This window comes from Streptomyces sp. NPDC111628, assembly GCF_055635195.1.
The window spans coordinates 443,832-499,769 of record NZ_JBVKBZ010000006.1; the positions used below are offsets into that span (position 1 = coordinate 443,832).

52 protein-coding genes (2 of these 52 running past the window's edge) are annotated in these 55,938 nt (G+C 73.0%); 23 read left to right on the forward strand and 29 right to left on the reverse strand.

What is annotated here, in order from left to right; translation table 11 throughout:
* Together ACZ7MF_RS31405 and ACZ7MF_RS31410 are read right to left on the reverse strand one after the other, a co-directional pair.
* A protein-coding gene (locus ACZ7MF_RS31405; protein WP_471481642.1) for a GAF domain-containing protein crosses the window boundary here: on the reverse strand, positions 1-92 show its 5' portion. It extends 1,198 nt beyond the left edge of the window; the window shows 92 of its 1,290 coding nt (coding positions 1-92); the start codon lies at positions 90-92; its stop codon lies beyond the left edge, outside the window.
* 242 nt (positions 93-334) lie between these two features.
* Positions 335-2,008 carry an acyl-CoA dehydrogenase family protein gene (locus ACZ7MF_RS31410; protein WP_471481643.1) on the reverse strand — a complete coding sequence of 558 codons (1,674 nt, stop codon included), beginning with the start codon at positions 2,006-2,008 and terminating at the stop codon, positions 335-337.
* Between the two features lie 100 nt (positions 2,009-2,108).
* Here ACZ7MF_RS31410 and ACZ7MF_RS31415 point away from each other — a divergent pair, with 100 nt between their 5' ends.
* Both ACZ7MF_RS31415 and ACZ7MF_RS31420 read left to right on the forward strand, forming a co-directional pair.
* Positions 2,109-3,257, forward strand: coding sequence for a YihY/virulence factor BrkB family protein (locus tag ACZ7MF_RS31415; RefSeq protein WP_471481644.1), 1,149 nt, complete (start codon positions 2,109-2,111; stop codon positions 3,255-3,257).
* Between the two features lie 252 nt (positions 3,258-3,509).
* Positions 3,510-4,988, forward strand: coding sequence for a trypsin-like serine protease (locus ACZ7MF_RS31420; protein WP_471481860.1), 1,479 nt, complete (start codon positions 3,510-3,512; stop codon positions 4,986-4,988).
* A gap of 69 nt (positions 4,989-5,057) precedes the next feature.
* On the opposite strand, the gene ACZ7MF_RS31425 is transcribed toward ACZ7MF_RS31420, so the two are convergent.
* The 5 genes from ACZ7MF_RS31425 to ACZ7MF_RS31445 all read right to left on the reverse strand — a co-directional run bounded on the left by ACZ7MF_RS31425 (position 5,058) and on the right by ACZ7MF_RS31445 (position 11,436).
* The gene (locus ACZ7MF_RS31425) at positions 5,058-5,984 is read right to left on the reverse strand and encodes an ROK family protein (protein ID WP_471481645.1); all 927 of its coding nucleotides are present in this window, start codon (positions 5,982-5,984) and stop codon (positions 5,058-5,060) included.
* A complete protein-coding gene (locus ACZ7MF_RS31430) occupies positions 5,981-7,720 on the reverse strand; it encodes a dipeptide ABC transporter ATP-binding protein (protein ID WP_471481646.1) in 1,740 nt (579 codons plus the stop codon). Before ACZ7MF_RS31430 ends, ACZ7MF_RS31425 begins: the two co-directional genes overlap by 4 nt.
* Positions 7,717-8,610, reverse strand: coding sequence for an ABC transporter permease (locus ACZ7MF_RS31435; RefSeq protein WP_471481647.1), 894 nt, complete (start codon positions 8,608-8,610; stop codon positions 7,717-7,719). The genes ACZ7MF_RS31430 and ACZ7MF_RS31435 overlap by 4 nt, the downstream gene beginning before the upstream one ends.
* Complete coding sequence (locus ACZ7MF_RS31440) at positions 8,607-9,566, reverse strand: ABC transporter permease (RefSeq protein ID WP_471481648.1); 960 nt, start codon at positions 9,564-9,566, stop codon at positions 8,607-8,609. The genes ACZ7MF_RS31435 and ACZ7MF_RS31440 overlap by 4 nt, the downstream gene beginning before the upstream one ends.
* Before the next feature lie 61 nt (positions 9,567-9,627).
* Positions 9,628-11,436: a peptide ABC transporter substrate-binding protein gene (locus ACZ7MF_RS31445; RefSeq protein WP_471481649.1), complete on the reverse strand. Its 1,809-nt coding sequence runs from the start codon at positions 11,434-11,436 to the stop codon at positions 9,628-9,630.
* Between the two features lie 209 nt (positions 11,437-11,645).
* Between ACZ7MF_RS31445 and ACZ7MF_RS31450 the strand changes: the two genes are divergently transcribed.
* The 5 genes from ACZ7MF_RS31450 to ACZ7MF_RS31470 are packed head-to-tail and all read left to right on the forward strand — an operon-like array spanning position 11,646 to position 16,995.
* A complete protein-coding gene (locus ACZ7MF_RS31450; RefSeq protein ID WP_471481650.1) occupies positions 11,646-12,869 on the forward strand; it encodes an ROK family protein in 1,224 nt (407 codons plus the stop codon).
* Positions 12,870-12,906: 37 nt separating this feature from the next.
* A complete protein-coding gene (locus tag ACZ7MF_RS31455; RefSeq protein ID WP_471481651.1) occupies positions 12,907-14,448 on the forward strand; it encodes a M81 family metallopeptidase in 1,542 nt (513 codons plus the stop codon).
* Positions 14,445-15,251 (forward strand): copper homeostasis protein CutC, encoded by an 807-nt coding sequence (locus tag ACZ7MF_RS31460; RefSeq protein WP_471481652.1) that lies wholly within the window; start codon positions 14,445-14,447, stop codon positions 15,249-15,251. Before ACZ7MF_RS31455 ends, ACZ7MF_RS31460 begins: the two co-directional genes overlap by 4 nt.
* 33 nt (positions 15,252-15,284) lie before the next feature.
* A complete protein-coding gene (locus ACZ7MF_RS31465) occupies positions 15,285-16,223 on the forward strand; it encodes an AraC family transcriptional regulator (protein WP_471481653.1) in 939 nt (312 codons plus the stop codon).
* A 52-nt stretch (positions 16,224-16,275) separates the two neighbouring features.
* Complete coding sequence (locus tag ACZ7MF_RS31470) at positions 16,276-16,995, forward strand: helix-turn-helix domain-containing protein (protein WP_471481654.1); 720 nt, start codon at positions 16,276-16,278, stop codon at positions 16,993-16,995.
* Between the two features lie 43 nt (positions 16,996-17,038).
* Here the strand turns inward: ACZ7MF_RS31470 and ACZ7MF_RS31475 are convergent, their stop codons facing one another.
* The gene (locus tag ACZ7MF_RS31475; protein ID WP_471481655.1) at positions 17,039-17,617 is read right to left on the reverse strand and encodes a TetR/AcrR family transcriptional regulator; all 579 of its coding nucleotides are present in this window, start codon (positions 17,615-17,617) and stop codon (positions 17,039-17,041) included.
* A 92-nt stretch (positions 17,618-17,709) separates the two neighbouring features.
* On the opposite strand from ACZ7MF_RS31475, the gene ACZ7MF_RS31480 reads away from it, so the two are divergent.
* Entirely contained in the window at positions 17,710-18,156 is a 447-nt protein-coding gene (locus tag ACZ7MF_RS31480; protein ID WP_471481656.1) for an anthrone oxygenase family protein, read from the forward strand.
* 72 nt (positions 18,157-18,228) lie between these two features.
* On the opposite strand, the gene ACZ7MF_RS31485 is transcribed toward ACZ7MF_RS31480, so the two are convergent.
* Entirely contained in the window at positions 18,229-18,621 is a 393-nt protein-coding gene (locus ACZ7MF_RS31485) for a VOC family protein (protein ID WP_471481657.1), read from the reverse strand.
* Between the two features lie 126 nt (positions 18,622-18,747).
* Here ACZ7MF_RS31485 and ACZ7MF_RS31490 point away from each other — a divergent pair, with 126 nt between their 5' ends.
* Positions 18,748-19,077 (forward strand): hypothetical protein, encoded by a 330-nt coding sequence (locus ACZ7MF_RS31490; protein WP_471481658.1) that lies wholly within the window; start codon positions 18,748-18,750, stop codon positions 19,075-19,077.
* Here the strand turns inward: ACZ7MF_RS31490 and ACZ7MF_RS31495 are convergent.
* Positions 19,040-20,323, reverse strand: coding sequence for an MFS transporter (locus ACZ7MF_RS31495; protein ID WP_471481659.1), 1,284 nt, complete (start codon positions 20,321-20,323; stop codon positions 19,040-19,042). The genes ACZ7MF_RS31490 and ACZ7MF_RS31495 overlap by 38 nt on opposite strands.
* A 73-nt stretch (positions 20,324-20,396) precedes the next feature.
* Here ACZ7MF_RS31495 and ACZ7MF_RS31500 point away from each other — a divergent pair, with 73 nt between their 5' ends.
* Together ACZ7MF_RS31500 and ACZ7MF_RS31505 are read left to right on the forward strand one after the other, a co-directional pair.
* Positions 20,397-21,290, forward strand: a complete 894-nt coding sequence (locus ACZ7MF_RS31500) for a LysR family transcriptional regulator (protein ID WP_471481660.1) — start codon at positions 20,397-20,399, stop codon at positions 21,288-21,290.
* A gap of 40 nt (positions 21,291-21,330) precedes the next feature.
* Complete coding sequence (locus ACZ7MF_RS31505) at positions 21,331-21,999, forward strand: hypothetical protein (RefSeq protein WP_471481661.1); 669 nt, start codon at positions 21,331-21,333, stop codon at positions 21,997-21,999.
* A gap of 22 nt (positions 22,000-22,021) precedes the next feature.
* Here the strand turns inward: ACZ7MF_RS31505 and ACZ7MF_RS31510 are convergent, their stop codons facing one another.
* The 7 genes from ACZ7MF_RS31510 to ACZ7MF_RS31540 all read right to left on the reverse strand — a co-directional run bounded on the left by ACZ7MF_RS31510 (position 22,022) and on the right by ACZ7MF_RS31540 (position 30,906).
* Entirely contained in the window at positions 22,022-23,083 is a 1,062-nt protein-coding gene (locus ACZ7MF_RS31510; protein WP_471481662.1) for a LacI family DNA-binding transcriptional regulator, read from the reverse strand.
* Between the two features lie 125 nt (positions 23,084-23,208).
* Positions 23,209-25,227 carry a glycoside hydrolase family 43 protein gene (locus ACZ7MF_RS31515; protein WP_471481663.1) on the reverse strand — a complete coding sequence of 673 codons (2,019 nt, stop codon included), beginning with the start codon at positions 25,225-25,227 and terminating at the stop codon, positions 23,209-23,211.
* On the reverse strand, positions 25,224-26,147 hold the full coding sequence (locus tag ACZ7MF_RS31520) for a carbohydrate ABC transporter permease (RefSeq protein ID WP_356856921.1): 924 nt from the start codon (positions 26,145-26,147) through the stop codon (positions 25,224-25,226). Before ACZ7MF_RS31520 ends, ACZ7MF_RS31515 begins: the two co-directional genes overlap by 4 nt.
* On the reverse strand, positions 26,147-27,031 hold the full coding sequence (locus ACZ7MF_RS31525) for a carbohydrate ABC transporter permease (RefSeq protein WP_471481664.1): 885 nt from the start codon (positions 27,029-27,031) through the stop codon (positions 26,147-26,149). Before ACZ7MF_RS31525 ends, ACZ7MF_RS31520 begins: the two co-directional genes overlap by 1 nt.
* Positions 27,032-27,036: 5 nt before the next feature.
* On the reverse strand, positions 27,037-28,368 hold the full coding sequence (locus tag ACZ7MF_RS31530) for an ABC transporter substrate-binding protein (protein ID WP_471481665.1): 1,332 nt from the start codon (positions 28,366-28,368) through the stop codon (positions 27,037-27,039).
* Positions 28,369-28,673: 305 nt separating this feature from the next.
* Positions 28,674-29,771: a LacI family DNA-binding transcriptional regulator gene (locus tag ACZ7MF_RS31535; RefSeq protein WP_356856915.1), complete on the reverse strand. Its 1,098-nt coding sequence runs from the start codon at positions 29,769-29,771 to the stop codon at positions 28,674-28,676.
* Between the two features lie 121 nt (positions 29,772-29,892).
* Positions 29,893-30,906, reverse strand: a complete 1,014-nt coding sequence (locus ACZ7MF_RS31540; RefSeq protein ID WP_471481666.1) for a hydroxyacid dehydrogenase — start codon at positions 30,904-30,906, stop codon at positions 29,893-29,895.
* Between the two features lie 245 nt (positions 30,907-31,151).
* Between ACZ7MF_RS31540 and ACZ7MF_RS31545 the strand changes: the two genes are divergently transcribed.
* From ACZ7MF_RS31545 to ACZ7MF_RS31555, 3 genes are read left to right on the forward strand one after another with little or no spacing between them, the layout of a single operon-like run.
* Positions 31,152-32,705 carry a glycosyl hydrolase family 28 protein gene (locus ACZ7MF_RS31545; RefSeq protein ID WP_471481667.1) on the forward strand — a complete coding sequence of 518 codons (1,554 nt, stop codon included), beginning with the start codon at positions 31,152-31,154 and terminating at the stop codon, positions 32,703-32,705.
* Entirely contained in the window at positions 32,702-36,058 is a 3,357-nt protein-coding gene (locus ACZ7MF_RS31550; protein WP_471481668.1) for an alginate lyase family protein, read from the forward strand. The genes ACZ7MF_RS31545 and ACZ7MF_RS31550 overlap by 4 nt, the downstream gene beginning before the upstream one ends.
* Before the next feature lie 48 nt (positions 36,059-36,106).
* Positions 36,107-37,363, forward strand: a complete 1,257-nt coding sequence (locus tag ACZ7MF_RS31555; RefSeq protein ID WP_471481669.1) for an alginate lyase family protein — start codon at positions 36,107-36,109, stop codon at positions 37,361-37,363.
* Positions 37,364-37,397: 34 nt separating this feature from the next.
* Here the strand turns inward: ACZ7MF_RS31555 and ACZ7MF_RS31560 are convergent, their stop codons facing one another.
* Positions 37,398-37,712, reverse strand: coding sequence for an STAS domain-containing protein (locus tag ACZ7MF_RS31560; protein ID WP_471481670.1), 315 nt, complete (start codon positions 37,710-37,712; stop codon positions 37,398-37,400).
* 142 nt (positions 37,713-37,854) lie between these two features.
* Here ACZ7MF_RS31560 and ACZ7MF_RS31565 point away from each other — a divergent pair, with 142 nt between their 5' ends.
* Entirely contained in the window at positions 37,855-39,372 is a 1,518-nt protein-coding gene (locus tag ACZ7MF_RS31565; protein WP_471481671.1) for a carboxylesterase/lipase family protein, read from the forward strand.
* Here the strand turns inward: ACZ7MF_RS31565 and ACZ7MF_RS31570 are convergent.
* Together ACZ7MF_RS31570 and ACZ7MF_RS31575 are read right to left on the reverse strand one after the other, a co-directional pair.
* Entirely contained in the window at positions 39,317-39,502 is a 186-nt protein-coding gene (locus ACZ7MF_RS31570; protein WP_471481672.1) for a DUF397 domain-containing protein, read from the reverse strand. The genes ACZ7MF_RS31565 and ACZ7MF_RS31570 overlap by 56 nt on opposite strands.
* The gene (locus ACZ7MF_RS31575) at positions 39,499-40,317 is read right to left on the reverse strand and encodes a helix-turn-helix domain-containing protein (RefSeq protein WP_471481673.1); all 819 of its coding nucleotides are present in this window, start codon (positions 40,315-40,317) and stop codon (positions 39,499-39,501) included. Before ACZ7MF_RS31575 ends, ACZ7MF_RS31570 begins: the two co-directional genes overlap by 4 nt.
* Before the next feature lie 85 nt (positions 40,318-40,402).
* Between ACZ7MF_RS31575 and ACZ7MF_RS31580 the strand changes: the two genes are divergently transcribed.
* Positions 40,403-40,846 carry an ATP-binding protein gene (locus tag ACZ7MF_RS31580; RefSeq protein ID WP_471481674.1) on the forward strand — a complete coding sequence of 148 codons (444 nt, stop codon included), beginning with the start codon at positions 40,403-40,405 and terminating at the stop codon, positions 40,844-40,846.
* 65 nt (positions 40,847-40,911) lie between these two features.
* Here the strand turns inward: ACZ7MF_RS31580 and dacB are convergent, their stop codons facing one another.
* The 7 genes from dacB to mmuM all read right to left on the reverse strand — a co-directional run bounded on the left by dacB (position 40,912) and on the right by mmuM (position 47,993).
* Complete coding sequence (dacB, locus tag ACZ7MF_RS31585) at positions 40,912-42,267, reverse strand: D-alanyl-D-alanine carboxypeptidase/D-alanyl-D-alanine endopeptidase (protein WP_471481675.1); 1,356 nt, start codon at positions 42,265-42,267, stop codon at positions 40,912-40,914.
* Positions 42,268-42,459: 192 nt separating this feature from the next.
* A complete protein-coding gene (locus tag ACZ7MF_RS31590; RefSeq protein ID WP_471481676.1) occupies positions 42,460-43,056 on the reverse strand; it encodes a hypothetical protein in 597 nt (198 codons plus the stop codon).
* Entirely contained in the window at positions 43,053-44,447 is a 1,395-nt protein-coding gene (locus ACZ7MF_RS31595; RefSeq protein WP_471481677.1) for a DUF58 domain-containing protein, read from the reverse strand. Before ACZ7MF_RS31595 ends, ACZ7MF_RS31590 begins: the two co-directional genes overlap by 4 nt.
* Positions 44,444-45,442 (reverse strand): AAA family ATPase, encoded by a 999-nt coding sequence (locus ACZ7MF_RS31600; RefSeq protein WP_471481678.1) that lies wholly within the window; start codon positions 45,440-45,442, stop codon positions 44,444-44,446. The genes ACZ7MF_RS31595 and ACZ7MF_RS31600 overlap by 4 nt, the downstream gene beginning before the upstream one ends.
* Positions 45,439-46,050, reverse strand: coding sequence for a hypothetical protein (locus ACZ7MF_RS31605; RefSeq protein WP_471481679.1), 612 nt, complete (start codon positions 46,048-46,050; stop codon positions 45,439-45,441). The genes ACZ7MF_RS31600 and ACZ7MF_RS31605 overlap by 4 nt, the downstream gene beginning before the upstream one ends.
* Entirely contained in the window at positions 46,047-47,003 is a 957-nt protein-coding gene (locus ACZ7MF_RS31610) for a DUF4129 domain-containing protein (protein ID WP_471481680.1), read from the reverse strand. Before ACZ7MF_RS31610 ends, ACZ7MF_RS31605 begins: the two co-directional genes overlap by 4 nt.
* 75 nt (positions 47,004-47,078) lie before the next feature.
* Positions 47,079-47,993, reverse strand: a complete 915-nt coding sequence (gene mmuM, locus ACZ7MF_RS31615; RefSeq protein ID WP_471481681.1) for a homocysteine S-methyltransferase — start codon at positions 47,991-47,993, stop codon at positions 47,079-47,081.
* 160 nt (positions 47,994-48,153) lie between these two features.
* Here mmuM and ACZ7MF_RS31620 point away from each other — a divergent pair, with 160 nt between their 5' ends.
* From ACZ7MF_RS31620 to ACZ7MF_RS31640, 5 genes are all read left to right on the forward strand, one after another.
* On the forward strand, positions 48,154-48,993 hold the full coding sequence (locus ACZ7MF_RS31620) for a CPBP family intramembrane glutamic endopeptidase (protein ID WP_356856881.1): 840 nt from the start codon (positions 48,154-48,156) through the stop codon (positions 48,991-48,993).
* On the forward strand, positions 48,990-50,156 hold the full coding sequence (locus tag ACZ7MF_RS31625; protein ID WP_471481682.1) for a sensor histidine kinase: 1,167 nt from the start codon (positions 48,990-48,992) through the stop codon (positions 50,154-50,156). Before ACZ7MF_RS31620 ends, ACZ7MF_RS31625 begins: the two co-directional genes overlap by 4 nt.
* A complete protein-coding gene (locus ACZ7MF_RS31630; RefSeq protein WP_471481683.1) occupies positions 50,153-50,812 on the forward strand; it encodes a response regulator in 660 nt (219 codons plus the stop codon). The genes ACZ7MF_RS31625 and ACZ7MF_RS31630 overlap by 4 nt, the downstream gene beginning before the upstream one ends.
* A gap of 74 nt (positions 50,813-50,886) precedes the next feature.
* Positions 50,887-51,348, forward strand: a complete 462-nt coding sequence (locus ACZ7MF_RS31635) for a hypothetical protein (RefSeq protein ID WP_471481684.1) — start codon at positions 50,887-50,889, stop codon at positions 51,346-51,348.
* Positions 51,345-52,100, forward strand: a complete 756-nt coding sequence (locus ACZ7MF_RS31640; protein ID WP_471481685.1) for an isocitrate lyase/PEP mutase family protein — start codon at positions 51,345-51,347, stop codon at positions 52,098-52,100. The genes ACZ7MF_RS31635 and ACZ7MF_RS31640 overlap by 4 nt, the downstream gene beginning before the upstream one ends.
* Positions 52,101-52,102: 2 nt before the next feature.
* On the opposite strand, the gene ACZ7MF_RS31645 is transcribed toward ACZ7MF_RS31640, so the two are convergent.
* Complete coding sequence (locus ACZ7MF_RS31645) at positions 52,103-52,672, reverse strand: TetR-like C-terminal domain-containing protein (RefSeq protein ID WP_471481686.1); 570 nt, start codon at positions 52,670-52,672, stop codon at positions 52,103-52,105.
* A 151-nt stretch (positions 52,673-52,823) separates the two neighbouring features.
* Here ACZ7MF_RS31645 and ACZ7MF_RS31650 point away from each other — a divergent pair, with 151 nt between their 5' ends.
* Both ACZ7MF_RS31650 and ACZ7MF_RS31655 read left to right on the forward strand, forming a co-directional pair.
* Complete coding sequence (locus ACZ7MF_RS31650; protein ID WP_471481687.1) at positions 52,824-54,551, forward strand: PHP domain-containing protein; 1,728 nt, start codon at positions 52,824-52,826, stop codon at positions 54,549-54,551.
* Positions 54,548-55,072 carry a hypothetical protein gene (locus ACZ7MF_RS31655; RefSeq protein ID WP_471481688.1) on the forward strand — a complete coding sequence of 175 codons (525 nt, stop codon included), beginning with the start codon at positions 54,548-54,550 and terminating at the stop codon, positions 55,070-55,072. Before ACZ7MF_RS31650 ends, ACZ7MF_RS31655 begins: the two co-directional genes overlap by 4 nt.
* A gap of 30 nt (positions 55,073-55,102) precedes the next feature.
* Here the strand turns inward: ACZ7MF_RS31655 and aldO are convergent, their stop codons facing one another.
* Positions 55,103-55,938, reverse strand: partial view of an alditol oxidase gene (gene aldO / locus ACZ7MF_RS31660; RefSeq protein WP_471481689.1) — the 3' portion only. 421 nt of this gene lie beyond the right edge of the window; 836 of the gene's 1,257 nt are visible here — the last part of the coding sequence; its start codon lies beyond the right edge, outside the window — the gene reads right to left on this strand; its stop codon occupies positions 55,103-55,105.

The window sequence follows — 55,938 nt, forward strand, 5'->3', positions numbered from 1 at the left end:
AGTCTCGCGGAGCGGACCTCGCTGAGCATCCGAGCCGCACGCGCCGTGTCGGCGGCGGCGAACTGTGTCACGTCCATGGGCGAGAGCGCCACGGGACCTCGTCCTTCCGGAAGTCGGATGTTCGTCTCATACTGACCGGTTGCCCACGCCGGACGGGCACAGTCCGCACACAGCCGACCGCAAGTTGCAACCCCCTGCAACCCTGGTGGACGACTTCACGGGTGTCCAAACTTGAACCACGCCGTCCCGAGCGGCGTACGCGGCCTGAACGGGCCCGTGTGGCGGGGGTGGTGCCGTGTCGGCGCAGCACCACCCCCGCGCCACGCGGCCGGAATCAGACCACGGGCCGCGCCCGCTCCACCACCGCCGCCAGGTCCAGGGTCGGCGGCAGCGTGCCGAACGCCGCGCCCCCGTCGCCGCCCAGCCGCGAGGCGCAGAACGCGTCGGCGACCTCCGGCGGCGCGTACCGCACCAGCAGCGCGCCCTGGAGCACCAGCGCCAGCCGCTCGGCCAGCAGCCGCGCCCGGCCCTCGGCGGCCGCCAGGTCGGCAAGCTCCGTCAGCAGGTCCCGGATCGCCGCGTCCAGCCGGTGATCGGCCCCGCGCGCCGCGCCCACCTCGGTCAGATACGCGTCCAGTGCCGCCGGTTCCCGGCCCAGCGCCCGCAGCACGTCCAGCGCCTGCACGTTCCCGGCGCCCTCCCAGACCGAGTTCAGCGGCGACTCGCGCACCAGCCGGGGCAGCCCGGACTCCTCGACGTACCCGTTGCCGCCGAGGCACTCGGCCGCCTCCACCGCCACCGGCGCGCACCGCTTGGTCACCCAGTACTTGGCCGCCGGCACCGCGAGACGCAGCAGCGCCCGCTCCCGCTCGTCGCCGCCCGCGGCGGCGTCGCAGGCCGCCGCGAGCCGCAGCCCGAGCGTGGTGGCCGCCTCCGACTCGATCGCGAGGTCCGCGAGGACGTTGCGCATCAGCGGCTGGTCGGCCAGCTTCGCGCCGAACGCCTCGCGGTACCCGCAGTGGTGCACCGCCTGCGCCACCGCCTGCCGCATCAGGCCCGCCGAGCCCAGCACGCAGTCCAGCCGGGTCGCCGCCACCATGTCGATGATCGTGGGCACCCCGCGCCCCTCCGCGCCGACCCGGCGCGCCCAGGTCCCGGCGAACTCGACCTCGGCGGAGGCGTTGGACCGGTTGCCCAGCTTGTCCTTGAGGCGCTGGATCAGAAACACGTTGCGGGTGCCGTCCGCCAGCACGCGCGGCACCAGGAAGCAGGTCAGCCCTCCCCCGTTGCCTTCGGCACGGGCGGTACCCCCAGGGGCCCGCGCCAGGACCAGGAAGCCGTCCGACATCGGCGCCGAGCAGAACCACTTGTGCCCGGTCAGCTCGTACGTCCCGTCCTCGGCCAGCGGACGCGCCGCCGTGCTGTTCGCCCGTACGTCGCTGCCGCCCTGCTTCTCCGTCATGCCCATCCCGAACAGCACCCCGGCCTTCAGGTGAGCGGGCCGCAGCTCCCGGTCGTAGACCCGGGAGGTGAGCCGGGGCTCCCACTCGGCGGCCAGCTCCGGGTCGGCGCGCAGGGCGGGCACCGCCGCGTGGGTCATCGACAGCGGACAGCAGTTGCCCGCCTCCACCTGGGTCCACATCAGGAACGCGGCCGCGCGCCGCACGTGCCCGCCCGGCCGCGACCAGGCGTCGGTCAGGCCCGCCGAGACGCCCTTGCCGAGCAGCCGGTGCCAGGCGGGGTGGAAGTCGACCTCGTCGACGCGGTGCCCGTAGCGGTCGTGGGTGCGCAGCACCGGCGGGTGGGCGTTGGCCTGCGCGCCCCACTCCTGGGTCTGGAACGATCCGCAGCCCCGGCCGAGCCCCGACAGCTCGGCGAGCGCCTCCTCGCGCGCTCCCGCCGTCAGCTGCCGCCCGACCGCCTCCGCCAGGGCCCGGTCGGAGGTGAAGACGTCGTAGCCGGTCAGCGGCGGCGCCTGATTCGTCACGGTGTGGGTACTGCCTGCCATGGACGTGAACCTACCGTGCCGGGGCACCGCGACGGGGGCGTACGCGATCACCGGGCGTCCGCGGACGAGTGCGGCCCTCCGCGCCGGATACCTTTAGGGCGTGCAGCCAGCAAGTGACTCTCCCGAACGGCCCTCGGGCCGGCTCCACCGTGCCCGGGTCCTGTACCGGAACGTCTCCAAACGCAGGACCGCCTGGCTGCTGCTGAAGGACACGGTCAACTCGTGCATGGAGTACCGCATCCTCGGCCTTGCCGCCGAGGCCGCCTTCTTCACCCTGCTCTCGGTGCCGCCCCTTCTGCTGAGCCTCCTCGGACTGCTCGGCTACGTCGACTCCTGGATCGGCGCCGACACCACCGAGAGCCTGCGCGACAACATCCTGGACGCCTCCCGCGCGGTGCTCTCCGAGAAGGGCGTCCGGCAGATCACCGAGCCGATCCTGGACGACGTGATGAAGGGCGGCCGGCCCGACGTCATCTCCATCGGCTTCCTCTTCGCCCTGTGGTCCGGCTCCCGCGCGGTGAACGTCTTCATCGACACCATCACCGTGATGTACGGCCTCGACGGCGTCCGGGGCATCGTCAGGACCCGCCTGATGGCCTTCCTCCTCTTCATCGTGGCCCTGCTGATCGGGTCGATCGCGCTGCCGCTGATGGTGGCGGGACCGGACGCCGTGGTGCGGGTCGTGCCCTGGTCGACGACGGTCGTACAGGTGCTGTACTGGCCGGTCGTCATCATCCTCTCGGTGGCCTTCCTGACCACGCTGTACCACGTGTCGGTGCCCGTGCGCTCGCCCTGGATCGAGGACGTCCCCGGCGCGCTGGTCGCCCTCGCCATGTGGGTGCTGGGCAGCTTCCTGCTGCGCATCTACCTCACCAGCACCGTCGAGGGCCCCACCATCTACGGCTCCCTCGCCGCGCCCGTCGCCGTGCTGCTGTGGATCGGGGTGTCCGCGTTCGCGGTGCTCGTCGGCGCCGCGGTCAACGCGGCCATCGACCGGGTGTGGCCGGCCGCCGCGACCGCCGCCGCCCGCGAGGCCAACGAGCGACTGCGCCAGGCCCAGGTCGCCGAGTACGTGGCCCGTACCACCGCGAACGGAGAGGGCGACCCGGACATGCCCTCCGAGTTCCCCGAGCGCTGGTCCCGCTTCCTGCCCCCCGAGGACGTCACGGCCCGTCTGCGCACCCACCCGAAAAGCGCGCCTCCCGCGAACCACACCCACCCTCACCATCACGGCGACGACGCCTCCTGAGGACAGGGCAAAAGGAAATACGCGCCGCCTTATTGGCATACCGCGCAAGTCTTCCGTGAAGAAGTCCTGGACGGCCGGTGACTTTATCGTGCAACTGTTCGGGACGACTTGTGTACGATGCGTCACGCGTCAGGCGTTTCCATTGCCAATTCGGAAGGTCTCTTTGTGCCCACGATGATTCCGAAGAAGGGAAGTGCGTTGCTCAACAGAGGAATCCGCACGCGGAGGGCTCGCGGCGCCCTGGCCGGCGGCATGGCCTTGACGGCCGCCGCCGCCCTGGCATCCGGCCCGGCCCATGCCACCGTCGGTGCCCCGGCCACCGAAGCGAAGCTGGACTTCGCCGTCCGTCTGACCATAGGCACCGACTACCGCGCGTGCTCGGGTGCCCTGGTGGACGCGCAGTGGGTGCTCACCGCGGCGAGCTGCTTCGCGGAGGACCCCAGCCAGTCGGTCGCTGTCCCGGCCGGAAAGCCCGAGCGGCTCACCCGGGCCACCGTGGGCCGGGCCGACTCCGGCGTCGCCAACGGCTATGTGCGCGAGGTCGTCGAACTCGTCCCGCACCCGAACCGGGACATGGTGCTCGCCCGGCTGGACAAGGCCGTCCCCGACATCGCCCCGGTGCCCCTCGCGGCCGGCGCACCGGCCCCCGGCGCACCCCTCACAGCCGTGGGCTTCGGACGGACGAAGGACGCATGGGTGCCCACCCAGCGTCACCAGGGCGCCTTCACGGTCACCTCGGTCACCGCCGACGCGGTCGATGTCACCGGTCAGGACGGCGACGCCGTGTGCGCCGGTGACGCCGGCGGCCCGCTGCTCCAGAACAAGGACGGTGCCCTGGAGCTGGTGGGCGTCAACAGCCGCTCGATGCAGGGCGGCTGCTTCGGATCGGAGTCGACCAGTACGGACGCCGTCGCAGCGGCGAGCGACGTCGACTTCGTGCGGCAGACCGTCAACCGCGATCTCGGCACCGGCGGTCTGAGTGACCTGGTGGCCTCCGCGGACTTCAACGGCGACGGCCGCACCGACATCGCCGCGGTCCTGGACGACGGATCCCTGCACGCCTTCTACACCAAGCCCGACGGGACGCTGGAGTACGGGCGCGAACTGTGGAACGACAAGACCTGGGGCCCGATGGTGCAGATCATCGGCGGCGACTTCGACGACGACGGCAACGGCGACATCGCCGCGGTGCGCAGCGACGGCACCCTCAACCTGTACACGGGCACCCCCACCGGCATGCTCAACAAGAGCAGGCCCATGTGGCACGACACGTCCTGGAAGACGATCGAGCAGGTCTCCCGGTTCACGTTCGACGGCCGTGACGGTCTGATCGCCCAGTGGGGCAACGGCAATCTCTACGGCTACTACACCGGCGCCGACGGCGTGCTGACCGGCGAGAAGGTCAAGATGTGGCCGGACGCCACCTGGAGCAAGACCCGCCTCACCGGCACCGCCGACATCAACGCCGACGGCCGCGACGACCTGGTCGCGGTGCGCGACGACGGCAGCCTGAACTGGTACGCGGGCAATTCCACGGGGGGCCTCGACCTCGCCCGCAAGCTGTGGCCGGACAACACCTGGACCCCCATGAAGCGCATCGTCGGCGGTGACTTCAACGGTGACGGCAAGGGCGACATCGCCGCCGTCGGCGGTCAGGGCACGCTGCTCCTGTACACGGGGACCGGCACCGGCACGCTGAACAAGGGCGTGGCCATGCGCCCCGCACCGTAGGCGTCCCGCCCGGCCCGCCGGAGCTCCGGCGGGCCGGGCACACCGGGCCGGTGCACACCGGCCGGGGGCTCAGCGGGCGGTCAGCTCGTGGCGGGCCCGGGCCGCCGCGCCCAGCGGCACGGCGTCGGTTCCCAGGGCGGCCCGCAGCAGCTTGACGGGGTGGCCGCTGATCGGCGGCTCGGCGGCGAGCGGCTCCCGGATCAGCGGTTCCAGCAGCGTCCAGGCGCCGCTGACGCCTCCCCCGATCACGACGGTGCCGATGTCGACGAGGCCGGCGGTCATCACGATCGCGCGAGCGACACCGGCGCCCGCCGCCGCGAACACGCCGTGGGCGTCGGCGTCCCCGTCCCGGGCCGCCTCGGCCACCTCGCGGGCCGTCAGCTCCCGCCCGGTGCGCTCGCCGTAGCGGGCCCGCAGCGAACGGGCCGAGGCCAGCGTCTCCAGGTGGCCGCGGCCGCCGCAGGTGCACGGCAGGTCGCCGAAGCCCGGGATGTGGCCGATCTCGCCGGCCGCACCGTGCGCTCCGGTGCGCAGCTCGCCCCCCGTCCACAACGCCCCGCCGACGCCGGTGCCCAGGGTCATGCCGAGGACGTCCTCCTCGTCCGCCGCCGCACCGCACGCGATCTCGCCGCGCAGGAAGGCGTTGACGTCGTTGTCGAGGAAGGCGGGGACGCCCAGTGCGGTGCGCAGGGCGGCGGTCACCGGGAAACCGGCCCAGTCGGTGAACGAGTCGCTCGCCACCAGGATGTGACCGGAGGCCGCGTCGACCACCCCGGCCGCGCCCACCCCCACGGCGGCCAGCCGGCCGGGCGTGCGGGCCCGCACGACGGCGAGCGCGTCCAGTGTCGCGGCGATCATCGCCCGGCCGCCGGAACGGGCCGGAGTGGCCGTGTCCGCGCGGTCGAGCACCTTCAGTTCCTCGTCGCAGAGCACCACCTGGGTGGTGGTGCCGCCGATGTCGACCCCGGCGAAGACCGGGGCGCCGGGACCGCTCACCCCTGCTCCTCCGTCCGCCCGGCGGCGAGGGTCGCCAGCCGCTCGGCCCGGCGGCCGCGCTGCACGACGGGGTCGGGCACGGGCACCGCCGCCAGCAGACGGCGGGTGTAGTCGGTCTCAGGGTGCAGCAGGGTCGCCGACGTCAGGCCCTGCTCCTCGGCCCGCCCCGCCCGCATCACGACCACCCGGCGCGCGAACTGCTGCACGACGGCCAGGTCGTGGGAGACGAAGAGGCAGGCGAAGCCCAGCTCCTCCTGCAGTTCGCCGATTACTTCGAGGACCGCCTGCTGCACGCTCACGTCCAGGGCGCTGGTGGGTTCGTCCGCCACCAGCAGGCGGGGTTCGAGGACCAGGGCGCGCGCGAGGCTCACGCGCTGGCGCTGGCCGCCGGACAGCTCGCGCGGCGCCCGCCGGGCCACCTCCCGCGGCAGCCGGACCCGGTCCAGCACGTCGGCGACCAGGGACTCCCGCTCCCTGCCGGACAGCTTCCTGCGGTGGATCCGCAGCGGCTCCGCGACACACTCGCCGACCGTCATGCGGGCGTCGAGCGAGGCGACCGGGTCCTGGAGCACGACGCCGATGCCGGCCCGCAGCGCACGCCGGGCCCGCGCGCGGGTGGCGGCCAGGTCGGCCCCGAAGAGGGAGACGGACCCGGCCGTGGGCGTGATCAGACCGAGCGCCACCCGGGAGGCGGTGGACTTGCCGGAGCCCGACTCTCCCACCAGGCCGAGGGTCTCCCCGGGGTGGACGGCGAAGGAGACACCCTTGAGGGCGTGCACCGCCTGCTTCCCGCGGCCGAAGACCACGGAGACGTCTTTCAGTTCCACCGCGGGCTCTCCGCCGGGCGTGGCACCGGGCCCGTCCGCCCGCCGCTCACCGCTCTCACCCGACTCGCCGGACCCACCGGACTCGGCGACGGACAGGCGCGGTACGGCGGACAGCAGCCGCTTGGTGTAGTCGTGCGTCGGACGCAGCAGTACGTCCTCGACGGGCCCCGTTTCCACGATGGCGCCCTGGTACATCACCGCGACCCGGTCGGCGAAGTCCGCGACGACGCCCATGTTGTGGGTGACCAGCAGGACACCCGTGCCGGTCTCCGCGGCGAGCCGCCGCAGCAGGTCGAGGATCTCGGCCTGCACGGTCACGTCGAGCGCGGTGGTGGGCTCGTCGGCGATCAGCAGCGCCGGTTCGTTGGCGATGGCCATCGCGATGACGACGCGCTGGCGCTGGCCGCCGGAGAGCTGGAACGGGTAGGAGCGGGCCCGCTGCTCGGGCTCGGGGATGCCGACGCGGCGCAGCAGTTCGACGGCGCGCGCCGCGGCGTCCGCCGCGGAGATCCGCCGGTGGTTGCGGATCACCTCGGCGATCTGCTTGCCGACCCGGGTGAGCGGGTCGAGCGCGGTGGCCGGTTCCTGGAACACCATGGAGACGGTCGATCCGCGCAGCCCGGACAGCTGTTCCTCGTCGGCGCCGACGATGTCGGTGCCGTCGACGACGGCCGTTCCGGTGGCCCGGGCGTTGCCGGCGAGCAGGCCCATGGCGGCCAGCGCGACGGTGGACTTGCCCGAGCCCGACTCGCCGACCAGGGCGAGCGTCTCGCCCGGTGCGACGTGCAGGGACACGCCGCGCACGGCCTGCACCGTGCCGGTCTCCGTGGTGAAGACGACGCCCAGGTCGTCGAGGTCGAGGATGTGCCCGCCGGCGGCGGGAGCGGCCGGTCGTCGAACGGCGCTCATGCCCGCCCCCTCACGTCGAATGCGTCCCGGAGTCCGTCTCCGATCGCGTTGAACGCCCACACCACCAGGATGATGGCGAGGCCGGGTGGCACGATCAGCCACCAGTAGCCCGAGTAGGCCGCGGTCATGCCGGACGAGAGCATGCCGCCCCAGTCCGTGGCCGGGGGCTGGACGCCCAGACCGAGGTAGGAGACGTACGCCACCAGCAGGATCGCGTCGGCGATCTGGAAGGTGGCCGCCACGATCACGGTCGACACCGAGTTCGGCAGGATGTGCCGGACGATGGCGCGCGCGTGGGTGCCGCCGATCGCGCGCAGGGTGAGGACGAAGTCCCGGTTCTTCAGTGTCAGCGTCTCCGCCCGCACCAGGCGCGAGGGCACCAGCCAGGAGATGAGGCCGAGGATGAGGACCAGGCCGGTCAGGTCGGGGGTGGTGATCGCGGAGACCACCAGCAGGATGAACAGGGCGGGGATGGCGATGCCCGCGTCCACCACACGCATCATGACCGCGTCGATCCAGCCGCCCGCGTAACCGGCCGCGGCGCCCCACAGGGTGCCGATGACCGTGGCCAGGACACCGGCCGACAGACCGACGATCAGGGACACCTTGCCGCCGTACATCAGCCGGCCCAGCTCGTCGTGGCCGACCGCGTCGGTGCCGAGCCAGTGGGCGCCGCTGGGCGACTGGTTGACCTGCTGGAGCAGCGTGTGCGTCTGGTCGGTGGAGTAGAGCAGCGGACCCACGAAGCAGAACAGCACGAAGAAGACCACGACCCCGAGCCCGACCACGGCGAGGCGGTTGCGCAGGAAGCGGCGGACCGCGAGCCGGGTGCCGGAGGCGGCGCGCTCGGGCTTCGCGGCGAGCCCGTCCAGGGAGGTGAGGGAGCTCATGACCGACCTGCCTTCACTCGGGGGTCGATGACGCGCTGCAGGACGTCGGCCAGCAGGGTGCCGGTCACGGTGGCGACCGAGATGACCAGGACGCAGCCCAGCAGCACGGGATAGTCGGAGGACTGGGCGGCGGTCCAGAACAGCAGGCCCATGCCGGGGTAGTTGAAGAGCTGCTCCACCACCAGCGCGCCGCCGAAGAGGACCGGTATGTAGTAGCCGAGCATGGCCACTACGGGGGTCAGCGAGTTGCGGAAGACGTGCCGCGTCAGGATGGCCCGGGGACGGGTGCCGCCCGCCCGCGCCGTGCGCACGTAGTCCTCGGTGAGGTTCTCCAGCGTGGCCGAGCGCATGTAGCGGCTGAAGACGGCGACCATCGTGGCCGCGCCGGCCACCACCGGCAGCACCAGCCCCTGGGGCTGCGAGAGGACGTCGGCGACGCTGTTGCCCTGGGGTGCCTGGGCCGGGAACCAGGGCAGGACCTGGCTGAAGACGAGGACCAGGATCAGCCCGAGGAAGTACACGGGGGTGGAGTAGGCGATGAAGCTGAGCGTGGTGATGACGTAGTCGACCGGCTTGTTGCGGCGGACGGCCTGCCACACCCCGAGCGGCACCGCGACCAGCAGGCCGACGACCGCCGAGAGCACGGTCAGCAGCAGGGTCTTCGGCAGCCTCTCGGTGATCAGCTGGGAGACGGGCTCGTTGAGGGTGTAGGACATGCCGAAATCGCCGTGGATCAGCTGGTTCAGGTAGTACACGTACTGAACCGGCAGCGGCTTGTCGAGCCCCTGCTCGTGGTTGAAGGCGGCGATCTGGGAGGCGGTGGCCTGGGGGCCGAGGATGCCGCGGGCGGGACCCCCGGGCAGGGCGTGCAGCAGGCAGAACACCACGACGGTCACGAGGAGGACCACCGCCAGGGCCTGCAGGACACGCCTGATCAGGAAGGAGTAAGTGCTCATGGGTTTCCGGGTGACTGGGTGGGGACGGGACGGCTGCCGGTGAGGGGACGCGTACGCGGGCTCACTCGGTCCACGCCCACATGGCGGGATGGAAGTTGGCGAGGGAGTCCTGGGCGAATCCGCCGAGACCGTCCCTGATCACGGAGACCTGGTAGTCGGGCTCGGGGAGCCAGATCACGGGCAGGTCCGCGGCGAGCGCCTTGCTGTAGTCGGGCATGGCCTCGGCGGACGAGGAGGTGGTGGTCCGGTCGATCAGCCGGTCCACCTCGGGGTTGGAGTAGCTGCCGAAGTTGGAGCCGCCGCCGCTCGCGAAGAGCGCGTCACCGCTGGGGTAGGCGGGGAAGTACCAGCTGCCCGCGCTGCCGAAGAAGGAGAGCTGCCACTTGCAGGCGGGGTCGTCCTCCTTGCACTGTCCGGTCTGCGAGAGGACCGAGTTGACCGGTGCGGTCTTGATGTCGAAGTCGATGCCGGTCTCCTCGAAGGAGGACTGCAGGGCGCTCATCATGTTGTCCGTCTCCGTGGAGCCGGACTGGGAGAGCACCCGCATCCTGAACTCGGTGCCCTTCTCGACGCCCTCGCCGCACTGCCCCTCGCCGGTGCCCGGTGAGGTGCACACCATCGTGCCGTCCTTCATGGTCCAGCCGTGGTCCGTCAGCAGCTTGCGCGCCGCGGAGTTGGAGAACGGGTACGGCTCCGCCTTCTGCTCGTCCGAGAGGAAGGCGGACGGCTGCCCCTGCGGGACGGGACCGTAGGTGGGTACGGCGGTGCCGTTGTAGAGCACCTTGGACAGCGTCTTCTGGTCGACGGACATCTGGATGGCCTGCCGCGCGTACAGCTGCCGGAAGACCGCGCCCATCTCGGGGTTGTTGAAGTTGTACGGCATGTAGGTGACGGCCCAGCCGGACCACCGCTCGACGTGGTAGCCGAGGTCCGTGAAGGACTTCTTGATCCCGAGGTCGGAGGCCCTGATGTAGCCGTAGTCGACCGTGCCCGCCCGCAGCGCGTTCTCCTCGGCGGCCACGGTGGTGAAGGACAGCAGGTTGATCTGCTTGACGTGGGCCGCGCCCCCGCCGTCGTACTTCTCGTTCTCGACGAGCTCGACCCGGCCGGAGGTGGAGAAGGACTTGATCCGGTACGGGCCGCTGACCGTCTTCCACAGCGGGTCGCTCGCGTAGCGGGAGATCTTCTTGCCGGCGTCGATCAGGTACGTCCACACCTTCTTGGCGCCGGCCGGGGTGCGGTCGAGGTCGGAGACGGTCCCGGAGTCGCTGGTCTTGTCCCACGCGTGCTGCGGCATCACGCGGATCATGCTCAACTCGTTGGCGAGCATCCACTGCTGGTTGTAGGCGCGGTCGAAGTCGAGCGTGAAGTGCCGGTCGTCGATGGTCCTGAAGGACGACCAGACGTCCGGGGCCTTGCCCGGGCTGTAGCTGGCCCACGACTTCTTGTTCTCCCTGACCAGGTTGAACCAGAACTCGACGTCCCGTGAGGTGACCGGCTCACCGTCGCTCCAGTGACGGTCGCCGAGGGTGATGGTGACGCTCTTGTCGTCCGCGGCGAACTTCGCGTCCGTCGCCAGCGAGTTGTCCTTGTTCCAGCCGATCTCGCCGGTGGAGCCGTCGTAGGCGATCAACGGCTCCCACAGCACCTGGGATATGGAGGCGTTGTTCGTGTTCAGGTGACCCGGCGTCCCGATCGGCACGATCCAGTTCGGGGTGAAGTTCGCCGGGAGGGCGTAGTTGATCTCGTTCTTCGAGCCGGAGGGGGCGGACACGCCGCCCGTGCAGCCGCTGAGCAGCACGCCCACGGCCGCGCATGCGCCGACGACGAGCGCCCGGCGCCGGCGTGGCGCTGTGCGAGCAGGGGACATGTATCTCCTCCAGGTGAGTGGCCTGGAGGTAGCTAACGCCTGACTCGGTGCATGCACAAACAAAGTTGAGTAACAACTAAGTATCTCCGTTTCTGAAAAAAGTCCTGGCCCTGTCGTAGCCGAGAATTGCTGCACTGATCGCCATTCACGGGACCGCTTTTCAGGCGTACTGTCTGCATCGGACCGACGATGGGGAAGTAAGCACGTACATGAATGAAATAAGTACGCCCGGCCGGAGGGCGGCAGGCACCTCGGCACTGGCGGCGCGAGCCCTCGAACTCATCGCCTCCGGCCGGGCGACCTCCCGGGCCCAGCTCGCCGAGCTGCTCGGCGCCGCGGCCTCCAGCGTCTCGGTGGCCGTGGCCCAGCTCGTCGAGCACGGCCTCGTCGCCGAAGAGGGGACCCAGTCCTCCACCGGCGGACGTCCGCGCAAGGTGCTCAGACTCGGCGGCCAGGACGAGTTCGCCGTCGCCGCCGACCTGGGCGGCAGCCACGCCCGTGTCGGCGTGGTCCTGCCCGGCGGCGAGCTGCGCGACGTCTCCACCGTGCCGCTGGTGATCGCCGACGGCCCGCAGGCGGCCCTCTCCCGGCTCGCCGCCACCCTGGAAGAGCTGGTCGAACGCCACGGCCGGGGACGACTGCGCGGTGTCGGTCTCTCCCTGCCCGGTCCCGTCGACACCGCGACCGGCAGCGTCGTACAGCCCTCCCGGATGCCGGGGTGGAACCGCTTCCCCGTCGAGTCCTGGCTCCGGGAGCGCTTCGCGGTGCCCGCCGTCGCCGACAACGACGCCAACTGCATGGCCGTCGGGGAGCACATCGCCCGCAAGGGACGCCACCAGCAGGTGATCATGGTGAAGACGGGCACCGCGATCGGCGCCGCCGCCCTCGTCGACGGCCGGCTCTACCGCGGCGGCACGGGAGCGGCCGGGGAGATCACCCACATCCGCATCGCCCGCGGCGACCACGTGCCCTGTTCCTGCGGCAACACCGACTGCCTGGAGACGGTCGCCTCGGGCGCCGCCCTCGTGCGGGTGCTGCGGGACGAGGGCGTGGACGTCACCAGCGCCGAGGACGTGGTGCGGCTGGCCACCGACGCGCACCCGGAGGCCAACCGGGCGGTGCGCAGGGCCGGGGACTACCTCGGCCAGGTGCTCGCCGCGAACGTCAACTTCTTCAACCCGGACGCCGTCTACCTGGGCGGCATCCTCTCCACCGTCGAACCGTTCGTCGCCGCCGTCCGTAGCCAGCTCTACGAGAGCTGCCACCCGCTGGTCACCGAACACCTCGCGATCGAGCGCGCCGTCCTCGGCCCCGACGCCGGCCTCCTGGGCGCCGGACAGTCCGCCCTCCAGCGGGCGCTCGCGCAGGCCCTGCGCGAGGTCGGCGGAGCGCAGCTGGACCCGGACCGGTTCCAGACCCCCACCACTCCCTGAAGCAACGCCCCCGCACCACCCGCACGAACGAGGAGCCATGTCGCACCCCAGCACCCCCACCTCGACCCCCGCCCCCTCCCGCCGCCCCGTCATCGCCATCGCCGGCCTCGGCATCGAGTCGTCCACCTTCTCGCCCGCCCGCACCCAGGCGCCCGCCTTCCACCCCTCCCGCGGCCAGGAGGTACTGGACCGCTACCCCTTCCTCGCCGTCGGCGAGGAACTGCGCGAGGCGGCCGACTGGCAGGGCGCCCTGGTCGGCAAGTCGCTGCCCGGCGGCACCGTCACCGCCGCGGCCTGGGAGGAACTCACCGGGGAACTCCTCACCCGGCTCGCCGCCCTGCCCCCGCTGGACGGCCTCTGGTTCGACATCCACGGCGCCATGACGGTCGAGGGCGTCGACGACGCCGAGGCCCTGCTCCTGGAGAAGGTGCGCTCCGTCGTCGGCGACGACGTCGTCGTCTCCACCTCCATGGACCTGCACGGCAACGTCTCCCGCGCCCTCGTCCACCGCAGCGACCTGATCACCTGCTACCGGATGGCCCCGCACGAGGACCACATGGAGACCAAGGAGCGCGCCGTACGGAACCTCCTGACCCACCTCGCCTCGGGCGCCCCCCGCCCGCTGAAGGCATGGGTGCCGGTGCCCGTCCTGCTGGCCGGTGAGCAGACCTCCACCCGGATCGAGCCCGCGAAGAGCGTGTACGGGGCCGTCCCCGAGGTCGAGGCCCAGGACGGCGTGATCGACGCGGCGATCTGGGTCGGCTACGCCTGGGCCGACGAGCCCCGCAACCGGGCCGCGGTCGTCGTCACCGGCCACGACGAGCAGGCCGTGTCCGCGGGCGCCGAACGGCTGGCCGGCGGCTTCTGGGAAGCCCGCCACGACTTCGACTTCGTCGCCCCCACCGGCACCTTCGACGACATCCTGGACGAGGCCCTGGCCGGGGAGCGGCGCCCGTACTACGTCAGCGACACCGGCGACAACCCGACCGCGGGCGGCGCGGGCGACGTGACCTGGGGCCTGACGCGGCTGCTGGCCCGCCCCGAGTTCCAGAAGGAGGACGGGCCGACCGTCCTGTACGCCTCGGTGCCCGGCCCCGAGGCCGTCCGGAACGCCGCCGCGGCGGGCGTCGGGGCCACGGTGACGGTGACGGCGGGCGCCGAGGTCGACGACCGGCACGCCGGTCCCGTCACCCTCACCGGCGTCGTGCACGCCGTCCGGCTCGGCGACCGGGACGCCCGCACCGAGGTCGTGATCCGCGTCGGCAGCGCGTACGTGATCCTCACCGAGCTGCGCAAGCCCTACCACCACGAGCACGACTTCACCGACCTGGACCTCGACCCGCGCGGCGCCGACATCGTCGTCGTGAAGATCGGCTACCTGGAACCCGAGCTGTTCGCGATGGCCGCCGACTGGAAGATGGCGCTCACCCCGGGCGGCGTCGACCAGGACCTCGTACGCCTCGGTCACCGCCGCATCCACCGGCCCATGTTCCCCTTCGACCCCGCGATGGCCGACCCGGACCTGTCCGCCCGCCTCGTCCCCGCCGCCGACCGGCCGCTGACCGGGGACGACGAGTGAGCGCCGTACTCTCCTCGGCGAGCGCCTCCCTGGAGATCGCCGTCGTCTCCCCGGCCGGCGCCCGCACCGCCCGCGAGAGGGGGGCGGACCGCGTCGAACTGTGCACCGGACTGGAGCTCGGCGGCCTGACCCCCTCGACCGCGGCCGTCGAGGCGGCCGCCGAGTCCGGGCCGCCCGTCCACGTCCTCGTCCGCTGCCGCCCCGGCGACTTCGTGTACGACGCCGAGGAGGTCGCCCTGATGGCCGCCGAGGTGCGCACCGCGCTGCGCGCCGGGGCCCGCGGCGTCGTCGTAGGAGCACTGACCCCGGACGGCGCCCTCGACACGGACGCCCTCGCCGCGCTCGTCGGCGCCGCGCGGGACACCGACCCCGCCGCACAGGTCACGCTCCACCGGGCGGTGGACCAGGCGAGCGACCCGGTGGCCGCCGTCGCGGCGCTGCCGGGGCTCGGCATCACCCGCGTCCTGACCTCCGGCGGCGCGCCCACCGCGATCGAGGGGAGCGCCGTGCTGGCCGCGATGGCCGCGGGGAACCCCGCGCTCGACGTGGCTGCCGGGGGCGGAGTGCGGCCCGGTGACATCGCCGGTCTGCTGGCGGCGGGCGCCACCTCGGTGCACCTGTCGGCCAAGACCCGGGCGACGCCCCGGCGCGCGGCGGGCTGGGTGCCCCTCGGCGCGGGCGGCACCTCCGCCGACGACGACACCCACTTCCTCACCGACGGCGACGTCGTCGCGGCGGCCAGGAGAGCGCTCGACGTGGCCGCCGCGGGCCGAAGGGAGGCGGCCCGGGGCACCCCTCGGTGAACGGCCCGCGGGCCGAACCGGGACACTGGCACCGTGGACGCACTCGCCGGACTGCTCGAGGGCCCCCGGGCCCGTGGCGCCTTCATGATCCGGGCCTGTTTCGACCCGCCGTGGGCCGTGCGCGTCGAGGACCGGGCGCCGCTCACCGTGATGCTGATGGTCCGCGGCGACGCCTGGATCGTGCCCGACGCGGGGGAGCGGCTGCGGCTGCGGGCCGGGGACCTGGCCGTCGCGCGCGGCCCCGACCCGTACGTCTGCGCCGACGACCCCGGCACCGCCCCGCAGGCGGTGATCCTGCCGGGCGGCGCGTGCAGCTACCCCGACGGGCGCCCCCTGAACGGCTCGATGGACCTCGGCGTACGCACCTGGGGCGACCGCGCCGAAGGCGAGGCGGTCCTCCTCATCGGCACCTATCTGGTCCGCGGCGAGATCGGCGGCCGTCTCCTCGACGCGCTGCCCCCGCTGCTGTCCCTCACCTCCGAGGACTGGGACAACCCCCTCACGCCCCTGCTGATGACGGAGGTCACGCGGGACGAGCCGGGCCAGGAGGTCGTCCTGGACCGACTCCTGGACCTGCTGGTCATCGCCGCGCTGCGAGCCTGGTTCGCCCGGCCCTCGGCCGAGGCACCCGCCTGGTACCGGGCGATGGGCGACCCGGTCGTCGGCCGGGCGCTGCGGCTGCTCCAGGACGACCCGGCGCACCCCTGGACCGTCGCGGACCTCGCCGCCGAGGCCGGGGTCTCCCGTGCCGCGCTCGCCCGGCGGTTCACCGACCTGGTCGGCGAACCGCCCGTGGGATACCTCACCGGCTGGCGCCTCGCCCTGGCCGCCGACCGGCTGCGCGACAGCGAGGACACCCTGGGCGCCATCGCCCGCCAGGTCGGCTACGGCAGCGCCTTCGCCCTGTCCACCGCCTTCAAGCGCGCGTACGGCGTCAGCCCGCAGGAGTACCGGGCCCCGGCCCCGGCGTGATCCGGCAGGCGGGTACGTCGGCGCCGGGCTGCCCCGGCGTAACCTGGCAGCTGTGTACGCGGAGCGGGCGTCCCGGCTGAGCGGTGCGGTGGTGTGGACCAACACGCCGTCCGGGTCCGGTCCCGGGCGGGTTCTTCCCGACGGCTGCATGGACCTGCTCTGGTACGACGGCCGGCTCCTGATCGCGGGCCCCGACACCCGGGCCTACGTCACCGAGGGCGGCGGGGGCGCCTGGGCGGGCGTCCGCTTCTACCCCGGCACCGCACCCGCCCTCCTCGGCGTCCCCGCCGACGCCCTGCGCGACCGGCGCGTCGAACTGACCGACCTCTGGCCGGCATCCCGCGCACGGCGGCTGGCCGCACGAGTGAACGCCGCCGCCGACCCGGCGACCGGCCTGGAGGAGGCCGCGCTGTCCCGCGCCGCCGAGACCGGGCCGCCGGACCCGCTGCTGGGCCGCATCGTCGCCGCCCTCGACGCGGGCCGCCCGGTCGCCGCGACCGCCGACGCGCTCGGCATCGGAGCCCGGCGCCTGCACCGCCGCTCCCTGGCGGCCTTCGGATACGGCCCCAAGACGCTGGCCCGCGTCCTGCGGCTGCAACGCGCCCTCGCCCTGGCCCGGAACGGCACACCCCTCGCCGAGACGGCCGCCCGCACCGGCTACGCGGACCAGGCACATCTGGCCAGAGAGGTAAGGGAGTTGGCGGGCGCGACCCCGCGCGAGCTCCTGCGCGGCCGGGCATCGGACGCAGCGTCCGGCCGGCCGGATACGTAGCGTCCGGCTCCGTCTCCGTGAGCCGCCGGGAAGAGACGGTGTGTCAGACCACGGCGAGCCGGTCCACCAGCAGCTCCACCCTCTGTGCGGCGTCCTCCGGCAGCAGCCGCCCCGCCCGGGTCAGGGTCGCGAGGCCGTGCAGGGACGCCCAGAACACCTCGGTGAACAGCCCCGGGTGGACACCGTCCCCGGCGACCTCGGCCAGGCTCTCCAGCAGCGCGGCGAAGGCGTCCTTCAGCGGCTCCGGGGTGTCCTCCCGCGCGTACGCCAGGCCGCCGTCGAGCTGGAACAAGGCGTCGTAGACCGCCGGATTGCGTGCGGCGAAGTCGAGGTAGGTGCCGGCGAGCGCGGCGACCCGCTCGCGGGGGCCGACCGCGGCGGAGGTCGCGGCACGCACCGCCGCGGCCAGCTCGGCGGCGCCCTGGAGGGCGACGGCGCCGATGATCTCCCGCTTGCCGCGGAAGTGGCTGTAGAGGACGGGCTGGCTGTACTCGATGCGCTCGGCGAGCCGACGGGTGGTGACCGCGTCCCAGCCCTGCTGCTCGGCGAGTTCACGGGCCGTCGCCACGATGAGGCGCTCGCGCTCCGCCCGTTCGCGCCGCTTGCGTTCCTGTACCGACATGACTGCGATCCTAGCACCGCTAGACAAGGGAGCGGCAGTAGCGCTAGCGTTGCCTCATCATCTAGCGACGCTAGATCCCAGGAGGGGTCATCATGCTCAACGCACTCGAGGTGTTCACCACCGTGATCGTCGGCCTGATGGTGGGGGTGGAGTTCTCCGTCGCCTTCGTCATGAACCGGATCTTCGACGCCCTTCCCGAGGACAGTGACCAGCTCGCCCGCGCCCACGGGGGCCGGATGCTCGGCGCCCTCATGCCGTTCTGGTACATCGGCTCGCTCGTCCTCAGCGCGGTCTGGGCCGTCGCCGGAAGGGACCGCTCCGGTGCCGGACTCGTCGTCGTCGCCGCCGCGCTGCTGATCGTGAGCGTGCTCATGTCGCTCCTGCTGCTCGTCCCGATCAACAACCGGGGCAAGACGTGGACCCCCGAGAACCGGCCCGCGGACTGGAAGGAGCAGATGAACCGCTGGGACCGCTACCACTACGTCCGCGTCGCCGTCATCGTCGCCGCCTTCGCCTGCCTGGTCACCGCCCTCGTCTGAGCCCGGTCCCGACCGGGAGCGGACCTGTCCGGCCGACGGTCTGCTTCGTGTCGGGAAAGGGTGCCACCGGAGTCAGGCCAGCGGTGCGAACAGGTCGACGCCGTGGCCGTCGGGGTCGGCGAGCACCGCGTACCGCTGCCCCCAGGGGGCGTCCCAGGGCTCGCGCTCGCCCTTGCACCCCGCGCCCGTCAGCTCCGCGTAGAAGGCGTCCACTTCGGCGGGCGTGTCGCACAGCAGGGCGAGCGAGTGCCGCCCGCCCCCGGCAGGCGGCTCCCACCCGGGAGTGAAGGAACGGATGGACTCCTCGGTGTCCAGGAGCAGCCGGATCCCGCCCGGCAACGCGGCCTCGGCGTGCGGCTGTCCCTCGGAGCCCTCGGGGAAGGCGAAACCGAGCCGGCGGTAGAAAGCCACGGAGGCGGCCATGTCGGAGACGATGAGGCTGATGGCGTTGAACTGTGCGGTCATGGGGCCACCGTAGGCAGGGCCCGAGGCGCCCGTCTTGAAGAAAACGGACGCCGACTGCCGATCCCGCGGCTCAGAACCTCCTCAAGTCCGTTGAACGACACCGGGCATCGAGCCGATCATGGCTGCATGTTCGGACGACTCGCCCCACCGGAACTCAACGTCCTCGTCCTGCGCGACACGGACGTCGTCGCTCACGGCATCCGCCAGGCGCTCGCCGAGGCGACGCCCGAAGAACGGCCCGGACTGGAGCGCGCCGCGGCCCTGGTCGCGCAGGCCGCCGCGGCCCCCGACGCGGAGCTGTACGCCCGCTGGGTCCACGAACGCCTCGCCGCGGCCGGTCACGAGGGGCCCGTCGACTCCGTCCGCGCCGTCAAGACGCTGCGCGAGGCGGCCCCCGGTCTCAGCCTGCGCCAGGCCGTCAGACTGACGAAGGACGCCGCCGCCCACCAGCCTTAGGCTCCGAGGACTGAACCGGGGGCCGGGCCTTCCCGGTCGTCCGGTCCGACGCGGCCGCCCCGTGCAGCCACAGCGCCCCCGCCACCCCGGCCAGGACCTGTGCGCAGCCGGTCACGACGAGGACCGGCCCGGCCCCGGCCCACCCGATGAGAGCGCCGCCGACGAGCAGGCCCAGTGAGGCCCCGCCCGAATGCAGGACGGTCTCCATGGTGAACGCCGCCCTGCGTTCGGCCCCGGCGGTCTGCTCACTGATCAGCGTGTTCAGCGCCGCGATCCCCCACGGCGTGGCCGCCCCGGCTACGGCGGCCAGCGCGAAGACGCCCGCCACGCTCGGCGCCGCCCGGGGCAGCAGGACGAAGGTGGCCCCGAGCGCGACCCAGGAGAACACCATCAGCGGCGGTCGGGGCAAGCGGTCGATGACCAGCGGGACCAGCAGCGAGGCGACCACGGAGGCGATCCCGTACCCGCTCACCCCGGCAGCGATCAGCACGCCGGGACGGCCGTGCTCAACGCCGAGCACGGCCAGGCCCAGAGTGAACCCGAACCAGCAGACCCCGCCGACTCCGGCCATGAGCACCCCCGCGGCGACCTGAGGGCGAGACCGCAGGACGTCCAGCGCGGAGACTGACGCGGTCGTCCCGCCCGACGGTGCCTGCTCGTGCCGCCGGGCGGCGGGCACCGCGAGCATCGCCCCGGCCGCCAGCGCGACGACGACGCTCTCGCACCACAGCAGGGGCCGCACCCCCCAGGCGACGACGAGCCAGGCCCCGGCGGGCGGCGCGAAGATCATCGACACCCGGTGCGCGAGGTCCTGCCAGGCCAGCCAGCGGGCCGGCCCCGCCCTGCCGCCCCGGGCCACGTACCCGTCGGCGAGGTCGGCCACCAGGGCCCGTTCCGCGGGTCCCAGCAACGCGCCCGCCGCCCCGGTCACCAGGCCGGAGACACACAGCGTGACCGCGCCGATCTGCCCGGCCAGGGCCGCCACCGGAACCACCGCCAGACCGGCGGCGTTCACGGCCATCACCCCCGCCAGGGCCCGCCCGGAGGTCAGCCGCTCCCGCAGCCCCCGGCCCCACCAGCCCACCGTCAGCAGGGGCAGTCCGGCCGTCCCGCCGACCAGCCCGGTGGCCCAGGCCCCGCCGGTCTCGGCCAGCGCCACCAGGGGCAGGGCGACCGCGGTCATACGGGTCCCGATCCAGGTCACGAACGTGATCGCGGTCAACAGCAGCAGAGGTCCTCTTCTCATGTCCCCGATCTTGCGCGGGGGGCGTCACGGCAGGTAGGGAGCGCTTGACGCGCCCTGCTCATACACTGCGGGCATGACCCCCCGCCTGAGCGTCGAGGACCTGACGCTGACCGAGGCGGTCGCCCGCCACGGCTCGGTCGGTGCGGCCGCCAAGGAACTGCTCACCACCCAGCCTTCGGCGTCCCGCCGCCTGTCGGCCCTGGAACGCAGGCTGGGGACCCGCCTGTTCGAGCGCGACACCACGGGCGCCCGGCCCACCCCGGCCGGAAGGGAACTGGCCCGTCGGGCCGCCCGCCTGCTGGCCGAGCTGGACGCGCTGCCCGACCAGGTCCTCGCGGCCACCGACGCCCCCTCCCTGGCCGTGGGCACGATCCAGGCCCTCTCCCCGATCGTGTTCACCGCCCTGGACGCCGAACTGCCCGGGGTGACGGTCCACCCCGGGATCGACCACGGACCGGCGCTGGTCCAGCAGGTCCACGACGGTCTGCTGGACGCCGCGGTCATCACGATCGCCGAGCAGACGAACCTGCCCCGAGGTGTGCAGGGCACCCTCCTCGGAATCTCGCCGCTGATCCTGTTCCTGCCCGAGGGGGCGGCTTCCCCGCGCGCGGGCAAGCGGCCGTTGGCGGGCCGGACCGTGCTGTACTCCACGATCGACCTGTTCGGCGAGACGGTCCGGGCCAGGCTCTCCGCACTCGGCGCCGCCCCACGGCGCGGCCCCACTATCGAGGCCACGCTCCGCATCGCCCGCCACCGCCGGACCCCGGCGCTGGTGCCGCTCCTGGCCGCCCGCTGGTGGGCCCGCGCCGGAGACCGGCTCCTGCCCTCCCCGGTACCGGGCCAGGTCACGCTCTCCCTGCTCACCCGGCCACCCCGGCCCGCCTTCCTGACCGAATCGCTGCCGGGCATCGCCGAGCGGGTCCTCGGAGACGGCCCCGAGGCACCGGGCACGGCCGAGACGAGCTGAGCGCACGTACCGTGGAACACCTGTACGGCAGGATGGCCGCATGATTCGTCACGTGCGCGTCCTGCCGGTGCTGCTGCTGGCCCCGCTGCTGCTCACCGCCTGTGGTTCCGAGAAGGCCGACGCGGCCGGTGCGCCCGGTTCCCCCTCGGCGGCCGCCCCGGCCGCGGCAGCCCCTGACACGGGCGCGGACGAACTCCGGGTCCGCGCCCAGGCGATGGGTGTGGCCCCCGAACTGGTCTACGTCACCGAGGCCCCCGGTTTCACCCTCGCCCAGCAGTCCGTCGGCGTCCTCGGCGACGAAGGCTTCTCCGCCACCTGGGTCTCCGGCGAGACGAACGCGCTGCTGCGCCTCGCCGTCGACCGGGGCACGATCACCGCCGACACCTGCCCCGGGCAGCCCGTCGGCGACATGTCCGGCGAGCACACCACCTGCGAGCGCGACGGCAGGGCCTGGTACCGCACGGGTGCCGGACGCCACGAGTACGCCCTGCCCGAGGACGGTCACGTCGTACGCGTCTCCGCCGAGACGGACGCCGTGCCGCGCGACGTCCTGCGCGCCGCCGCCCTCGCCGCCCACCGTCCCGACGCGGCCGAGACCGACCGTCTCCTGCCCTCCGTCGACCCCGCGCCCGCCACGCCGGTCGAGCGCGGCGACCTGCCCCCGTTCGGCGACGGAGCGCCCGACAACCACGTGGACGTGGGCGGCTGACCCGGTCCGCGGAACGCAGGCTCTAGGCGAGGCTCGGCGGTGCCGTGCTCGCCCGTCGCACCAAGCGGGTCGAGAGTTCCGTGCGGGTGCTCTCCGGGTGGTGGCCGTCCATCATGCGCAACAGCAGGCGCAGCGCGGTGGCCGCCATTTCCGACAGGGGCTGGCGGACCGTGGTCAGCGCGGGAGTGGCCCAGCGCGCCTCGGGCAGATCGTCGAAACCGACCACGCTCACGTCCCGGGGCACGGTCAGGCCCCGCTCGGCCAGCGCTTCGTAGACGCCGAGAGCCATCGCGTCCGAGCAGACGAACACCGACGTCGGAGGGGTGGGCAGGTCCAGCAGTTCGCGCATGCGGCGGCGGGCCGTGGCCCGGTCGAAGCCGGCGTGGCGGACGTACTCGGGACGGTGGCGCACTCCCGCCGCGGCGAGTGCGGATCGGTACCCGGCGACCCGTGCGCCGCTGCACTGCCTGCGCCGCCGGCCGGCGACGACGGCGATGCGTTCGTGGCCGAGGGCCAGCAGATGCTCGGTCGCCGTCACCCCGCCCCGCCAGTTCGCCGCGCCCACGGAGACCACGCCGGGCGGTGGTTCCACGGCCGGGTCGATCAGCACGAAGGGGATGCGGTGCCGCGCCAGCCAGGCGTACTGGGCGGCGGTCAACTCGGCCAGGTTGAACAGGACCCCCGAGGTGCCGCGTACGGCGATCCGGTCGAGCAGGCCGCCCTCGGGCCGGGGCTCCTCGGGGGACCCGGAGCGGGGCCGGTTCAGGTCCGCCGAGACCACGACCTCGAGACCCGCGTCGTACGCCGCCTCCTCCACGCCGTGCAGTACCGCGCCCGACCAGGAGCTCTCCAGGGAGTGCACGACGAGGTCGACCAGCCGGGGCGCCCGTGCGGTGTCGAAACGCGGGCGGCGGACGTAGCCGAGGCGGTCCAGCGCCTCCGCGACGCGGCGCCGGGTCTCGGGGGCCACGTCCTCGCGCCCGTTGACCACCTTGGACGCGGTCGGCACCGAGACTCCCGCCGCCCGGGCCACCACCGCCAGCGTCGGCCCGGCCGACGTGCTCTCACTCGCCGTACGGGCCATCGGTCGACCACCTCTCCGGCCCGTCCGGGCCCGGGATAGAAAGCGCTTCCTATCCTAGGTTCGCCGTGTCACGGCGGGAAGAGCGGGGAGTGGGGGGGTCGGGCGGGCCGGGGACGCGGGGGTGTTCAGGACGGAGTGCAGGTCAGCCGGAAGCCGGTGAACTCCGCCGTGAACGCCCCGTCGACCAGGTCCACGGCATGGATGCCCGCCATCGCGCCGGTGAAGCGCAGCCGGTCGCCGTGGTCGTCGGAGAGCCGACTGAAGTCCAGCACCGGGCCGACCGGGGTACGCGCACCGTCCCGGAGGTACCAGAAACGGGCGTCCGCGTGATCGACCGTCACCCCGAGGGTCAGCGGCACGCCCGGGGCCGCGTCCACCAGGGCCACCCGGCGTGCTCCGTCCCCGGCCCGGTCGACGAGACTCAGCACCGTACGGCCGCCGCCCCGCCACTGCTGGCCACGCTGCCCCTCACCGGCATCTTCCGCCCAGGTCAGGTCGAGCGCGAGGTACGCCTCCGCGTCGTACCGGAGCACGAGCCCCGCCGCCTGGGTGAAGCTGCGCGGCCGGGCGAGGACGGTGACGTGAGCCTCCGCCCGGTGCTCGGTGAGGCGCTGGGCCAGCAGGCTGTAGGCCCACCGGGACTCGGGCCCGTGCCGACCGCGCAGCCGAATGCGTCCCGGCCGGGTCGTCGCGTCGGCCCAGGAGGGGTCGGGCGGCTCGCGCAGGGTGCTCCACGGCCAGGACAACACGCCCGTCGGGACAGCCGGCGGCTGCGGCGCGGTGCGCGTCGGGATCTCGGCCCGGGACGGCGTGGCCGTCGGGGGAGTGGGCGGTCGCGGGGCGGCGGGTGTTGGTGCGTCGGCCTCGAACGGCGTGTGGGTCGGCGGGGTGGGCGGTCGCAGGTCGGTGGGTGTTGGTGCGTCGGATGCGGGCGGTGTGTCCGTCGGGCGAGTGGGCGGTCCCGGGGTGGTGCGCGTGGGCGTGTCGATGCCGGGCGGTGTGTCGGTCGGCGGAGTGGGTGGTCGTGGGGTGGTGGGTGTTGGTGCGTTGGCCTCGGGCGGTATGTCGGTCGGGGGAGTCGGTGTTCCCGGGGCGGTGTGCGTGTGCGTGTCTGTGCCGGGCGGTGTGTCGGGCGGTCCCGGGGCGGCGGGTGCTGGTGCGTCGGACCCGGGCGGTGTGTTCGCCGGGGGAGTGGGCGGTCCCGGGGCGGTGGGTGTCGGGAGCTCGACCTCCACCTCGGGATGTGTGCCGCCCTGGCGCAGCCGGGGCCAGCCGTCGTCGTCCCAGGTCACCCACTGGACGGCGGTCTCGCGGCCGAGGGTGCAGCGCGGGCCGTGCGGGGTGGTGAGCGGGCGGGCGGCGAGGTGACCGAGGACCCAGTGACCGCCGGGTGTCTCCACCAACTCCCCGTGCCCGGCCTTCTGCAACGCCAGTGAGGGGTCGTCCCGGCTGGTCAGCAGCGGCCGGTCGTCGAGTTCGTACGGGCCGGCCCGCGCGGGGGCCCGGGCCACCCGCACCCCGTGCTCGAAGCCCGTGCCGCCCTCCGCGAGCACCAGGTAGTAGCGGTCGCCGCGCCGCAGCAGCTTCGGCCCCTCGACGAGCCGGTCGTGCTGGAGCAGCAGGCGGGTGCCGCCCACCGGTGCGAGCGTCCGTCGGTCCAGCTCGGTCATGACGATCCCGGCGAAACGCCGGCCGCCCGGGCGGTGGTCGTTCTGCAGGTTCAGCAGCCACAGCCGGCCGTCCTCGTGGAAGAGGGCCGGATCGAAACCGTGGCTCGCCACCCGCCGCGGCGCCGTCCACGGCCCCGAGACCTCCGGCGCCGTGCAGACGTACGTGTCCAGGTCGAAGTACGGCGTCCCCACCGAACGGACGACGGCGTACACCACCCAGAACCGCTCCCCGTCCCAGCTCAGCGACGGCGCCCAGACGCCGCCCGAGTCGGGCACCCCGGCCAGCGAACCGCCGGGCGCCGAGCCCTCCACGTGGCCCGCGTACTCCCAGTGGGCCAGGTCCCGGGAGCGGTGGATCGGGATCGTCGGGAACCACTCGAAGGAGCTGGTGGCCACGTAGTACCAGTCCCCGGCCCGCACCAGCGCGGGATCGGGGGCGAACCCCCTGATCACCGGGTTGCGCAGCACCGTCACTTGAGGGCTCCCAGCGTGACCCCCGAACGCCAGTAGCGGCGCATGGCCACCATCATGACGGCCATCGGGACGATGGACAGCAGCGCGCCGGTCAGCACCAGGCTCGTCAGGTCCACGCCCGACTCCAGGCGCTTGCCCGACCAGTTGTACAGGCCGATGTTGAGCGTCCAGTTCTCCTCGCCGCGCAGCACGGTCAGCGGCAGGAAGAAGGCGTTCCAGGTGTTGACGAAGGCGAGCAGGAACACCGTCGCGCCGCCCGTCGTCATCATCCGCAGCACGATGCTGAAGAAGATCCGCAGCTCACCCGCGCCGTCGATGCGCGCCGCCTCCAGCAGTTCGAAGGGGATGGTCGCCTCGGTGTACACCTTGGCCAGATAGACGCTGAACGGATTGATCAGGCACGGGATCAGCATCGCCCACGGGGTGTCGACCAGGCCGATGCGCGAGAACAGCAGATACAGCGGGAGCGTGAGCAGGGCGATCGGGATCAGGAAGGAGCCCACCACGCACGCGAACACCGCGCCGCGGCCCGGGAAGTCGAACCGGGCCAGACCGTATCCCGTGGCCAGCGCGATCAGCGTGCCGCCGAGCGAGCCGACGCCCGCGTACAGCAGCGAGTTGGCCGTCCAGCGCAGGAAGATGCCGTCCTCGTAGGTGAACAGCTGCTCCAGGTTGTCCCACAGGTGCATCCCGGAGAACCACAGGCCGTTGCTCTGGTAGAGCCCCGTGCGGTCCTTGGTCGCGGCGACCAGCAGCCACCACACCGGGAACAGGCTGTAGACACTCGCCATGACCAGCCCGAGGAGCACGAAGCGCTGTCCGCCCCGTCCGCGGGAGGCCGCGTCCGGCCGGGGCAGGCGCCGCACACCCCGGACGGCCGGCCGCCGCGACGTGCCCTTGCGGTCGTCGGTCAGCACCATCAGTCGGCCTCCTTCGAGGTGAACCGGTAGAAGAGGAAGGAGGCCGCGCCGAGGATCAGCGCGAGCAGCACCGACAGGGCGGCGGCGTAGTGGTAGTTGCCGGCGTTGAACGCCTGGTTGTAGATGATCATGATCGGCGTGAAGCTGTCGCTGACCGTCTGGGGGGTGACGTTCCTGAAGAGCGCGGGTTCGTTGAAGATCTGCAGCATCTGGATGATCGACAGCAGACCCGTCAGGACCAGAGCCCCGCGCACGTAGGGGATCTTGATGCTGCGGGCGATCCGGATCTCGGAGGCGCCGTCCAGCCGGGCCGCCTCGAACAGCTCGCGGGGCACGCCCTGGAGCGCCGAGTAGATGATCACCATGTTGTAGCCGATGCCGTGCCAGGTCAGCAGGTTGCCGATGGACGGCCACACCATCGACGGCGCGAAGAAGTTCAGGTCCAGGCCGAAGAGGTCACCGATCGGCGTCAGCGGGCCGACGTCCGGGCTGTACAGGTTGACCCACACGATGGCCGCGACCACCCCGGGAATCATGTACGGCACCAGCAGCAGGATCCGGAACCGGCCGGCCACCCGTGCGGCCAGCGCGTCCAGGAACAGCGCCAGCACCAGGCTGACGAGCAGCATCACCGGGATCTGGACGCAGGCGAACAGCACCACCCGCAGGATGGAGGTCATGAACGCCGAGTCGGTCAGGCCCTGCGTGTAGTTGTCGAGTCCGGCGAACTCGGTGGTCGAGCCCCCGAGTCCGAGGCCGGACTGCTGTTCCACGAACAGCGACTGGTGGACGGCGTAGCCGATCGGCAGCAGGTACAGGAAGGCGAAGCCGAGCTGGAAGGGGACCGTGAAGGCGGCCCCCTTCCAGCGCAGGGAGCGGATCATGGTGTTCAGCCCTTGACGTTGATGCCGCGGGACTTCAGGTCGTCGACCGTCCACTTCTGCATGTGGGCCAGCAGATCGGTCACCTTCTGCTCCTTGCTGACCACCTTCGCCCAGCCCGCCTGCAACTCGGTGAACATCGCGGTCCAGTTGGGCCCGAAGGCCCAGTCGGTGGTGACGGTGCCCAGGCTGTCGGTGACGACCTTCTGAGCGGGCCCGTAGTTCGCCCCCAGCAGCTTTCGGGAGATCGACTCGCCCACGTACGCGTCACTGTCGGCCAGCGCCGGCATCACGCCGTTGCCGGTCTCCGGGCTGGCCATCGTCTTGACGGCGCCCGGGTCCGTGGACATCCACAGCGCCGCCTCGGCCGCCTGCCGCGTGTGCTCGCACTCCTTCGTCACCAGGGTGACGCTGCCGGTCAGGTTGGTGCCCGCGGGCGTCTTGGGCGCCTCGCCCCGGAAGGCGGGCCAGGGGGAGAGGGCCCACTTGCCGAAGGACTTGGAGAAGTTCTGCACCATGCCGGCCATCTGCCAGGTGGAGATCTGCCGGGTCGCGGTGGAGCCGCTGTCGTAGGTGCGCTGCACGGCCGCGTAGTCGGCGAAGGACATCGTGGAGTTGAGGTCGTTGTCGATGATCTCCTGGATCACCTTCGCGGCCTTCAGGGTGCTCTCGTCCTGGAAGTCGACCTTCCAGGCGTCGCCGTCGATGGCGTACCAGTGCGCCCCGGCCTGCATGGCCAGCACCTCCAGGGTGCTCGGGTCCTCACCGGCGAAGTTGGTGATCTCGATGCCGTGCTTCTTCAGTTCCTTGCCCGCGGTGACGAAGTCGGCCCAGGTCGCCGGGGGTTCGATGCCGTACTTGTCGAAGACGTCGGTGCGGTAGATCGTGAAGTTCGGCGAGGAGCTGGTGGGAACGCCGTACAGCTTGCCCTGCACCTGTGCGCTCGCCCACGAGCCGGCGTTGAACCTCTCCTTGTCGGCCCCGACGTACTCGGTGATGTCGGCCAGCGCTCCCTGGGAGACCCAACTGGTCACGTACTCGGCGGTGTTCTGCACCAGGCAGGGCGCGTTGCCCGCCTTGACCGCGTTGGTCAGCTGCTTCTGCATGGTCAGCTGGTCGGTGACCTTCGTGTACTTCAGCTGTACGTCCTTGTGCGAGGCGTTGAAGGCCTTCACGACCGCTTCCTGGCCGTTCGCCCAGCCCCAGAAGGGGAGGGTGACCGGGCCGGAGGCCCCGTCGTCCGAAGAGTCCGAGCCGCCGCAGGCGGAGAGCAGGCCCGCCAGCGCGACACCGGCGACGGCGGCGGAGGCGAGTCTGCTCCGGGGAGAGGTGAGCTTCATGTGACCGTGATCCTTCGGAATCGGGCGTTCTCGGAACGGTGAGGGGGCGGCTCGACGGCCGTCGGCGCACGACGGGGAGCCGGAGAACGGGAGGAAACGGAGGGGAACAGGGGGAAACGGGGGGAATGGGGCTACGGCGGCCGGCGGGACATCGGCACGCGGCTACGGACGACCGGCTGAGCAGAAGCTGAAGCAGAAGCTGTAGTAAGCGGTTGCTGGGACGTTAGGCCCAGCGAAACCCGGATCGCAAGAGGTGTGCGGCGATTGCCGGTGATTGATTGCAGAAAACGTTTACGTAACGCGCGCTAGCCGCGTCGCCGACGCCGGGCCGGCGGTTGTACCGAGTTGCGGACGACGACATGGGTGCCCAGCACCAGGTGCTCGCCCTCGCCGCCGCGCCGCCGTCCCGCGCCTGCCTCGCGCCGGTCGGCCACGGCGCGCAGCGCGACCCGGCCCATCTCCTCGTAGGGCACGTGCACGGTGGTCAGCTGCGGGGTGAGCTGGGAGGCCAGCGGAATGTCGTCGTACCCCACGATCGACACGTCCTCGGGCACCCGCAGACCGGCCGCGCGCAACGCCTGCGCGGCGCCCGCGGCGACCACGTCGGTGCCGGCCAGCACCGCCGTGAACTCCCGCCCGTCGCGCAGAGTGTCCATGACGGCCTCGTACCCGTGCTCGTAGTCGTACGGCCCGTGGCGCACCATCCCCGCCTCGAACGGCACCCCGTAGGCCTCGAAGGCCCGCCGGGCGCCGCGCAGCCTGCCCTGGGCGGTGGTCAGTTCGGCGGGTCCCGGCAGTACCAGGACCTTGCGGTGCCCGGCCGACAGGAGGTGGCTGGCCATCGCGTAGGCGCCGCCCTCGTTGTCGTAGTCGACCGTCGTGGCCGGGATGTCCCCCTCCAGCGGGGGCCTGCCCACCAGCACCAGGTGCGAGCCGGCCGCGTCCAGGGAGCGGGCGAAGCGGGCCATGCGCAGCTGGTACTCGTCGTAGTCGTAGGCGCCGCCGAGCAGTACCACCGCGGCCACGCCCTGCTGGCGCATCGCGTTGACCAGCGCCAGCTCCCGCTCCGGGTCGTCGCCGGTGGTGCCGACCAGGGAGAGCCAGCCCCGCAGGGTGGCGGCGCCCTCCACACCCTTGGCGACATGGGCGAAGGCGGCGCCGGTGATGTTGTTGATGAGGATGGCGACCGTCGGGGTGCCGCCGCCGGCGAGGGAGCGGGCGTGGGCGTTGGTGACGTAGTCCAGGTCCCGGACGACCTTCATCACCCGGCGGCGCAGCTCTTCGGAGACCGGGTAGTTGCCGGACAGCACCCGCGAGACGCTGGCCACGGAGACACCGGCACGTTCTGCCACGTCGCGGATGGTCGCCCGGCCGGCCTCGCCGGTCGCCTTGCGCTGACTCACCGTTGCGACTCCTTCGTGGTGACGGCCCGGTCGCGTCCGCGGCTCCGGTACCGCCCGGCGCGGCTGCGGAAACCGTATCCCATCGTCGTCACGGTGTTCCCGGTCGCGGGGGCACGGCACATCAGGCCACCCGGGCCAGGTCGGCGTGGCGTACCTGGTGCCGCGGTGGCAGGCCCGTGACCAGGCGTTCCAGCTCCTCGACGACGATCCGGCCGAGCCGCTCCAGCTCGGTGCCCTGCGAACCGGCGATGTGCGGGGTGAGGACGACGTTGGGCAGCCGGTAGAGCGCGGAGCCCGCGGGCAGCGGCTCGGGCTCGGTGACGTCGAGGATCGCGTGCAGGCGGCCCGAGACCAGCTCGTCGGTGAGCGCCTCGGGGTCGACCAGGGCGCCCCGCGAGGTGTTGATCAGGACGCCGCCGTCCCGGACGAGGGCGAGCCGCCCCCGGTCGAGCATGCGGTAGGTCTCGGGGATGTCGGGGGCGTGCAGCGTCACGACGTCGCTGCGTCGCAGCAGCTCGTCGAGGGGGAGCGACTCGGCGCCCAGCGCGGCGGCCTCGGCGGGAGTGACGTACGGGTCGTGGAGCAGCACGGTGAAGTCGAACGGGCGGAGCAGTTCCAGGAGCCGGCGGCCCACCCGGGAGGCGCCGATGACGCCGATCCGGCGGCCGACGTTGCCGGTGGCGGCCGTCTCGGCGAGGGGCGGATAGGCGTGCGTGACGCGGAAGCGTTCGCGGTGGGTGAAGGTGTCCTTCCCGGCGAGCAGGATCATCGCCAGGGTGTACTCCGCCACGGGCAGGGCGTTCGCGGTCACCGCGCTGGAGACGGTGATGCCGCGCTCCCACAGGGCCTCGCCGACCAGGGAGCGGACCGAGCCCGCCGCGTGCAGGACGCTGCGCAGCCGGGGGGCGGTGACGAGGAGCCCGTCGTTCAGGCGGGGGCAGCCCCAGCCGGTGACCAGTACCTCGGCACGGGCGAGGGCGTCCGCGACGGCCGGGTCGGCGAAGTCCCGTACGACGACGGCGGGATCGAGGTCGGCGGCCGCGGTCAGCCGAGCCATGAGGGGCGGGGGAAAGAGCAGGGGGAGGTGCACCGGGTCCATCGCGAACACGGTCCTCGGCGGGCGGGCACTGGGCATGGCTCTCCTGAGGCGGGAGGTGTGGGAAACGTTTTCTGAAAGCGCCTTCTACCGTAGGTCCGGCGTGAACGGCCGGTCAATCGCCCGGGGAGCGACGATGAGGTGGGACGGAGCGGCCAGTGTTTTCGAAAGTTGCCCGGCCCCTTGACGTCCGGGGCGTACGGGAACAAGCTCTGGCGCACCGATCGGTAACCGCTTACTACATACCTGCCGGCCATCGGTCCGTCTTCCCCGCGAGGAGTGCCATGCCCCCGTCCCCGTCCCCGTCCCCGTCACGGTCCCTGTCCCGCCGCACCGCTCTCCGGGCGGCCGGTGCCACCGCCCTCGCCGCCGGTCTCTCCCAGGTCACGGCCACTACGGCCGGCGCCGCGGAGCCCTCGGGTGCCCGGCCCCGGCTGGTGACCCATCCCGTGCCGGCCGGCGCCCCGGTCAAGACCGACAGCTTCACCGTCAAGGTCCGTACACCCGGCGGCCGTTGGCAGACGCTCGGCGTGTACCGGCCGACTCTCGCCGAGATCAACCCCACCACCGGCAGCAAGAAGCAGTTCGACTCCTCCCTCGCCCACTTCGACTTCTCCGGCGAGGTCGAGGTCGAGGTGACGTACATCAAGGGCGGCGTGCGGAAGGTGCGGGTGCGGCCGGACTCGTACGGCATCACCCCCGAAGTGCGCGCCGACACGCTCCGTTTCACGCTGGACCGGCCGCGGAAGATCGTCGTCCAGATCAACGACGACCTCTTCGACTGCCTCCACCTGTTCGCCCGCGAGACCGAGAGGAGGCGGCCGAAGGAGGACGACCCCGACGTCCTCCACTTCGGCCCCGGCGTCCACACCACTCCCGACGGCTACCTCGACGTGCCCTCCGGCAAGACCGTCTACCTCCACGGCGGCGCCGTCCTCAAGGCGACCGTCCGCTTCAAGGACGTCCGGGACGCCCGGCTCGCCGGCCGTGGCCTGCTCGCCGGGACCACGGCGGGCGGCGTCCTCGTCGAGGGCTCGACCGACATCTCCATCGACGGCGTCACCATGCTCAACCCCAACGGCTACGCCGTCCAGGTCGGCCAGTCCGCCCACGTCTCCATCACGGACATGGCGGCCTTCAGCTCCAAGGGCTGGGGCGACGGCATCGACGTCTTCTCCAGCAGCCACGTCACGATCGACGGCGTCTTCATGCGCAACTCCGACGACTGCGTCGCCATCTACACCCACCGCTGGGAGTACTACGGCGACACGAGAAACATCACCGTGCGCGACTCCACCCTCTGGGCCGACGTCGCCCACCCCGTCAACGTGGGCACGCACGGCAACACCGACCACCCCGAGGTCCTGGAGAACCTCCTCTTCCAGAACCTCGACATCTGCGACCACCGCGAACCCCAGATGGGTTACCAGGGCTGCATCGCCCTCAACACCGGCGACAGCAACCTGATCAGGAACGTGAAGGTCGACGGCGTCCGCGTCGAGGACTTCCGCTGGGGCCAGCTCATCCACATGCGGGTCATGTACAACACGAAGTACAACACCTCGGTCGGCCGCGGCATCGAGAACGTCTACGTCAAGGACCTCTCCTACACCGGCAAACCCCTCGCGACCTGCATGCTGCTCGGCTACGACGCCGACCACCCGGTCAAGGACGTCACGTTCGAGAACCTCGTCGTCAACGGCCAGGTCATCGCCGACTCGATGCGCAAACCGGGCTGGTACCTCACCACCGACTTCGTGCCCATGCACGCCAACGAGCACGTGACGAACCTGAGGTTCCTCACCACCGCCGAGGCAGAGGCGGCCGCCGCGTCATGAGCATCCCGGCGACCAGCCGCCGCGGCTTCCTCGGCGGCGCCGCGACCCTGCTGCTGACGTCCGGTGCGAGCGGACTGCTCGCACCGGGACCGGCCCGGGCCGCGGGCGGGGAGAGCCGGACCCTCCCCGGCTCCCCGTGCCCCTTCACCCACCCCGGCCTGCTGCACACCGCCGAGGACCTCGCCCGCATGAAGTCCGCCGTCGCCGCCCACGAGGCCCCCGTCCACGACGGCTACCTCGCCTTCGCGGCCCACGCCCGCTCGCAGGCGACGTACACCATCCGCAACACCGGGCAGGTCACCTCCTGGGGGCGCGGCCCCGGCGACCACATGAACGAGGCCGTCGCCGACTCGGCCGCCGCCTACCAGAACGCCCTGATGTGGTGCGTCACCGGCCTGCGGGCGCACGCGGACAAGGCCCGCGACATCCTCGACGCCTGGTCCGCGTCCCTGACGACGATCACCGGCGCCGACGGGCCGCTCGGCGCCGGACTCCAGGCCTTCAAGTTCGTCAACGCGGCCGAACTCCTGCGCCACAGCGGCTACGACGGCTGGGCGGACGCGGACCTCGCCCGCTGTGAGCGGTCCTTCCTGGACGTCTGGTACCCCGCGGTCTCCGGCTACATGCTCTACGCCAACGGCAACTGGGACCTGACGGCCGTCCAGTCGATCCTGGCCATCGGCGTCTTCTGCGAGGAACGCACCCTCTTCGAGGACGCCCTGCGCTTCGCCGCCGCCGGCGCGGGCAACGGCAGCGTCCCGCACCGCGTCGTCTCCGCCACCGGCCAGGGCCAGGAGTCCGGCCGCGACCAGGGCCACGAGCAGCTGGCCGTCGGCCTGACGGGCGACGCCGCCCAGGTCGCCTGGAACCAGGGCGTCGACCTGTGGGGCTTCGACGGCAACCGCATCCTCGCCAACGCCGAGTACGCCGCCCGCTACAACCTCGGCGACGACGCCCCGTTCACCCCCGACCTCGACCGCACCGGCAAGTACCTCAAGACGACCGTCTCCGCCAAGGCCCGCGGCAACCTGCCCCCGGCCTACGAGATGTACTACGCCCACTACGCCGGTGTCCGCGGCCTCGACGCCCCGCACACGAGGGCCGCCGTCTTCCGCGGCGCCGACGGCACCCGCGCCGTCGAGGGCGCCAACGACGACCTGCCCGGCTTCGGCACCCTCGCCTACGCCGGAGCCAGGCCCCCGGCACCTACCGCTCCCGCGGCTCCCGCAGGCGTCACCGCGGTGGGCGCCGACGGCGCGATCGGCGTCGCCTGGTTGCCGTCCGCCTGGGCGTCGACGTACACCGTCCGCCGGGCCGGCCGCCCCGAGGGCCCCTACCAGGAGATCGCCGCCGGACTGACCGAAGCGTCGTACACGGACTCCGGCGTGCGCCGTCACCCCGGGCGGACGTACTACTACACGGTCACCGCCTCGGGCGACCACGGCACCGGCCCCGACTCGGCCCCCGCCGCCGCGACGGCCGGTCTTCCGGCCCCCTGGTCCTCCCGCGACCTCGGCGACGCGCGGATCCCCGGCTCCGCCGCCTTCGACGGCGAGCGCTTCTTCCTGGAGGCGAGCGGCACCGCCGACACCTACCGGCTCGTCCACCTGCCGCTGCGCGGAGACGGCACCGTCACCGCCCGGATCGTGTTCCCGCTCAGCTCGCAGTACGCCAAGACCGGCGTCACCCTCCGCGACTCGCTCGACCCGGCCGCCCCGCACGCCTCGATGCTGATCCAGGGCCTGCCCCTGCACACCTGGAGCGGTGTATGGACCGTACGCCCGAGAACCGGCGCCGCCGTCTCCGCGACCGGCGCGACACCCGTACCGCCGGCCCAACAGCGCGCGATCACGGTCGACGCGTCCTTCCCGATCTCCGACCTCGGCGCGCTGCCCGAGTCGGCGACACCCATCGAGGCCCCGTACGTCGAGGGCGCGGGCGACGGCTACCGGCTGCGGGCACCCTACTGGGTCCGCCTCACCCGCAGGGGCCGCCGCTGCACCGGGGCGATCTCCCCGGACGGCGTCCACTGGACCGAGGTCGGCAGCACCGAGGTCGACCTCGGCCGCACCGCGTACGCCGGTCTCGTCCTCACCTCCTGCCTGGGCGTCGACGAGGAGTACGCCGAAACCGGCACCGGCGCCTTCGACAACGTCACCGTCCGGTCCACGACCGGCGGCGAGGTCTGGTCGGTGCCCCGGCCCGCCCGCGCCCCGGGCGGCCCCCACGCCACCACCGGTGCCGACGCCGTCGAACTGGCCTGGACCGACCCGGACCCCGCCGCCCGGTTCACCGTGCTGCGCGCCCCGGCCGCCGACGGCCCCTTCCGGCCGATCGCCCACGACGTCGGTCCCGTCGGCTTCGGCACCCGGGTGCGGTACAGCGACCCGACCGGCAGGCCCGGGACGACCTACCACTACGCCCTCGCGAAGACCAACCGCGCCGGACGCGGCCCGCGCTCCGCACCGGCGTCCGCCCGCATGCCGCACCCGGCGACGCCCCGACTCACCTCTCCGGCCGACGCGTTCGCCACCACGGGCGTCCCCTTCCAGCACCTCCTGCGCGCCGCGCACGAGCCGGTACGGTTCACCGCCACCGGTCTCCCCGACGGCCTGCGCCTCGACCCACGCACCGGCCTGATCACCGGCACCCCCACCACCACCGGCGCGTTCACGCTCCGCACGACGGCGGCCAACGCGACCGGCACCGGAGCGGCCGTCCTCCGCCTCACCGTCACGACGCCGCCGCCCGCCCCCTGGACCTACGGCGACCTGGGCGACGTCATCCGGGACGACCGCGCCCACGCGACCCTGGGCGTGGCCGCCGTCCGCACACCCGGCAGCACCTCCCACGAGGACGGGACCTTCGTGGTGCGCGGCGCGGGCACGGACCTGAACGTCAACAACCAGGGCATGACCGGCCAGTTCGTACGGCGCACCGTCACCGGCGACTGCGAGGTCACCGCCCGGCTGGTCTCCCGTACCGGCGCTTCCGCCGACCGGGTGGGCCTGCTGATGACCAAGTCCCTGTCGCCGTTCGACCAGGCGGCCGGGGCGATCGTCACCGGCGGCACGCAGGCCCAGTTGATGCTCCGTCCGACGGTGGCCGGAAAGTCGTCCTTCACCGGCGGCGCCGCGGTCACGACCCCCTGCCTGCTCCGCCTCGCCCGTACCGGCACCACCTTCACCGCCCACGCCTCCACCGACGACGGCGCCACCTGGACCACGCTCGCCTCCGGCGAGGTCCCCGGGTTCGGAGACGCCCCCTACCACGTGGGCCTGGTCGTCTGCTCCCGCAGCCCGCTGGCCCGCTGCACCACAAGGTTCGACGGGGTGAGCGTCACCCCGAGCTGACCCAGCAGCCCCTGTTGACAGTTCCACCCCACGGAACGGAGACCCACCATGAGCCGCACCTCCCCCCACCGGCGCCCCGGCAGAATGCCGGAGCCGAGCCGCCGCGGTCTGCTGAAGGCCGCCGGCGGTCTCACCGCCGCCGTCGCGGTCGGCGCCTCCGCCACGGCCCTCACCGGCAACGAGGCCGGGGCGGCACCGGCCGCCTTCACCCACCCGGGCATGCTGCACGCCTACGGCGAACTCAACCGCGCCAAGGTGCGGGTCGCCGCGGGCGACGACCCGTGGCTCTCCGGCTGGAACCGGCTGACCGCCAACGGACACTCCGCCGCCACCTGGACCCCCCGACCCCAGGCCACGGTCGTCCGCGGCGGCACCGGCCAGAACTACACCCTGCTCTACAACGACATCCACGCCGCCTACCAGAACGCCCTGCGCTGGAAGATCGCCGGCACCGCCGCCAACGGCGACTGCGCCGTCCGCATCCTCAACGCCTGGTCGTCCACGCTCACCGAGGTAACCGGCAACGCCGACCGCTATCTCGCGGCCGGGATCTACGGCTACCAGTTCGCCAACGCCGCCGAACTCCTGCGCGACCACCCCGGCTTCGACCTCGACCGCTTCAAGGAGATGATGCTGAACGTCTTCTACCCGCTCAACAACCGGTTCCTGAACGAGCACAACGACGCCTGCATCACGAACTACTGGGCGAACTGGGACCTGTGCACCATGAACTCGATCCTCGCGATCGGCATCCTCTGCGACGACGCCGCGAAGTACGACCAAGCGGTCGACTACTTCAAGAACGGCGCCGGGAACGGCTCCGTCCGGCACGCCGTCCCCTTCCTCCACGACGCCGACGGCTACGCGCTCGGCCAGTGGCAGGAGTCCGGCCGCGACCAGGGGCACACCGTGATGGGCATGGGCCTGATGGGCGCCTTCTGCGAGACGGCCTGGTCCCAGGGCGACGACCTGTACGGCTACGACGACAACCGGTTCATGAAGGCCGCCCAGTACGTCGCCAAGTACAACCTGGGCCAGGACGTCCCCTTCACCACGTACACCTGGGGCACCGGCCAGAACTGCGCCCAGCGGTCCCAGACCGTCGTCTCGGCGGCGAGCCGGGGCCAGGCCAGGCCGGTGTGGGACACCCTCTGGTACCACTACGGCCGCCGACGCGGTATGGACGTGCCCTACATCAGGGCGATGGCGGAGAGCGTCCGCCCCGAGGGCGGGGGCGGCGACTACGGCTCCAACAGCGGCGGCTTCGACCAGCTCGGCTTCGGCACCCTGATGTACGCGAAGTGACGCACCGGCACCCTGGCGGAGGGTGACGGCGCCACTACGCCGTGAAGGCCGCCACCGTGTCCAGCCCGGCCTGCCGCAGCGTCCGGTGGACGGCCGGGCGGGCACCCCGCACGGTGAGGGCGACCGGCTCCGGCGTGCGGGTCACCGTCCGCAGCAGCGCGTAGGCGCAGGCCAAATCGATATGGTCCAGACCGGTCATGTCCAGGGTCCACGATCCCGGCTCCCGCAGCCGCGGATCGAGGAGCAGCTCCTCCAGCACGCCCAGGGCGGGCGCGTCCAGGTCCCCGGAGAAGGCCAGCACCGCGTGCTGCCCGTCGGCCTCGGCGATCCTTACGGGTGCGTCCGTCACGGCAGCCTCCTCGGTCGCGCATCGCGTGCGTGGTCTCCATTGTCCCCCAGCCGTGGCGACGGGGGCCTCCCGGAATAGATCCCCGGTCACGTGGCGCTATGCCTTGAGCGGTACGAGAGTGCGGCGAAGGGCTGGTGGGCGCATGCGGTCAGGCCAGACGAACCCCGTGGTCGGGACGGTCCACGGCGCGGTACGCGGCAGGTACGAGCACGGAGTCGCCGTCTTCCGGGGCATCCCCTACGCGGCGCCCCCCTTCGGACCGCGCCGGTTCCGCCCGCCCGTACCCCCCGAGCCCTGGGACGGCGTCCGAGACGCGGGGTCCTTCGGCCCCACCGCCCCGAAACCGCCGTACTCCGAGGCCTTCGCCCGCTACCTCTCCGACCCGGCGATCCCCGGCGACGACTGCCTCAACCTCAACGTCTGGACCCCCGAACCCGGCCCCGGCGCCCGCCTGCCGGTCCTCGTCTGGCTGCACGGCGGCGCCCTGACCAGGGGCTCCTCCGCCGTACCGGTCTACGACGGCCACACCTTCGCGCGCGACGGCGTCGTCTGCGTGTCGATCAACTACCGACTGGGTGTGGAGGGCTACGGACTGTTCCCCGACGCCCCCGCCAACGCCGGCCTGCGCGACCAGATCGCCGCCCTCCAGTGGGTGCGGGACAACATCGCGGCCTTCGGCGGCGACCCCGACCGGGTCACCGTCGCCGGTCAGTCCGCGGGTGCCATCAGCACCGGCGCGCTCCTCGCCGCACCCCGGGCCCAGGGACTGTTCCGGCGGGCCGTGCTCCAGAGCGGCGCACCCGAGGCCACCGACCGCGACAAGGTACGGCGCATGGTCCGTCGCATGGCCTCCCGCCTGAAGATCCCCGCCACCGCCGAGGCCTTCGCCACCGCCGACCGCGACCAGCTGCTGCGCGCCCAGGCCGAGGTCGGCCGCTTCAGCAGCCCCGTACTCGGCGGCCCCGGCTTCGGCCTCGTCGTCGACGGCGACGTACTGCCCCGCGACCCGCTGCAGGCGCTCCTCGACGGCGACGTGGCACCGGGCGTCGACCTCATGATGGGCTGGACCCGCGACGAGTACCGGCTCTGGCTGGTCCCCGGCGGCCTCGTCGAACGCGTCGACCGACTCGGCGCGGTGGCCCTCGCGGGAGCCCGCGCCCGTTGCCACTGCGGCAACGAGGTGGTCCGCGGCTACCGCACGCTGCGCCCCGACGCGGGGGCCGCCGAGACCGTGGGCCAGCTCGTCACCGACCACCTGCTCCGCATCCCGATGCACCGCGTGGCCGACGCGCGGCCCGGCTCCTCGCACCTCTACGAGTTCGCCTGGCCGTCCAACCTCCCCGACCTCGGCGCCTGCCACGCCCTGGAACTGGGCTTCGTCTTCGACTCCGGCGACGGTCCCGACGCACGCAGGCTCGCGGGCGAGGGCGCGCCGCAGGCCCTGGCCGACGCCATGCACGGGGTGTGGGTGCGGTTCGCCGAGTCCGGAGACCCCGGCTGGGAGTCCTGGGACGCCACCCACCCCGTGCGGGTCTTCGGAGACGGCGACCCGCGTACGGCCCACGGCCCGCTGGACGCCGAGTACGACCTGTGGAAGGCCGACGTCAGCTCGCCTCGTACGCCCCGAGGAACGCGCCCCAGGCGCCTGGTCCGACGGTGACGTGTCCCTGCGGGGCTTTGGAGTCGCGGATGTGGATGGCGGTGCCTTCTTGGGCGACCTCGACGCACTCGCCGCCTTCGCTGCCGCTGTAACTCGACTTGAACCACTCAAGCGCGGTGCCGCTACTCATGCTTCTCCCAGGAGACGGTCCAACAGGTCCTTCGTATCCTCGGTGTTGAGGGCCTGCGTCCGCAGCATCGCATACTTCTGAGTGAGGATTCCCACCCCGTCCGGATCAGCGATCAGCTGGCTGCCACGGTGCGTTTCCATATACGCGAGCCGCTGGTAGTCGGGTGTTTCCAAGAGGACGAAGGGGCCGTCCAGTCCCGCGTGCGAGGTGCGGCCGAGCGGCATGATCTGGAGGGTGATGCCCGGCACATCCGCACACTCGCGCAGCTTCCGCACCTGCTGCGTGTGGACATCCCGACCCCCCAGGTGGTCCCTCAGTACCGCTTCCCAGATGACGAAGCTGGTGGTGGGCGGCACCTTGCGGTGCAGGATCTCCTGGCGCTCCATACGCCGTGCCGCCAACTGCTCGATCTCGTCCGCAGCGTAGACAGGCACCCGACTGCGGAAGACGGCGCGGGCGTACTCCTCGGTCTGGAGCTGCCCAGGTACGGCCAGACTCGCGTAGACGGAGATGGCGATCGCTTCCTTCTCCCGATCCAGGTATTCCTCCGCCCAGAGCGGCACGAGGTCGACCTCTGGCATTTTGCTCAAGGCAACCGACAACGCCCCCTTGGTCCCCAGGAGTTCGTCGAGCTGCTCGGCGAGATCCGGTTTCAGTGGGCGGCGGCCCTGTTCGATCGAGGCGATCTGCTGCTCGCCGATGACGAAGCGCTCGCCCAGGGACCGTTGGGTGTGCCCCGCCGCCTGCCGGTAGAGGGCGACCAGCGCGCCCACCATCTTCATCGCGGAGGCGTTCCTCCGTGTCGTCGTGCTCATGAGGTCGAACTCCCCACCCACGCGCGTACGTTCACCAACGCGCACCCGTACAGCCCGGCTGTACGGCCATGCGCACTGTCCCATCATGACCACGGAGCGTGACCCTCGTCACGTGAACAGTGAAACTCCACCCTCGTCCCCACGTGAACGCCTCTACCGCCGGGAGCGCCGGTCCGTCCCCGCCGCGCGGGCGTTCGCGAGGGAGGCGCTCGCCGACTGGGGTGTGCGCGGGCGCGCGGACGACGTGGTGCTGTGCGTCAGCGAACTGGCGACCAACGCCCTGGTGCACGGCGTGCCGCCGGGCCGGGGCTTTCTGCTGCGGCTGTGGCTGCTGCCCTGCGGGGACGGCGTACGCGTCGAGGTCCACGACAGCGGGGACGGTGTACCGGCCGTACCGCTGGACCCCGGCGAGTCGGACGAGGGCGGGCGCGGGCTGCTGCTGATGTCGGAGCTGGCGGACAAGTGGGGTGTGACGGAGCGGGAGCCCGGCAAGGTCGTGTGGTTCGAGTGTGCCGCACGGGTGGACTGACGGGGCACGCCCGTCTGCCCTCGGGGGCCTTCACCGGATCTCCACGCTCCGTCAGGTGCGACGCGTCAGGCCCAGCAGCCGTTCACGGTCGCGGCGAGGCCGTCCATGGCGTCCTTGATGTCGCTGGGGTCGGCCGTCGAGTTGTTCTCGATGAAGGAGAAGATCCGCCAGTCGCCGTCGTCGGTCCGCGTGACACCGCTCAGCGCGATGGCACCGGTGAGCGTGCCGGTCTTGGCGTGCACCTTGCCGACGGCGCACTCGGAGTTGGGGTCGTCGAAGCGTCCCCACTCCGGGCCCAGGCTGGCCCCGGCCTCGCCCGCGATCGGCAGGCCCTCCAGGATCGAGCCCAGGGCGGGGGACTCCGTGATCGCGTCGAGGAGCTGCGCGAGGGTCGCGGCCGGGATGCGGTCGGCGCGGGAGAGGCCGCTGCCGTCGTGCATCTCGAAGTTGTCGAGGGAGATGCCGTACGAGCTGAGCGCCTGGCGGACCAGCGCGGTGCCGGCCTCGAAGGTGCCCGGCTTGCCCAGCTCCACGGCCGTCATGCGGAGCAGGGTCTCGGCGATGTTGTTGTCGCTGGTCTTGAGCATCTTCTTGACGACGTCCGACAGCGGCGCCGACTTGTGCTGCGCCACCGGTACGTCGGACTGCTTGGCCGTCGTACGGCTGACCTCGCCGTCGACGGTGATGCCCTGCGCGGCGAGCTTCTGCGCGAAGACCTTGCCCGCGTCGATCGAGGTGTCCTGGACGGCGGCGCCGTCGACGACGAGTGAACGGACCGGTGCGATCTCGGTGGGGTAGTAGCCCTCGTTCCAGCCCTCGGCCAGGCTCGGCTCGGCGAACAGGCTGTCGTCCACCCGGACCTGGACGTCGGTCCGGCCGGCCGCCTTGAGGCCGTCGGCGGCGGTCCTGGCCAGCTCGGCGACGTCGTCGCTCGTGAGGGTGCGGTCACCGCCGCCGACGAGGGTGAGGGTGCCCTCGCCGTACACGACCTTGGTGGTGAACTCGTGGTTCGCGCCCAGCAGCGTCAGGGCCGTGGTGGCCGTGGCGAGCTTGGCGTTGGAGGCCGGCATGAGGGCGGTGGAGCCGTTGTGGTCCCACAGGGCGGTGTCCGAGTCGGCGTCGAGCACGACGCCGCTGACGTCGGTGCCCAGACGCTCGTCGGCGAGGCGCTCGTTGAGGTTCTTGACCAGCTGCGCGTCGTCGGCGGCGAGGTCGTCGACCGAGATGCCCTGCGGTCGCGGGGTGTTGTCGTCGGCGGCGAAGGCCGAGGTCCCGGCCAGCGTGGCGGAGGCCACGGGCACGGCCATCGCGAGCACGAGGGCCCGGCGTGCGCCGACGCGGCTCACTCTCGCCCTGCGGTGCCTGCGCCGTCCGCCGGGGGCGAAGGTGTTCGTGGGGGTTTCCTCTGGCGTACCAGTCATGAAGTGAAATCCAAAGATCGGTTACTTCGTTCTGTGGGGGTGAAGCGTTGGGCACGCTACCAGCCGTCATATGAAGGGCCGGGAGGCAAATTGACGGAGTGTGAATATCTTGCGACCGAATGAACGGATGGCCGTCCGAACGCTTTCGTGACGGGGATTCTCCCGATGCCGAACGGGAAATTCTGTTGCCCTTCAGTTCCCCGGGGCGCTGGACTTCTGGGCATCGCCCCGCCACCGGGCGCGCAGCACCGCGCCGCCGGCCACCGCCAGGCCCGCCACCGTCGCGGCGGCGATCACCCGCCCCAGTCCGGAGCCCGTCCCGGACACCGGAACGGCCGCCGCGGCCGCCACCACGCCCGCACCCGCGCACGCCGCGGCCGCCTCGCCCCACACCCGGGCGGTCCCGCGGCCCCACCGCCACGGCCACGTCTCACTGGTCACCAGGTAGGCGACCAGGAGCCCGATCACACAGGCGCCCTCCCACCAGGCCGGTTCCCTGAAGGCCGCGATCACCACGACGCCCGACGCCAGCAGCGTCGTCCGGTGGCGCAGCAGCCGGTAGGACCACCAGAGGGCCTCCACCGACGGCCGCCGGTCCAGCGAGGGCGCCGCCCACAGCGCGAAGGCGACCGCGCAGACCAAGGGCACCGCTTTCCCGGCCGTGTCCACCGTCGCCCACGGCCGCCAGGCCATCACGACCGCCGCCGCCCCCAGCACCCGCACCGGCACCGTGCCGATCCAGTAGCCGAGGTACTCACGGAGGCCGACCCGCGTGTCCAGCGCCGTCATCCCGCGCGCCCCCTTCCGCCGACCCGCCCCGCCAGCAGCGGCGCCAGCGCCAGATCCAGTGACTCGCCCTCGGTGTGCCGCAGGACCGGCACACCGCTGTCCCGCAGGGCGAACCGCATCGCGTCGCGCTCGGCGCGCCACAGCCGCAGCCCCAACTCGCCCGCCTCGTCGCCCGGTTCCACCACCGGGTCCCCGCTCGGTATCTCCACCACGACCGGGCGGCGCCCCCGCGCCTGGAGGTCCCGCAGCACCTCCAGGATCCGTGCGTCGCTGAGCGGGGTGAACACGTACACCAGGGCCCCCTCCGGCAGCGCGGGCGGCGGGACGCGCTCCAGCCCGTCGCCGCCGAAGGAGCGGTCCTTGCGGACGTCGAGGACGCTCTCCACGATGCGGTAGAACGCCGCGTCCCCGGTGCCCGGCGCCAGCCACCGGGTGGTGCCGCCGGTGGAGACGACCCCGACCCGGTCGTGGGTGCGCAGATAGGCCCGGGTCAGCCCGGCGGCGGCCCGCACCGTCTCGTCCAGGGACGACAGCCCGGTCACCGGGTCGACGACGTCCCCGAACGCGTCGATCAGCATCACGGTGTCGGCGGCCCGCTCGGCCGCGAACCGGTGCAGCTGCACCGACCCGCGCCGGGTCGTCGACGGCCAGTGGATGCGCCGCTGCCGCTCCCCGGGGACCCAGGGACCCACCCCGATGACCTCGACGCCCTCCCCGGACTGCGGCGAGGCGTGCTCGCCGAGCCGCTGCGGCAGCCGCACCGGGATCGGCGTGAACCGGGCCTGCGTGGCGCGCGGGAACACCGACACCTCGGCCGCCTCGACGCGCACGGTGCGACGGACGGTGCCGCCGGGGTCGTACACGTCGACGTCCACCGGACCGAGCGACCAGCGGCCCCAGTGCAGCGCCGTGTGGCGCAGCGTCACCGTGGACGGGCCGACGACGACCTCGTCGAGGCGCAGGCCGGGGCCGAGCGTGACACCGGGGTCGAGGCGCACGGCCTCGCCGTCGTGGGCCAGCGCGATGCGGACGGTGACCGTGTCGCCCTCGAAGCACCGCCCCGGCTCGACGGTCGTCGACGTCTCCACGCGGCGGGCGTGGGCGCGGGGCAGTGCCAGCGCGAGCAGCACCAGCGGTGCGGCCGCGAGCGCCAGCAGCCAGGCCCGGCCGGTGACCAGCGCGGCGGCCAGCGCCACGACGGCCACGGTCAGCAGGCGCAGGGTGCGCTCGCTGGGGCGCGGGCCGCCGGGCGGCGGTGGCGGTGGCTGCGTCGGGGCGGCGCGTCCCTCCAGGGCGCGGACCACCGCCGGGCTCGGCCGGGGCACGCGGGCCGACGCGACAGCCGGAGCCGTAGCCGGGGCCGGGGCCGGGCGCGGTGCGGGCGCGGTCACGACGAGGCTGCGGCCGTACGCCGCGTCGTCGGCGTACCCACGCTGTCGACTATCTCGCGCAGCACGTCGTCCGTGGACATCTCGCGCACCCACAACTCCGGCCGCAGCGACACCCGGTGGGCCAGCGCGGGCACCGCGAGGTCCTTGACGTCCTCCGGGACGACGTAGTCGCGGCCGTCCAGCACGGCGCGGGCGCGGGCGAGCTGGACCAGGGCGAGCCCGCCGCGCGGCGAGGCCCCGATGCTGATCTGGGGGTGGTCGCGGGTCGCGCCGACGAGCGCGACGGCGTACTCCAGCAGGTCGTCGTCGATCTCCACCCGCTCCACGACCGCCCGCCACGCCACGACGTCGTCCGGCCCGGCGAGCCTTTCCAGTACGGCCTCGGGCGCGGCCCGGTCGATCCGGGCGCGCAGCATCGCCAGCTCCTCCTGAGCGGCCAGATACCCCATGCGCACCCGCAGCTGGAACCGGTCGAGCTGGGCCTCGGGCAGCGAGTACGTGCCCTCGTACTCCACCGGGTTGGCGGTGGCGATCACCAGGAAGGGGTCGGCGAGCGGCCGGGTCTCGCCGTCCACGGTCACCTGCGACTCGGCCATCGCCTCCAGCAGCGCGGCCTGTGTCTTCGGCGGCGTCCGGTTGATCTCGTCGGCGAGCAGCAGGTGCGTGAAGACCGGGCCCGGGTGGAAGACCATCTCGCCGGAGCGCTGGTCGTACAGCGGCGTCCCGGTGACGTCGGAGGGCAGCAGGTCGGGCGTGAACTGGATCCGGCGGAAGTCCAGGCCGAGGGTGGTGGCGAAGGACCGGGCGAGGAGCGTCTTGCCGAGTCCCGGCAGGTCCTCGACGAGGACGTGGCCGCCGGCCAGCACGGCCAGCATCACGTGTTCCAGGGCGTCCGGCTTGCCGACGACGGCACGGCCGATCTCGCGCAGTACGGCACCGGCCTGCTCGCCGACCTGCTCGGCGGTGCGGAGCCGGTTCGTGGAGGTAGTCGTCACGTCGCTTGGTCCTTACCGGTACGGGGGCTGCGGGTGCGGGTGCGGGTGCTGGGGGCGCGGGTGCCGGGAGTGCGGGGTGCGCCGAGTGCTTCGAGCCGGTCGACGAGGCGGCGCAGCACGTCGAGGGGCACCTCGCCGTCGGGGCCGGTGCCTGGTGGCACGGGCCCCAGCCACGGCCACAGCTCGGGGCCGACCAACTCGGCGGCCCGCTCGGGCTGGTGCTCCAGGGACACGTGGTGGTGCTCGGCGAGCGCGGCCGCGTAGAGGCGGCGCAGCTCGGTCCGGAGCACCGCACGGTAGTAGAGGGCGCCGTCGGCTCCGGTGGACGTGCCCACGTTCCGCCGCCACTCGCCCATGCCCGGGGCCCGGGTCCGCAGCAGCCGCACCTCGTCGCGGTACGCGGAGTCGAGGGCGCCCGCTCCGGCGACGTACCGGGCGGTGAGCACGGCCACGGCGACGAGCAGGGCCACGAGCGCTCCGGCGGCCACGGGGCCGTCGAAGAGCAGGACGAGCAGGACGCCCGAGCCGGCGACCGCGGCACCGAGCAGCCCGAGCCGGGGCAGGCTGAGCAGGTCGTCTCCCGAGGTCTTCTCCACGAACCGGTTCACCGCCCCGCCTCCCGGCCCGCGTCCGCGTCACGGTCCTGGAGCAGGGACGCGATCTCCTCCAGGGCGTCGGCCGCGGCCTCCCGGTGCGAGCCGTCCATCGGGTGCGAGGAGTAACGGGCCTCGCGGAACAGCGCGGTGAGACGCGGCGCGGCCGGACCCGGCGTGAAGCCCGCGCCGGCGGCGCGGGTGAGCAGGTCGGCGGGACTGTCGGAGGTGTGCCGCGGCACACCGGACGCGGCGAGGGCGTCCTCCATCGCGGCGTAACAGGCGATGACGGCCGCCCGGGCGTCGTCATCCGTCCCGGCCAGGGCGCGGCGGCCCGAGTCCACGGCGGACAGCAGCAGCCGTGCGTCGTCGTCCTGCGTCGCGGCGCCGGGAAGGCCGGGACGCTGCGGCACCCTCAGGCCGAACCGTCGCAGCCGCCGCAGGACGGCCACCACGACGAGCACGACGGCGACCGCGGCCAGCAGCGCCAGCACGAGGTACAGCGGCAGGGAGGAATGGTCCGTTGAATCCGGCCGCTGCTGGGGCGGGGGAGTGACGAGGGTCGGCGTGGGGGCCGGTTCCTGCGCCAGGGGCGGGGGCGGGCCGGTCGTGCTCTCGTCGGTGGAGAAGCGGTGCAGGACCAGGGCCAGGACGCCGACGACGCCCACCGTGGCGAGCAGCAGGGGCGCGGCCGCTTCCCGCAGCCGCTCCTCACCCGGTAGCAGCGACAGGCGGTCGGCGCCGAAACGGGGGCGAAGGCGCTGTACGACCGTCCAGGCCCCGAGGGTCCAGGCGACGGACGCCGCGATCGCCATGAAACCCCAGTGACCGAGCGGTCCCCGGCCGGAGTGGAGCAAACCCTCCGCGGGCCGCAGCGCGAACGCGGTGACGGACAGCGTCCCCACCACCGCGGCGGCGACCGCCGCCCCCGGTGCCGCCCGGTGTCCCGTCCGCTCCCCGCGTGCCATGCCGTGTCCCCCCGCCGAACCCGTCGCCGCCCCCCGAACGCCTGTTCACGGCAATCTTGGCACATGCCGCGCCGGTCACTCCGGGGACAGGACCCGCGCGATCGACGTGATCGTCTCCGGGCCCACCCGGCAGCAGCCGCCGACCAGCCGGGCCCCGCGCTCCCGCCAGTCCCGCACCCGCTCGACCGGGTACGACGAACGCCCCCGCCAGCCACGGGACTTCGCGTCCCACGTCTCTCCGCTGTTGGGGTAGGCGACGACCGGCTTGCCGGTGACGCGGGCGGCGGTCTCGACCGCGCCGGACACGTCCTCGGGGGCGCAGCAGTTGACGCCCACCGCGATCACCTCCTCCGCGTCGGCGGCCAGGGCGAAGGCCTCGTCCAGCGGCTGCCCGGCGCGCGTGCGGTCCCCGGCCACCGTGTACGACAGCCAGGCGGGCACGCCCAGTCCGCGCACCGCCCGCAGCAGCGCCGCCGCCTCGTCGGTGTCCGGGACCGTCTCCAGCGCGAGGACGTCGGGGCGTGCGGCGGCCAGCACCTCCAGGCGGGGGCGGTGGAAGCGCTCCAGTTCGGCGGTGCCGAGGCCGTACCGTCCCCGGTACTCGGAGCCGTCCGCGAGCATCGCCCCGTACGGGCCCGCCGACGCCGCCACCCACAGGGCGCGGTCCGGGCGGGCCGCCTGTGCCCGGCGGGCGGCCTCGCGGGCCGACTCCACGCTGAGCGCGAGCAGTTCGGCGGCCCGCTCCCGCCCGATGCCGCGCCGGGCGAAGCCCTCGAAAGTGGCCTGGTAGCTGGAGGTGATCACCACCTCGGCGCCCGCCTCGAAGTAGGCGAGGTGGGCCCGCGTGATCGCCTCGGGGTCCTCGGCGAGCAGCCGGGCCGACCACAGCGCGTCCCCCAGCTCGTACCCGGCCGCCTCCAGCTGATTGGACAGCCCGCCGTCCAGCACGAGCGGGCCGGAGGCGAGGGCGTCGGCGAAGTCGCTGGTCATGGCACGAGGCTACGACCTGTCCGGCGGGACCACGGGCCCTTGTCCCCCGTGCGAGCTACAGACAGGTGTCCACCCTGAGGTGACGATCTCCGGCCGCCGGATCCGTAGCGTCCATTGCAGCCCGCGGCACTCACGTTTCGGGCCCGACGAAGGAGTTCCCGTGAGGTTCGTGTGGCAGTTCCTGGCCGTGCTGGCGGCCTACGCCCTCGGCGGCATCGCCGTCCAGGCGGTGAAGGACAACGACTGGCTCACGCTCGTGGTCGGTCTCACGTCTGCCGCGCTCGTGGTGTTCGTGTACGCCTGGGTGGTGCGGCGGACCGAGCGCCGGGAGGCCCTGGACGTGGCCCTGGAGGGCGCCGCGGCCAAGGCGGGCTGGGGGACACTGATCGGCCTCGGGCTGTTCGGGGCCGTCATCACGAACCTCTTCGCCGCCGGGTACTACGAGGTCGACGGACTCGGCTCGGTGCAGGGCGCGGTCGGGCTGGTCGGGTTCATGGCCGCCGCCGCCGCGACGGAGGAGGTCGTGTTCCGCGGGGTGCTGTTCCGGATCATCGAGGAGCACATCGGCACCTACCTCGCGCTCGGCCTGACCGGCATCGTGTTCGGCCTGATGCACCTGCTCAACGAGGACGCCACCCTGTGGGGCGCCCTCGCCATCGCCATCGAGGCCGGATTCATGCTCGCCGCCGCCTACGCCGCCACCCGCAACCTCTGGCTGGTGATCGGCGTCCACTTCGGCTGGAACTTCGCCGCGGGCGGCATCTTCAGCACCTCGGTCTCCGGCACCGGCACCAGCGAAGGGCTGCTGGACGCCACGATGTCGGGTCCGAAGCTGCTCACCGGCGGCGACTTCGGGCCCGAGGGCAGCGTGTACTCGGTGGGCTTCGGGGCGCTGCTGACCCTGGTGTTCCTGTGGCTGGCGCACCGGCGCGGGAACGTCAAGCCGTTCGGCTCCCGGCGTGCCGCGCGCGCCAACTCCACCGCTACACTTCCCCGATGATCGATCGCCGACGGGTCCTGGAGCGGTGGCGCCGGCTCGACGTCACGGCCCGGGACCTCCCGTTCGGGGTACTGCTCCTCGTCGCGTCGCTCCTGCCGGAGCTGCGCGGTCAGGGCACGGAGATCGGCGGCCTGCCGACCCGTCCCGCCGACGCGCTGGCCGGGGTGGCGGCCGTCCTCCAGTCCATCCCGCTGGCCGTGCGCCGGCGGTGGACGCTCGTCTGCCTCGCCCTGGTCTCGCTCGGCTTCGCCCTCGACCAACTGCGCGGCTACCACCTGTTCGCGGGCGCCGCGCTCCCCGTCGTGCTGATCAACGCGGGCTCCCACCAGGAGAAGTACCGGCGTGCCACGCAGGTCGGCGCCACCCTGGCGTACGTGGCCCTGGCCGTCGGGCTGAACGCGCGCGGCGGCGACGAGACGCTGGTCGAGTACGTGACGTTCTACCTGATCCTCGCCCTGGCGTGGGGCATCGGAGCGTGGATGCGCTCCGCGCGGGCTGCGGAGGCCGAACGCCGCAGCCGGGTCGCCGAGGACGCCCGCAACGCCGAACGGACCCGCATCGCCCGTGAGTTGCACGACGTCGTGACCCACCACGTGACGGCGATGGTCGTGCAGTCCGAGGCGGCCCGGTACCTGACCGCCGCACCCGAGCGGCTCGACGAGAGCCTGGCCGCCGTCAGCGACACCGGCCGGCGGGCCATCACCGACCTGCGGCACCTGCTCGACCTCCTCAACCCCGACCACGGCACCGCCGAACCCAGGACGCCACCCGTCGGCCGGGTGCTCACGCTGGTCGAGCAGACCCGCCGGGCCGGGCAGCCGGTGGAGTTCACCGAGGAGGGCACCCCGGCGGCGGCCACCGGCAGCTCCGACCTCGTGGCCTACCGTGTCGTCCAGGAGGCCCTGACCAACGCCCTCAAGTACGACCACGGCGGCAGGACCTCGGTCCTGGTGCGCCACGGGGAACGGGAGATCACGGTGGAGGTCGGCACGGACGGCTCCGGCACGGGGGCCGCGTCCCCCGGCGGCAGCGGGCGGGGACTGGCAGGCCTGCGGGAACGGGTCGACGTGCTGGGCGGCGAGTTCAGCGCCGACCGCCCGGCGGACGGCGGCTTCGTCGTCCGGGCCCGGATACCGGGCGGAAACGGCGGGAGCACGGCATGAGCGCGCCGGTCCGGGTCGTGATCTGCGACGACCAGGCACTCATCCGCACCGGTCTGGCGACGATCATCGACGCCCAGCCCGACCTGGAGGTGGTCGGCGAGTGCGGGGACGGGCAGACCGGGGTCGACCTGGCCCGCGAACTGCGCCCGGACGTCGTGGTGATGGACATCCGCATGCCGGTGCTCGACGGCCTGGAGGCCACGCGTCTGCTCGCCGGTGCCGGGGTGGAGCACCCCGTCAAGGTGCTCGTGGTGACGACGTTCAACCTCGACGAGTACGTCTACGAGGCGCTGCGCGCAGGCGCGAGCGGCTTCCTGCTCAAGGACGCGCCGCCGGACCGGCTGCTGCACGGCATCCGCACCGTGGCCATGGGCGCGGCGCTGCTCGACCCCGATGTGACGCGCCGCCTCGTGGGCCGGTACGCGGCCCGGATCCGCCCCGCCGAGGGCACCGCGCGGGACATCCCGCTGACCCCCCGGGAGACGGAGGTCCTGCGCCTGATCGCGGACGGGCTGTCCAACAGCGAGATCGCCGCGGCCCTCGTGATCAGCCCCGAGACCGTCAAGACCTTCGTCTCCCGCATCCTCACCAAACTCGACCTGCGCGACCGCGTCCAGGCGGTCGTCTTCGCCTACCGCCACGGGCTGGTGACCTGAGCACAGGACCCGGACGCGGGCCGCCGGGGACACTTCGGCCGCCGCCGAAGGAACCGGCACCTAGCGTGCGGGACATGAGCGACACGAACACCGTCACCGCACCCGCCGACGCCGTCACCGGCATGGTCGACCACGTCCTGACCCTGGCGGCCGGCTGGACCCGCTGGGACGGGCGGCCCGCCCACGTCGACGGCCGCGTCTACACCCCGCACAAGGCGATCCGGCGGGTCGCCGACCACATGGTCGACCACCTCGCGGAGCTGGAGGCCCGGCTGGCGGGCGAGGAGACACTCCCCGACCACTGGCACGCCTCCCTGGTCACCACGGACGCGGACCACGCCCGCTTCACCGCCGAGGACCTCGACGAGGCCCGCAGCCGCCTCACCCGGCTCGCCCGGATCTGGGCCAACCGCCTCGACGCGCTCACCGACGAGCAGCTCGACCACTCGCCGGGCGAGGGCTGGAGCTTTCGCGAACTGGCCGCGCACCTCGCGGGGTCCGTGTACTACGCCGACGCGGTGGGCGACCTGTCGTGACCGCGACCGCCTTCGCCGCCCTGCACCGCGCCGGTGAGCCGCTGCTGCTGCCGTGCGCCTGGGACCACGCCTGTGCCTTCGCCCTCGCCGGGCAGGGCTTCCGCGCCGTCGGCACGACCAGCCTCGGCGTCGCGGCGGCGGCCGGACTGCCCGACGGGGCGTCCGCGACCCGCGACGAGACCCTGCGGCTGGCCCTCACCCTCGGCTCGGCCCCGTTCCTGCTCTCCGTGGACGCGGAGGACGGGTTCAGCGACGACCCGGACGAGGTGGGGGAGTTCGCGCGGCAGCTGGCGGCGGTCGGCGCCGTCGGGATCAACCTGGAGGACGCCCTCGGGCCCGCCGACCGGCACGCCGCGAAGATCGCCGCGGTCCGCTCGGCCGCCCCCGGCCTGTTCGTCAACGCCCGTACCGACACCTACTGGTCGGGCGACGGCGACCCCGCGGAGACCATGCGGCGCCTGGAGGCCTACCGCGAGGCCGGTGCCGACGGCGTCTTCGTCCCCGGGCTCACCGACCCCGCCCGCATCGCCTCCCTCGCCGCCCACTTCGACGTGCCCCTCAACATCCTGTACACGCCCGCCGGACCCACCCTCGCGCACCTCGCCGACCTCGGCGTACGCCGCGTCAGCCTCGGCTCGCTGCTCTACCGGCGCGCGCTGGGCGCCGCCCTGGAGACGGCCACCGCCATCCGGGCGGGTCGGGCACCGGACGGTCCGACGCCCACGTACGACGAGGTGCGCGCACTGGGCTGACCTCAGGCGCGCGGCCAGTTCTCCAGCGCCACGTGCAGCGCGTCGACCGCCTTGTCCCAGGACGCCCGCACGTCCCGCGGGGCGCCGAAGGCGCCGGAGGACTCCAGTGCGCAGTACCCGTGGAAGGTACTGCGCAGCAGGCGCACGGCGTCGGTGAGGTCGGGCTCGGTGAGGCCGTAGGACCGCAGCATGCCGTAGGTGATCTCGGCGGTGCGGCGCAGCGCGGGGGAGTCGGCGACCAGGGACTGGTCGACGCGGATCTGCGTGGCGGCGTAGCGGCCGGGGTGGCGCAGGGCGTACGCCCGGTAGGCGCCCGCGAAGGCGGCCAGCGCCTCCTTCCCGGCCCGGCCCGCCACCGCACCGGCGATCTCCTCGATCAGCTCGCCGCCGGCCAGTAGCGCGACCCGGACGCGCAGGTCCTGGAGACCGCGCACGTGCGTGTACAGGCTGGCGTCCTTCACCCCGAAGCGCCGGGCGAGCGCGGAGACGGTGACCGCCTCGAGACCGGTCTCGTCGGCCAGGTCGGCGGCCGCGGCGACGACGCGGTCCGTGGTAAGACCCACTCGGGGCATGGGCCACCTTCCTGCAACCTAGAGTCCCTAGGTTTCATGCTAGGGCAGGACGGGCGGCAGCCGCGGATCACCCGCAAGTTGTTCAACGTTCACCTTCCGCGTCGATTCTCCTCGAAGCCGCGCACGGCGGCGGTATCCAGGAGGAACACGCATGGGGCACGGACACGGACACCCGCACGGTCACCACCACCACGGACATACGCACGACCACGAGCACGCCACCGCACAGGCCCTGCCCGCCGCCTTCGACACCAGCGTCCCCGACGAGGCCCTGAGCCCCGCACAGCAGTCGCGCCGCGGTCTGCTGCGCCGCGCCGGTCTGCTCGGTGCCGGACTGGCCGCCGGTACCGTCCTCGCCCCGACCGGCACCGCCACCGCCGCCCCCGCGCAGGCCGCGAGCAACGGCCGCCGCGGGAAGGGCTTCCTCTGGCTGGCCGGCGACCACCACATCCACACCCAGTACAGCAGCGACGGCAAGTACCGCGTCGTCGACCAGGTCCGCCAGGGCGCCCGGCACGGCATGGACTGGCTGGTCATCACCGACCACGGCAGCAGCACCCACGCCAAGATCGGTGTGGAGAAGGTCAACCCGGACATCCGCGAGGCCCGCGACGCCCACGAGGACACCCTCGTCTTCCAGGGCCTGGAGTGGAACATCCCGGCCGCCGAGCACGGCACCGTCTTCGTCCACCCCGGCAAGCACGAGGTCTCCGTCCTCAAGCAGTTCGAGACCGACTACGACGGCAGCGTCAAGGGCGCGGGCGACTCCACCCCCGCCAACGAGGCCCTCGCCGTCGCCGGACTCTCCTTCCTCGCCGACCAGGTCAAGCGGCGCAAGGTCAAGGACGCCCTGATGCTCGCCAACCACCCGGCGCGCAAGGGCATCGACTCCCCGCACGAGATCCGCGCCTGGCGCGACGCCACCTCCCGCGGCCACCAGATCGCCGTCGGCTTCGAGGGCGCCCCCGGCCACCAGGCGGGCGGCCTGCCGAAGCCCCTCGGCCCGGGCGGCGCCCGCGGCATCTACGACGGCAGCCCGAGTGCCAACTCCTTCGCCGGATACCCCCTGGAGAGCTACCGCACCTGGGGCGGCTTCGACTGGATGACCGCCACCGTCGGCGGCCTGTGGGACAGCCTCATCGCCGAGGGCCGTCCCTGGTGGATCACCGCCAACTCCGACTCCCACCAGGTCTACGCCGACACCGGCGCCCGCGGCGGCGGCGACTTCAACGCCAACGGCCGCTACGACGACCCCGTCTACGCAGGCCAGATCGACATCACCCAGAACGACTTCTGGCCCGGCCAGTACAGCCGCACCCACGTCGGCTCCGACGGCTTCTCCTACGCCGCCGTCATGGACGGCATCCGGGCCGGCCGCGTCTGGGTCGACCACGGGCAGCTCGTCAGCGGCCTCGACGTCCGCGTCTCGGGCGGCGGACGCTGGGCCACGCTCGGCGGCGCCCTGCACGTCCGCAAGGGCACCCGGGTCACCCTGTCCATCGGCGTCGCCCTGGCCGGCGGCCCCAACTGGGCGGGATTCGTCCCGAAGCTGGCCCGCGTGGACGTCATCCAGGGCGACGTGACGGGACCGGCCGCCGACAAGGACACCTTCACCGCGCCGTCCGCCCGGGTCGTCAAGTCGTACGAGGTGACCGAGGCGAACACGGACAGCGGCACCGTCCGCCTCACCTACGACCTCGGCCGCGTCGACCACCCCGTCTACCTCCGCACCCGCGGCACCGACGGCAACCGCTCGGCCGTCGGCGCGCTGGGCGCCAAGGTGGACCCGGCCGGCCCCGCCATCGACGTCGTCGGCGACGCCGACCCGTGGCGCGACCTCTGGTTCTACTCCAACCCGGTCTGGGTCCTGCCCTCGTGACACCGCCCGCCGCGCCGTACGCCCTCGGCATCGACACCGACGCGACGACCCTGCGCGAGGCCGACCACCTGCTCCAGGCGCTGACGGCCGAACTCACCCTCCCCGAGGGCGTCTTCGGCTGCACGCACCTGGTGCGGGACGGCCGCCCGCGCGTCGCCCTGTCCCTCGCCGCCGGGGCGGAGCCGGTCCTGCGCACCGCCCGGGACCGGCTCACCGCCCGGGGGTACGAGGTCCGCGACGGCGCCTGGGACGAGAACGGCCGTGCCGTCCTCTACCCCGGCGCGGCCACCCTCACCGGCACCCTGACCCTCGCCGAGCTGCTCGCCCGCTCCGCCGTCGACCGGGTGACCGTCCTGGGCACACCGGACGAGCCGAGCCCGGACACCCGGCTGGTCACCCGGAACCATGTCCGCCCGCACTGGCAGGACGGCCGCCTGGTCCTGGCCGCCATGCCCGCGGCGGGCGGCACCCTGGTGCCGTTCGAGGACCCCGACCCGACACCCTGCTGCGCCGACCACTGACCCGGCCCGGGCCCCAGGGGCGCGGGGTGCTCAGCCCGCGAGCACCCCGCGCACGAACGCGTTGGTGAACTTCCCCGCCGGGTCCAGCGCCCCGGTCAGCGCCCCGAAGTCGGCCAGCCGCGGGTACAGCGCACGCAGCTCGCCCGCCGGGACGGTGAACACCTTCCCCCAGTGCGGGCGGGCCGCGAACGGGGCGAGCGCCTCCTCCAGCCGCCGCACCACCGGCAGCACCGCCGCCGTGTCCTCGACCCAGGTGAAGTGCGCGGCCACGGTGTCCCGCCCGTACGCCGGGCTCAGCCACTGCGCGTCGGCGGCGACCGTGCGGATCTCGCAGGTCTGGAGCACCGGCGCGAGCGTCTCCCGTATCGCGTCCATCGCGTGCAGAGCGGCCAGGGCGTGCTCCCGGGGCATCAGGTACTCCGACTGCAACTCGGCACCGCTGCTGGGCGTGAACTCCGCGCGGAAGTGCGGCAGCCGCTCGTGCCAGGGCCCCGGCACCCCGAACTGCTCCGTGCAGTTGACCGCGGGCATGCCCGGCACCGGATGCATCTTCTCGGCGGCCGGCGCCGCGTACGGGAAGCCGTCCAACGGCTGGTCGGTGCGCCGCTTCAGCCACACCTGCCGGAAACCGGGCGCCCGCCAGTCGGTGAACAGGCTCACGCTGTACGCCGCCGCCATCACCGTCTCGAACGTCGCCGTGTCCAGGCCGACCAGCGGCAGCTCGGTGAAGACGTGCTGCTCCACCTCGTAGGCGGGCTCCAGGTCGAGCGTGAGCGAGGTCACCACGCCCAGCGCGCCGAGCGAGGTCACCGCCCCGCCGAACCGCTCGTCGCCCCGCGCGATCACCACGGTCGAACCGTCCGCGG

Bases quoted from the DNA above. Each gene is read 5' to 3' on its own strand.
- ACZ7MF_RS31645 (WP_471481686.1), bottom strand. From the start codon at position 52,672: ATGCCCCGAGTGGGTCTTACCACGGACCGCGTCGTCGCCGCGGCCGCC.
- ACZ7MF_RS31505 (WP_471481661.1), top strand. From the start codon at position 21,331: ATGATTCGTCACGTGCGCGTCCTGCCGGTGCTGCTGCTGGCCCCGCTG.
- ACZ7MF_RS31500 (WP_471481660.1), top strand. From the start codon at position 20,397: ATGACCCCCCGCCTGAGCGTCGAGGACCTGACGCTGACCGAGGCGGTC.
- ACZ7MF_RS31610 (WP_471481680.1), bottom strand. From the start codon at position 47,003: ATGGCACGCGGGGAGCGGACGGGACACCGGGCGGCACCGGGGGCGGCG.
- dacB (WP_471481675.1), bottom strand. From the start codon at position 42,267: ATGACTGGTACGCCAGAGGAAACCCCCACGAACACCTTCGCCCCCGGC.
- ACZ7MF_RS31545 (WP_471481667.1), top strand. From the start codon at position 31,152: ATGCCCCCGTCCCCGTCCCCGTCCCCGTCACGGTCCCTGTCCCGCCGC.
- ACZ7MF_RS31440 (WP_471481648.1), bottom strand. From the start codon at position 9,566: ATGAGCACTTACTCCTTCCTGATCAGGCGTGTCCTGCAGGCCCTGGCG.
- ACZ7MF_RS31635 (WP_471481684.1), top strand. From the start codon at position 50,887: ATGAGCGACACGAACACCGTCACCGCACCCGCCGACGCCGTCACCGGC.
- ACZ7MF_RS31420 (WP_471481860.1), top strand. From the start codon at position 3,510: ATGGCCTTGACGGCCGCCGCCGCCCTGGCATCCGGCCCGGCCCATGCC.
- ACZ7MF_RS31625 (WP_471481682.1), top strand. From the start codon at position 48,990: ATGATCGATCGCCGACGGGTCCTGGAGCGGTGGCGCCGGCTCGACGTC.
- mmuM (WP_471481681.1), bottom strand. From the start codon at position 47,993: ATGACCAGCGACTTCGCCGACGCCCTCGCCTCCGGCCCGCTCGTGCTG.
- ACZ7MF_RS31650 (WP_471481687.1), top strand. From the start codon at position 52,824: ATGGGGCACGGACACGGACACCCGCACGGTCACCACCACCACGGACAT.
- ACZ7MF_RS31555 (WP_471481669.1), top strand. From the start codon at position 36,107: ATGAGCCGCACCTCCCCCCACCGGCGCCCCGGCAGAATGCCGGAGCCG.
- ACZ7MF_RS31575 (WP_471481673.1), bottom strand. From the start codon at position 40,317: ATGAGCACGACGACACGGAGGAACGCCTCCGCGATGAAGATGGTGGGC.
- ACZ7MF_RS31590 (WP_471481676.1), bottom strand. From the start codon at position 43,056: ATGACGGCGCTGGACACGCGGGTCGGCCTCCGTGAGTACCTCGGCTAC.
- ACZ7MF_RS31525 (WP_471481664.1), bottom strand. From the start codon at position 27,031: ATGATCCGCTCCCTGCGCTGGAAGGGGGCCGCCTTCACGGTCCCCTTC.
- ACZ7MF_RS31495 (WP_471481659.1), bottom strand. From the start codon at position 20,323: ATGAGAAGAGGACCTCTGCTGCTGTTGACCGCGATCACGTTCGTGACC.
- ACZ7MF_RS31570 (WP_471481672.1), bottom strand. From the start codon at position 39,502: ATGAGTAGCGGCACCGCGCTTGAGTGGTTCAAGTCGAGTTACAGCGGC.
- ACZ7MF_RS31435 (WP_471481647.1), bottom strand. From the start codon at position 8,610: ATGAGCTCCCTCACCTCCCTGGACGGGCTCGCCGCGAAGCCCGAGCGC.
- ACZ7MF_RS31490 (WP_471481658.1), top strand. From the start codon at position 18,748: ATGTTCGGACGACTCGCCCCACCGGAACTCAACGTCCTCGTCCTGCGC.
- ACZ7MF_RS31530 (WP_471481665.1), bottom strand. From the start codon at position 28,368: ATGAAGCTCACCTCTCCCCGGAGCAGACTCGCCTCCGCCGCCGTCGCC.
- ACZ7MF_RS31480 (WP_471481656.1), top strand. From the start codon at position 17,710: ATGCTCAACGCACTCGAGGTGTTCACCACCGTGATCGTCGGCCTGATG.
- ACZ7MF_RS31520 (WP_356856921.1), bottom strand. From the start codon at position 26,147: ATGGTGCTGACCGACGACCGCAAGGGCACGTCGCGGCGGCCGGCCGTC.
- ACZ7MF_RS31540 (WP_471481666.1), bottom strand. From the start codon at position 30,906: ATGCCCAGTGCCCGCCCGCCGAGGACCGTGTTCGCGATGGACCCGGTG.
- ACZ7MF_RS31475 (WP_471481655.1), bottom strand. From the start codon at position 17,617: ATGTCGGTACAGGAACGCAAGCGGCGCGAACGGGCGGAGCGCGAGCGC.
- ACZ7MF_RS31430 (WP_471481646.1), bottom strand. From the start codon at position 7,720: ATGAGCGCCGTTCGACGACCGGCCGCTCCCGCCGCCGGCGGGCACATC.
- ACZ7MF_RS31455 (WP_471481651.1), top strand. From the start codon at position 12,907: ATGTCGCACCCCAGCACCCCCACCTCGACCCCCGCCCCCTCCCGCCGC.
- ACZ7MF_RS31510 (WP_471481662.1), bottom strand. From the start codon at position 23,083: ATGGCCCGTACGGCGAGTGAGAGCACGTCGGCCGGGCCGACGCTGGCG.
- ACZ7MF_RS31550 (WP_471481668.1), top strand. From the start codon at position 32,702: ATGAGCATCCCGGCGACCAGCCGCCGCGGCTTCCTCGGCGGCGCCGCG.
- ACZ7MF_RS31450 (WP_471481650.1), top strand. From the start codon at position 11,646: ATGAATGAAATAAGTACGCCCGGCCGGAGGGCGGCAGGCACCTCGGCA.
- ACZ7MF_RS31565 (WP_471481671.1), top strand. From the start codon at position 37,855: ATGCGGTCAGGCCAGACGAACCCCGTGGTCGGGACGGTCCACGGCGCG.
- ACZ7MF_RS31485 (WP_471481657.1), bottom strand. From the start codon at position 18,621: ATGACCGCACAGTTCAACGCCATCAGCCTCATCGTCTCCGACATGGCC.
- ACZ7MF_RS31630 (WP_471481683.1), top strand. From the start codon at position 50,153: ATGAGCGCGCCGGTCCGGGTCGTGATCTGCGACGACCAGGCACTCATC.
- ACZ7MF_RS31580 (WP_471481674.1), top strand. From the start codon at position 40,403: ATGACCACGGAGCGTGACCCTCGTCACGTGAACAGTGAAACTCCACCC.
- ACZ7MF_RS31410 (WP_471481643.1), bottom strand. From the start codon at position 2,008: ATGGCAGGCAGTACCCACACCGTGACGAATCAGGCGCCGCCGCTGACC.
- ACZ7MF_RS31445 (WP_471481649.1), bottom strand. From the start codon at position 11,436: ATGTCCCCTGCTCGCACAGCGCCACGCCGGCGCCGGGCGCTCGTCGTC.